The organism is Cohnella sp. SGD-V74 (genome assembly GCF_003001675.1).
Taxonomy (GTDB): domain Bacteria; phylum Bacillota; class Bacilli; order Paenibacillales; family Paenibacillaceae; genus Cohnella.
Window position 1 is genome coordinate 1 of record NZ_PVYW01000033.1, and the last position, 57285, is coordinate 57285.

The following is a 57285-nucleotide window of genomic DNA, read 5'->3' on the forward strand; positions in this document are numbered from 1 at the left end:
CTGGCCAAGGTGAAGAACGTCGGAAAGCCGTATGCGGGAAAACCGCACGTACGGTTTGATGAGGAGGGGCTGGTATACCCAGTCCTTTACTCTACTAAAGTCGCTTGGAAGGAATTTCAAGTCGTATCCGTCGAATAGGTAGAAACCATTCTATTTGGACGGGTGATGAAAATGAAAACGATAGACGAGCAATTGAAAGACGTAGAACAAAGGCTTAAGCATGAGAAGAGCAGAAGAATGTTTGAGCGATACCAAACCGTTCGTCTCCATCTTCTCGGCCATGACAATGCTGCAATTGCAGTAAGCATCGGCAGAAAGGAAAGCACGGTCGATACGTATCTACGCCAATATCGTAGGCAAGGCCTTGACGGATTACAGATGAAATTTTCACCTGGTCCTCCGGAACAGCTAAGCAAAGAGCAACAACAGCAATTAAAGAAAACCATCTGTGATCATATTCCGCATGATGTCGGCTATACAGCAAAGTTTAATTGGACACTAGAGCTTATTGGAGACTACATCAGCCGTGAATTTGGAAGGAGATACTCGATCCGCGGAGTATCCAAACTGATGCATCGCATGGATTTAAGCTACACGAAACCTACCTACACCTTGGCGGCGGCTGATGAAGAAAAGCAGCGATTGTTTGTCGAAAGCACCTTCCCAAGGTTAAAAAAATTACGAGAACGGCGAAATTGATCATTTATTGTTTGAAGATGAGAGCATGATTCGAGATTATCAAGCACTTCAAAAGACGTGGTTTGCCAAGGGCAAGCAACGGATCATTAAGACAACTGGAAAGCACCGCGGTGTAAAATTGCTGGCCACTTTGGATTATGCAGAAGGTACGATCGTCTGGAAAGAAGACGAGCAATACAACGCGGAATCGTTCTTGGCGTTTCTAGAACAAGTCCTAGCTGCCTACCCAACGGGAAAGATCGTTATGGTATTGGACAATGCTCGAATTCATCACGCGAAGCTGCTTTCAAGCTTCCTTCAAGAAAACAAGAGTCGTCTTAAACTGGTATTCCTCCCGCCGTATAGTCCAGAGCTCAATCTTGTTGAAGGACTCTGGAAATGGCTGAAGGCAGATGTAATCAACAACGTCTTTTACCATACAACAGCTGAAATCCGAACCAATGTCCAAGCATTCATGGACCGAATCATGAAGGAACCATTAAAGATCATAGATCGGTTATGCATACGCATGTAGATAAGCATCATTGGTTCAACTTATATAGATTTCGCTTTAGCGCTTCTTGAAGTACATGAGAAAAATGAATATTTTGTTTTTCAGCCTCGTCATTCAGCCATTTCGGAATAGTAAGCGTCTTTTTGACGGCCTTGGACTCCATGGCTTCCCGAACAGTTGGCATATAGACTTGAACTTCTACAGCGGCCTCGCCATCCTCAAGAACCTTCAGAATCTCACTAAGAGGGGAAGGGGGAGGGATTTCCTCACTGTCCGTCTCCAATCCGTACATAAAACCTTCGAGCACTTCGCGCGCCATTGCGTGGGCTTCGTCATCGTTGTAACCGCAGGTGAGGCATCCAGGCAGATCAGGGAACCGGACCGAAATGCCGTCATCTATATAAGTGTTTTTTGAAGAGAGGGGAAATCTCAAACGTTTGGGAATTTCGAAAGGGCCCCCACTGCACTCAATAAAGAGGAGGGGTGCCGCCTAAGGCTTCATAAGCGTCCAAGACGTTTTTGATCGCTTGCTTTTCTTTTGCGGTAACCGTTCTGTCGTATCTTTTCTCGCTTCCTTGGTGGCGAACGATCGTTTTGTCGGAGTCGGCGATCGAGACGAGCAAGCCGTATTCTAAAGCGCTGACCGGTCCGTCGTAGTATTCCCATACCCGTCCGTAGTCGTTGTCTCTAACAATAGTATAATAAGAAGCCGCGATATCCGTATTTGTTCCGTCGACGTTGATCCTGTAATTATCGATGAACACCCAATCGTCGCCGGTATACTGGATTCGGATTCTCAGCCATGCCGTTCCGTCTTTTACGCCGATGTAGGCATGAAGACTGTTCCGGTCCACGTAGACGGGCGAAGACTTATCCGTGTACCAGGTTATGCCTTCTACTTCGTCGAAGTCTTTCTTGAGTTTGCCGGTCGCGCTCGCCAATCTCTTTTTATCGGCTTCGGCTTTTTCTGCCGCTTCCTTTTCGGCTTTTTGTTTTTCCTCCTCCAGCGACTGAGCCAGATTATCGCTCAATTCCTGGGCGGAGTCCGCTTCTTGCGAACCGGGGTGTTTCTCTTTAAGCGAGGCCAGTGCGGAATTCAAACCGTCCAAATCTTTGTTTTCGTAATACTGCTTCGCTTTCGCCAACATTTTGTCGGGTCCGTTTTTGATTTCTTGCAGCTCTTTTTTGAGTTTGGCGTTTTCGGAAGACAACTTGGCAATCTCTTCTTTGGACTTTTCTACTTCGGACGTAAGAGAAGAAATTTCATCCGCGGAATTATCGTTGCAACCCGCAAGCAGCATCATGGCAATCAGAAGAAGGAAAAGCGGTCTCATCGTTCGGCTCCCCGTGTTCGTCCCGATCGGTTCGGGTATTCGCTCTGTTCAAACCTTTCGAAATCCTTCGGAAAAAGACCGTTAATCGTCGATCCGGGGATATCTATGGCTCTGGCTGGTCGTCTAGTCTATTAGCTCTATTATATAGAGAGTTGACAGGGACTTTTGTCGCATAGTGTCGAACGAGATAAAAAAATGTTCGCTGCGATGGTTGCCGTCCGTGGCGACAGTCGCGAAAACTTCGAGAGGAACGTAATGGGGAAAGCCGGCATGGAGCTTTTGCAGCGAGGGAGTTTGTGGTAACATTACACCGTTAACTATCACATTTCGTACGACTGCAGGGGTTGAAGCAATTGCGCGTCATTTCTGGACAAGCCAAAGGGCATCCGCTGAAGGCGGTGCCGGGAAGCGCAACTCGTCCGACGACGGATAAGGTCAAAGAAGCCTTGTTCAGCATGATCGGACCGTATTTCGACGACGGGGAACGAGTGCTTGACCTGTTCGCAGGAACGGGGGGGCTCGGCATCGAAGCGCTTAGCCGCGGGGCGGAAAGCGCGGTATTCATCGACTCCAGCCCGCAGAGCGTGGAGGTCGTCCGACGCAATCTGGAATCGACCAAGCTGGCTGGCAAGGCGTCCGTGTACCGAAACGACGCGAGAAGAGCGTTGAAGGTGCTGGAGAAATCGGGCCGGCCGTTCGATCTGATCTTTTTGGATCCTCCTTATATGATGAAGGATTGCGACGCGCTTTTGACGGAAATAGCCGAGAGGGGACTGGCGGCGGAATCGGCGATCGCGGTCGTCGAGCATCATCCGGACGTGAGCTATCCCGAAGCTTTCGGAGGTTTCGAGCGCACGAGATACGCCAAGTACGGCGATATTGCCATATCCATCTACCGTTATGAATCCAACCAAGAGGCATCGGCCGGAACAACTATGGAAACGGAGGAGGCGAACGAACGATGACCCGACAGCAAACCGGAACGGAAAACGAGTATCGCATCGCCGTATACCCCGGAAGCTTCGATCCCGTCACGCTCGGCCATCTGGATATTATCCGCAGAGCGGCCAAGCAGTTCGACCGGCTGATCGTGGCCGTGCTTAACAATACGACGAAGACGCCGCTGTTCAGCGTGCAAGAGAGGAAGACGCTGCTGGCGGAAGTGACGAAGGATATGCCCAACGTGGAAATTGACAGTTTCCGCGATTTGCTCGTCCGCTATATGCGGTCGCGCCATGCGAAGGTCATTATCCGCGGCATTCGCTCGGTGACGGATTTCGAATACGAGCTGCAGATGGCCTCGACGAACCGTCAGCTCGACGAGAGCATCGAGACGGTGTTCATGATGACCAATCCGAAGTATTCTTATCTCAGCTCGAGCATCGTCAAAGAAATCGCCAAGTTCCACGGACCCGTGCACGATCTTGTGCCGCCCGTCGTGGAGACGGAGCTGAAGGGGAAATACGACACGCCGGACGGAGCGTCAGCCAAGTGATCGGCTCGGAACGGAAAAAGGAGCTGTCCCCGACAAGGGGAAGCTCCTTTCTAGGTTCCGGGCTTGCCCGGCTTATCCTTTCCGGATGGCGCTTTCGGCCGGATCAGCGCGGCAATCAGCGCCAGAAGAAGGAAAACGCCGAAGCTGGCGAGCGCCACCGTCACGTTCTCGGAGAGATGGCTCCAGCCGCTTGGCAGCACGCCCGAGGAAGCCGACCAGGCTTCGGGGTTGGCGGAAGGGATGGGCCAGCGATCGGCCAGCCGCATTTTGACCGGTTCGGCCAGGAAGAGCTTCGCCAGCAGATACACGATCAGCAAAGCGGCGGCTGAGTGAAGCAGGCGGGAAGAGATGATCCTCAGCCAAGGAAAAGGCTTGTTCAGTCCGAAGGCCGCTCTGGCTTGAAGCAGGCCGCTCCAGCCGGTCCAGGCGAGAGCGGCGGCAAGCAGGGCGCAGGCTTGCGCCGGATCGGAGGCGAATAAGGCGGATTGGCTGCTCTCGTACGCGCCGAGATGAAGTTCGTACAGGCCGGGAAACTGGAGCCAGAGATCGTTGCCGGGAACAAACAGCTGAAGCAGGCGAACGACGACCGCGCTCATCATCATCAGGCCGCCGATCGTCATGAGCGTGCCGACGGCGCCCGTCACGGAGTCGGCGAGCAGCTTGCCGAGGGGGCGTCCGTCTTCCTTACGGGCGTCGGCCGCCGCGCGGACGGCGCGAATCAAGAGCGCCCGAGACTGCGTCATCGGGATAGCCGGCACTCGCGGACCGCGCGGTTTGGCGATGCGAGACCAGACGATGCCCGACAGGATCGCCGAGAGCCACAGCCCGAGCGCGATCGCCCAACCGAGTGCGGGAGAATGTAAAAAGCCGAAGCCGACGACTAGCACGATGAGGAACGGATTGGGGACGTGGGAGACGAGCAGCACGGTGTCGACGTCCTCGTCCCGGATCATGCCATTGTCCCGCAGCCGGGCGGTCTCCTTCGCTCCCGCGGGGATGCCGGCGGACCAGCCGAAGGAGATCGCCCAGCCCGCCGCTCCCGGCAGCCGGAACAGTCCGCGAGTGAGGGGCTCGGCCAGCGCGGCCAAGCCGTGCAGCAAGCCCGAAGCGGCGAGCAGCTCGGCGAGCATAAGCGGAGGGAGCAGGCCGGGAAAGACGTTCTGCCACCAGATCTGCAGACCGGACAAAGACGCGCGGAAAGCTTCTCCAGGGGAGTGGACGATTCCGGCTACGACGAACATGGAGGCGGCGCCCAGCAGCAGGGAGAGGAAAATCGCGCGTTTGCTATTCGATGGACTGGCCTTGGCCACAGTTTATCGCCTCCCGAGCGTGCAGAGATCATCGCATGTACGTTCAATAAAGTCCGCTTCGTGATCAAAATCGGACTTTTTGAACTACCGTTGAGATGAGGTTCAAAAAGTCCGGTTTTCAGCACCAAGGCTGGTCGTTCGCCTGGAGGCGAACTGCTCGCCCATGCATCCAGGAAGATTGGATGAAGCTAGGAAGTGAGGAAGCGATCGCTTAATGTAGGAGAACCTACATGAGTACCGGAAGGTCCGGCTGAATTCAAGATTCGACGTCGAACCCGCTTCCTTGAGTCTGCTTCGTGATCAAAATCGGACTTTTTGAACTTCCTCTAATGTGTACGTCTCGGGTGGACGGGTTAGACCTCCTTGTCCTGCAACCGAAGGGGAGAAAGGGTGAAGTCGCGCAAGGCGTCGCTTGGTTTGGCGCCGCGGAAGGCGAGGGAGTATACGCCGGTCGCTTGCGCTTCCATCGCCAAGTACGGGGAATCGTGCTTGGCGGCGGAGGAGACGACCGGCACCTTCGCTCTCCGGCGCATGTCGCGGAGAAGGCACCGGCCCCGCTCGGTAAAGCCGAGCACCCGCACGTAGTCGACGCCGGCAGCAAGCCGCTCCGGGGTCAGCAGTTCCTTGCGGTGGCCGAGCAGGACGCGCAGCAGCGTTCGCTGCAGCTTCGTGCGGGTGTAGCGTTTCGTCTTTAGAGACTGCAGCAGGGCGGCAACGGAATATTCGGGCAGCTCGGTCAGAATGCCGCGAATGCGGTGCTCCAGCCCTTCGCTTACTTCGGCGAACTCCGCCAATCCGTTCGCGGTCTGGCGATGCAGCTCGTGGAACAGCGGCCTGGCGAAGCTCTCCCAATGAATCGGCGCGCGACCGGCTTCCGTCTCTCGGCGCAAGATGTCCAGAGTGGACGCGGGCACATACGCCGCCAACTGATCCAGAGAGCCGGATTCGCCGAGCAGCAGCTTGCGCAGCGCGGTCGCGCTGGCGATCTTGGCGTCGGTAATGTCGGTTTGCCCGTAGCCGGACTTCTCGCGGCGCAGCGTGCAGGGCTTGATGGCGCTGCCGAGCTTGCGCAGCGCGATTAAATAATGCAGTCCCAGCGTATGATTAGGCTGGGAGAGCGAATAGGCGTGCTCGGCCATGCCGCGCTCGCGCAAATAAGCTTCGGCCGCGGAGGTGAACGCCGACGGATAGGGCTGCCCGGCCCTGAGCCTCTCCGCAAGCAAAGGGGCGAACGCTTCGGGCTCTTCCGTCAGCAGGGAGGCCAGCTCCAGAAGGGACTCCAGTTCACCGCTCTCGCTGCCGAAGCACAGGGAGTCCACGACGCCCGACGCATCCAGAACGGAGACGGCCCCATAGGCGAACCATTGGGCCGGCTGCGAGCTGTAAGCGACGGGAAGTTCCAGCACGAGGTCGCAGCCGGCGCGAAGAGCCATCTCCGTCCGGGCCCATTTGTCCGCCAATGCCGGTTCGCCCCGCTGCAGGAAGTTGCCGCTCATGACGGCGACGACGTTTTCCGCGCGCGTTATTTTCTTCGATTGCTGTAAATGATAGAGATGACCGTTGTGCAACGGGTTGTATTCTACGATGACGCCGACCGTGGACATGACCGTCTCCTTACAAGGTCGTTCGGTGCCGGAAACGGACCTTCGAACGCGCCTTCATGCGTATTTTCCACAATATAGCATGAGCAAGCGCCAAAGAGAAGCGGAGGAGGACGAAATATCGGCACGCGATCGTAAAAGGCGGATGGTACGAGTTAGGGGAGCGGAATAACGGACGGATCGAGTGTATGAAGCGAATCCGGATCGGGCAAGGTGTTCGACAGTCCAGGCAAAGTCGCAGAAATTGTTGACAAGTGAATAGGAATCTCGATATAATAAATTTTGTTTGTTTGGAGTGATCTAATTGTTGCTTAAAGTGCAAGAGCTGGCATCCCGGCAGCAACCGGTAAGCCTGAGAGGAACTCTGGACTTGGCGGAATTGTTCCGGAATCATCCGGAGTACAACCCGCTCTCTCCGCTGGAATACGAACTGACGGCGAACGCCGCCGACGATCTGATTATCGTCAAGGGCCGGATGAGCTGCGACGTGCGCATGCAATGTTCGCGCTGTTTGGAGCCTGTCGAAGAGAAGATCGAGGTTCCTTTCGAGGAGCAGTTTCGCATTGTTGCGGAAGAGGAAGAAGAAGCAAGCGAAGACGTCGAAGAAGCCGTACCGGTAACGGAAGAGCGGATCGACCTGGCTCCTTACGTCATGGAGGAGTTCGTCGTCCAATTGCCCTACGCGCCCCTGTGCAGCGAAGACTGCAAAGGGCTGTGCCCCGAGTGCGGGACAAACCTGAACGAACAATCGTGCGGTTGCAATACGGAGAAGATCGATCCCCGTATGGCTGCGCTTCAGGATTGGTTTAAATCTCAGAAAGAGTAAGCCAGGCGCAAGTCGTCGAAGCTTGTTCCGACTGATAAGGAGGTGGCAGCATGGCAGTCCCTTTCGCGAAAACATCGAAAGCCCGCAAACACAAACGCCGGACCCACTTTAAACTGGTCGTTCCCGGTATGGTGAAATGCGATCAATGTGGAGAATTGAAAGTGTCGCACCGCGTATGTAAAGTGTGCGGTACGTACAAGTCCCGTGAAATTATCAAGCAATAAGCTTGAACGCGTCTGGAATCACGACGGGCAAGCGCTTCGGTCGGCAACGATCGGCTTAGCGTAACTTGCGGTCGTTGCATGCCGGCGCGTTTTTCTTTATACTCGTATTGGCACCAGGTATTAGAATGAGAGTTCAAAAAATGATCGACAAACGGCGTGGATCGAGCGAACAGGATCGAGCGCAGAAGGGAGTGGAGAGGCGTGGAGCGGCTTCCTAAAAGACAGCGCCATCAACAGCTCAGCAAGCTGTTGGAAGAGAACCCTTTTCTTACTGACCGGGAGTTGACCCGCCTGCTTAAAGTGAGCATTCAAACGATCCGCCTGGATCGGTTGGAGCTGGCCATTCCCGAGCTGAGGGAACGATTGAAGCTGATGGCGGAACGGTCTTACGATTCCGTTCGTTCTTTGCCTTTGCACGAAGTTATCGGCGATATTCTCGACCTGCAGCTCGACAAGAGCGGCATCTCGCTGTTCGAGATCTCGGAGGAGCACGTCTTTTCCCGTTCCGGCATCGCCCGGGGACATCACGTCTTCGCGCAAGCCAACTCGCTCGCGGTGGCGGTCATCAACGACGAGATCGCGCTGACGGCTTCGGCGGACATTCGGTTCATCCGGCCCGCGCGGCTCGGTGAGAAATGCATCGCCAAAGCGTTCGTCCGATCGAGCGGCGGGCAAAAAGGGAAAGCTAAAGTCGAAGTGTTTACATATGTCGGCGACGAAATGGTGTTCCAAGGGAACTTTATTATTTACAGATCCGCCGGCGAATAGGTAGGTAGATAGGTGAGTTCAAATTGAGGTTCAAAATCGGACTTTTTGAACAGCCTCTGACAGCGACATCGTAAAGGAGTTGTACATCATGCGGATTGCCATAGATGCGATGGGGGGCGACCATGCGCCGCAGGCCCAGGTCGAGAGCGCCCTGGCCGCCGCTGCCGAATGGCCGGATATCCATCTTGTGCTGGTCGGCGATCCGGATGCGATTCGCCCTCATCTCGGCGGCGCTCTTCCGGACAACGTGTCTATAGAACCCGCCGCCGAGGTTATCGGGAGCGACGACGAGCCGGTTAGAGCGGTGCGCCGCAAAACGGATTCGTCGATGGTAGTGGCGGGACGGATGGTCAAAGAAGGCCGCGCGGACGCGATGATCTCATGCGGCAATACCGGCGCTTTGATGGCTGCCGGCCTGCTCGTCGTCGGAAGGATGCAGGGCATCGAACGTCCGGGCTTGGCCGCGATTTTCCCGACGCTCGACAACAATGGACTGCTTGCGCTCGACATGGGCGCGAACATGGACGCGAAGCCGGAGCATCTGCTCCAGTACGCGCTTATGGGCAGCCTGTATCGCAGCAAGGTTCACGGCATCGACAAGCCGCGCGTCGGACTGCTTAACGTCGGTACCGAAGCGGCCAAAGGCAACGAAGTGACGAAAGCGGCTTACGCCCTGCTGGAGAACGCCCCGATCCACTTCGTCGGCAATGTCGAAGCTCGGGACGTGCTCGAAGGCGTGTGCGACGTCATTATATGCGACGGATTTTCGGGCAATATTTTGCTGAAGGCGATCGAAGGGGCGGCGCAGTCGATCTTTAAGCTGCTCCGAGAGGAACTGACCGCGTCCTTCAAGACGAAGCTGGCCGCCGCGGCGCTTAAGCCGAGCTTCCGTCGAATCCGCACCCGGATGGACTACAACGAATACAACGGCGCGCCTCTGCTCGGCATTAACGGCCTGGTCGTCAAAGGGCACGGGTCGTCCAACGCGAGCGCAATGAAAACGGCGATCCGCCAGACGCGCACGGCGATAAGCAACCGATTGATCGCGTCTTTGGCGGACGAATTCAGCGGAAAGTGAGAGAGTGCAATGAATGGAGTATCCGTAGGCATTCTCGGGACGGGCAAATACGTTCCCGAGCGCCGGTTAACGAATGCTGAGCTGGAACGGACGGTCGAGACGAACGATGAATGGATCGTGACGCGCACCGGCATCCGGGAGCGCCGTATCGCCGCTCCGGAGCAGGCGACGTCGGATCTCGCTTACGAAGCTTCCTTGCAGGCGCTGAGCGCGGCCGGAATTACGGCTGAGGAGCTCGACCTGATCATCGTGGCGACGATTACGCCGGACATGTTTTTCCCTTCGACGGCCTGCTTGCTCCAGGAGAAGCTCGGAGCCAAGAAGGCTGCGGCGTTTGACCTGTCGGCGGCTTGCTCGGGCTTTATTTATGGTCTGGCGAACGCGACCGGATTTATTTCTACGGGGATGTACAAGCACGTGCTCGTCGTCGGGGCGGAATGTTTGTCCCGCATTACCGATTACGAAGACCGCAATACGTGCATCCTGTTCGGAGACGGAGCGGGCGCAGTCGTGCTTGGACCGTTGTCCGGGGACCGGGGCTTCAAGTCGTTTAAGCTCGGGGCGGACGGCGCCGGCGGAGAGCTGCTCCGCATTCGCGGCGGCGGATCGCGGTGTCCGTCCAGCGGCGAGACGCTTGCGGACCGGAGCCATTTCATCGAGATGAACGGGCGCGACGTGTTCAAGTTCGCCGTCCGGGTTATGGGCAGCGCGGCCGAAGAGGCGCTTGCCGCGGCAGGCTACGGGAAAGCGGACATCGACTTGCTTATTCCGCACCAAGCCAACATTCGCATTATTCAATCGGCATTGGAAAGATTGGACTTATCCGAAGACAAGGCGATGATCAATCTGGACCGGTACGGCAACGTGTCGGCGGCTTCAATCCCTCTCGCGCTGGCGGAGGCGGTCGAGGAAGGCCGCGTCAAGGAAGGCGACACGCTCGTGCTGGTCGGCTTCGGCGGCGGCTTGACTTGGGGAGCGGCCGTGCTGAACTGGTAGAGGAGGAATCGAGTTGGGTAAAATCGCATTCGTGTTTCCCGGCCAAGGCGCGCAAGCGGTCGGCATGGGGAAGGACGCCTATGAGAGCAGCGCCGCCGCGAAGGCGATCTACGACAAGGCGGACGAGGCGCTCGGCTATTCGATATCGAAGCTGAGCTTCGAGGGGCCGGAGGAAGAGCTGCGCCAGACGGCGAACACGCAGCCTGCGCTGCTGGCCACCAGCGTCGCTCTGCTGGAAGTGTATAAGGAGCAAGGATTGAAACCGGATTACGTCGCCGGTCATTCCCTTGGCGAGTACAGCGCTCTCGTAGCCGCGGGTGTGCTCGAATTCGCGGACGCGGTTAAGTTGGTTCGCGCTCGCGGACAGTTTATGGAGCAGGCGGTACCCGGAGGTCAGGGCGCGATGGCGGCCGTCCTCGGGGCGGAACGGGCGGCGCTGCAAGCGCTCTGCTCGGAGATTACGGCAGCGGGAACGGTCGTGGAATTGGCGAACGTCAACTGCCCGGGCCAGATCGTCGTATCCGGCTCCGCGGCCGGCGTCGCAGCAGTCGTGGAGAGGGGCAAGGAGGCGGGAGCCAAGCGGGTCATTCCGCTTGAAGTGAGCGGCCCGTTCCACTCTTCCTTGATGCAGCCCGCTGCGGACAAGCTGGCGGAAGCGCTGGCGCAAGCGGAATTCCGCGACGCGTCGGTGCCGGTCGTTGCGAATGTGCACGCCAGACCGGTTACCTCCGGGGCGGAGCTTCGCGAGCTGCTTGTCAAGCAAATCGTGTCGCCCGTACAATGGGAGGACACGATCGCGTACCTGATCGGGGAAGGCGTCGACACGTTCGTGGAGATCGGCTCCGGAACGGTGCTGGCCGGCCTGATCAAGAAGATCGACAAGTCTGTGCGGATCGTATCGGTGAACAGCGCGGCGGCGGCAAGCGCCGCCGCGGAATAAGCGCCGATCCGGGCGACAATGGCAGAGAGGTGAACAGGCAATGGCGATGTGGGATTTGCAAGGCAAGAGCGCCCTGGTGACGGGCGCGTCGCGGGGAATCGGCCGGGCGATCGCGATCGCTCTGGCGGAAGCCGGAGCCGACGTGGCGGTGAACTATTCCGGCAGCGAAGCGGCGGCGGCCGAGACGGTCAAAGCGATCGAAGCGCTCGGACGCAAGGCGATCATGGTCAAGGCGAACGTCGGCAAGGCCGCGGAGTTCGACGAACTGGTGACGGCTTCGCTCGAAGCTTTCGGCAAGCTGGACATTCTCGTGAATAATGCCGGCATTACTCGTGATAATCTAATTATGCGAATGAAGGAAGCCGAGTTCGACGAAGTCATCGAGACGAACCTGAAGGGCGTGTTCAACGGCATCAAAGCGGTGACCCGTCCGATGATGAAGCAGCGCTTCGGCCGCATCATCAACATCTCGTCCGTGGTCGGCGTGCTCGGCAACGCGGGACAAGCCAACTACGTCGCGGCCAAGGCCGGCGTCATCGGCTTGACGAAGTCCGCGGCCAGGGAGCTTGCTTCCAGGGGCATCACCGTCAATGCGGTCGCTCCCGGCTTTATCGAATCGGATATGACCGACAAGCTTCCCGCGGAATACCGCGACAAGCTGCTCGGTGAAATTCCGATGGGCCGAATGGGCCGTCCCGAAGATATCGCTTCCATCGTCGTCTACTTGGCGTCGGACGCGGCATCCTACATGACGGGCCAGACGGTTCACGTCGACGGCGGCATGTACATGTAATACCGCCGGCCGAAGCGGCGTCGCTTGCCTCGCGGCTAGAGCGGCGTCTCCGGGGCCGGCCGGACTCATGCAAGGCCTCTATGGCTTTTTGTCCATGATTCACGTATAATACGTTAAGGGAGGTGAACCGGATGTCCGATGTACTGGATCGCGTAAAACGCATCGTTATCGAACGCCTGGGTGTAGAAGAGGCAGAGGTAACACCCGAAGCATCTTTCAAAGACGACTTGGGCGCTGACTCTCTGGATGTTGTAGAACTCGTTATGGAGCTCGAAGACGAATTCGATTTGGAGATTTCCGACGAGGATGCAGAGAAGATCACAACGGTGGGAGAAGTCGTTAAATACATACAATCTCATGCGTAATGATCGACGGGTCCCGTTATTGCGACGGGACTTCTGTATATTCTAAACGCCGATTCGCGCCGAGCGCGCGACGGATGATATAGCCTGAAGAGGTGAATAGGTTTTGACACAGCGCGTCGTTGTTACAGGAATGGGGGTCGTCACGTCCCTCGGCACCGACTTGCCTACGTTCTGGAGCAACTTGCTCGACGGCAAATCAGGAGTCAGTCAGATCGAAGCTTTCGATACGACGGAATATACAACCAAGATTGCAGCAGAAATCAAGGATTTCGATCCTAGCCTATATAATATCGATAAGAAAGAAGCCCGGAAGATGGACCGGTTCGTGCAGTTCGGCGTGGCCGCGAGCAAGCTCGCGATCGAAGACGCGGGACTGGCAATCGGTGAAAATGCCGACCCCGAGCGGGTTGGCGTCATCGTCGGCTCCGGAATCGGCGGACTGGGCACTTGGGAAGAGCAGCATACGACGTTGATGGAGAAAGGTCCGCGCCGGGTGAGCCCGTTCTTCATCCCGATGATGATCGCGAACATGGCCAGCGGCCAAATCTCGATGATCACGGGCGCCAAAGGACCGAACACCGCGGCCGTATCCGCTTGCGCCACCGGGACGCACTCGATCGGCGACAGCTTTAAGACGATTCAGCGCGGCGACGCCGACGTCATGATCTGCGGAGGCGCGGAAGCGACGATCCGTCCGATCGGCATGGCCGGTTTCTGCGCGATGAGGGCGATGAGCACCCGCAACGACGAACCCGAGAAGGCGAGCCGTCCGTTTGACGTCGACCGCGACGGGTTTGTCATGGGGGAAGGCTCGGGCGTGCTCATTCTCGAATCGCTCGAACATGCCAGAGCCAGAGGAGCCCGGATCTATGCCGAGGTGATCGGTTACGGCATGAGCGGCGACGCTTATCATATGACGGATCCGGATCCGGACGGAGCGGCGCGCTGCATGAAGAAAGCGATCAAGGACGCGGGGATCGATCCCGAGTCGATTCAATACATTAATGCGCACGGCACGTCGACGGGAGCGGGCGACAAGTCCGAGACGACGGCGATCAAGAAGACGTTCGGCGACCATGCTTACAAGCTGGCCGTCAGCTCGACGAAGTCGATGACCGGGCATCTGCTCGGCGCGGCGGGCGGCGTGGAAGCGGTTATTCTCGGATTGACGCTGAAGAACGGCGTCATTGCTCCGACGATTAACCTGGACCAGCCCGATCCGGAATGCGATCTGGATTATGTGCCGAACGAGCCGCGCAATGCGGACGTTCAAGTGGCGCTGTCCAATTCGTTCGGCTTCGGGGGACATAACGCCACGATCATCATGCGTAAGTTCGAAGATTAATGTAATCCATTTGAAGATAAGCAAGTTCAAAAAGTGCGCGTGAACGTCGACGCAGGCGGCATTAGCCGTCTGCGTCGGTTGTGTATGAGGCGCGATCGAGGTGACGGTTCATGAAGGACGGATTTCAACGATTGCAGCAGCGCATCGCTTTGACCTTCCGCAATCCCGCGCTGTTGAAGCAGGCGTTTACGCATACTTCGTATGTGAACGAGCAGCGCGGCGCGCGCATTCCGGACAACGAGAGGCTGGAGTTTCTGGGAGACGCCGTGCTGCAGCTTACCGTGTCCGAATATTTATACCGGCTCTATCCGGATTCTCCGGAGGGGGAATTGACCCGTCTGCGGGCGAGCATCGTCTGCGAGCCGTCGCTTGTCCGTTTTGCCGAGGCGCTCGAATTCGGGCAGGTCGTGCTGCTCGGCAAAGGGGAGGAGCAGACGGGAGGGCGTACCCGACCGTCGCTGCTGGCGGACGCTTTCGAAGCGTTCCTGGGAGCGCTGTATTTGGATCAAGGGCTGGAAGCCGTGCGGGCGTTCCTGGAGCGGCACATGTTCGCGAAGCTGCCCCGGAACGGCCAAGCGCCGATGAAGGACTACAAAACGGAGCTTCAGGAGAAAATCCAGCAGTTGTCCATGGGCGCTCTCGACTATCGCATCGTCGAGGAGAAAGGACCCGCCCACGATAAGGAATTTATCGCCGTTGTCGGGGTAGGTGATCGGCAGCTGGGCAAAGGGATCGGACGTTCGAAGAAGGAAGCGGAGCAGCAAGCCGCTTCCCAAGCGTTGGCGTCGTTTGCGAAACAGGATTCAAGATGACCTACCGACTCGAGAGGAGAAACTGTCCTTATGTTTTTGAAAAGAATCGAGCTGACTGGGTTTAAGTCGTTCGCGGACCGCACCGAACTCGAATTCGTTCGCGGCATTACCGCCGTCGTCGGGCCGAACGGAAGCGGCAAGAGCAACATCTCCGACGGCATCCGCTGGGTGCTCGGGGAACAGAGCGCCAAGTCGCTGCGCGGCGGCAACATGCAGGATATTATTTTCGCGGGCAGCGACTCCCGCAAGGCAGTCAATTTCGGCGAAGTGTCGCTTACCTTGGACAACATGGACAAGGCGCTGCCGCTTGATTTCAGTGAAGTCACGGTCACCCGCCGCGTCCACCGCAACGGGGAGAGCGAATACCTGATCAATAAGCAGCCTTGCCGGCTGAAGGATATAACCGAGCTGTTCATGGATACCGGGATCGGCCGGGAAGCGTATTCGATTATCGGACAAGGCCGGATCGAAGAGATTTTGAGTACGCGTTCGGAAGACCGCCGGGGGATTTTCGAGGAAGCTTCGGGCATCGTGAAATACAAGAGCCGGAAGAAGGAAGCCCAGAAGAAGCTGGAGGACACCGAGAACAACCTGCTGCGGATTCACGATCTCGTCAGCGAGTTGAACGGCCAGATCGAGCCGCTAAGAGACCAGGCGGCCAAAGCCGAAATGTACAAGACGCTTAAGGAAGAATTGAAGAGCAAAGAAATCGCGCTGTACGTTCATCAGATCGAAGGCGTTCACGCTTCGTGGACGCAGACGAGCGAGCGGCTGAGCGCTCTTCGCGAGGAGCAGACGGGCTTGTCGACTTTCGTGAGCAAGCACGACGCGCTTCTGGAGGAAGAGCGGCTGACGCTCGCGCAGCTCGAGGAACTGCTCGAGAAGCTGCAGGACGAGCTTCTGCACTGCAGCGAAGAGACGGAGAAAACCGAAGGCTACGTCGAGCTGTTGAACGAGCGCCGCGGCCATCTGGAGCGCACGCGCGACGGACTGCGGCAATCGCTCGCTTCCGCTGAGGAGCGTTATGCCCTCTCGACGGAGGAAGCTCAGAAGCTGCAGGCGAAGCGCAGCGAGCTCGACGCCGAGCTTGCAACGTCGCTGGCGAAGCTGGCGGAGGAAGAGGACCGGTTGGCGCTGGCCGACGGCAGCACCGAAGTCGAGGAGCGGCTGAAGGCCGAGCTGTTCGATACGCTGAACGCGATGGCGCAGGCGCGCAACGATATTCGCTACGGCGAAGGTCAGCGCGAGGTGCTGGAGCGGCGGATGGCGCGGATCGCGGAAGAGGAAGCGAAATGGCGCGAGCAGTTCGAGGCGCTCGGAGCCAAGCGGGAGCGGCTGGAGCAGAAGCTCGCCGAAGTAACCCGCACGCTGCATGAAGTTCGCGACCGCTACGTGGCCGAGGGCGCCAGATCTTCGGAGGTTCAGCGCAAGCTGGAGGAAGCCCAGGTGTCGGTGCGGCGGCACGAGCAGCGCAGAGAAGCGCTCGTCTCGCGGCGGGATACGATCAAGGAGCTGCAGAACGACTATGACGGCTTCCAGCACGGCGTTCGCGAAGTGCTGAAAGCGTCCAAGCGCGGTTCGCTGCACGGCGTGCACGGCGCTGTCGCCGAGCTCGTCAGCGTACCCGGCCATCTGGAGACGGCGATCGAAACCGCGCTTGGCGCGGCGCTCCAGCATATCGTCATGGAGGACGAGAAGAGCTCGCGGGCGGCGATTGCCCACTTGAAGCAGCGTCAGTCCGGGCGGGCGACGTTCTTGCCGCTCGACGTTATCCGGGCGCGGTCGATTTCCGACGGCGACCGGCGGACGTTGGAGCAGGCGGAAGGCTTTATCGGCGTCGCGGCCGAGCTGGTCGGCTTCGAGCCGAAGTACGGGGCGATCGTCGGCAGCTTGCTCGGCAACGTGCTCATCTCGGAGACGCTGGAGCAGGCGAACCGCATTGCTTCCAGGTTGCAGTACCGTTACCGCGTCGTGACTCGCGACGGAGATGTCGTTAACGCGGGCGGTTCGATGACGGGGGGGAGTTTGCAGAAGAAGTCGGCCAATCTGCTCGGACGCCAACGGCAGCTCGAAGAGCTGGAGCGCGAGATCGCGGAGGCGGAGAAGGCTCGCGAGAACGCGCGGGCTGCGGTAGACGACTTGAAGAAGGAATTGGCCCAGGTTGCGCAAAACATCGAGCAGCTCCGCGGCCAGGGAGAGCAGGAGCGTCTGCGGGAGCAGCAGGTATCTGCAGAAAGCGCCCAGTTCGAGCAGGAGGAGCGGCTGCTGGAAGAGCAGCGTGCCGCGACGGACGGCGAGAAAGCGGCTTTCGCCGCGGAGGCGGGAGCGCTGGCCGCGAGCAAGGAAGAGGCCGAGAAGCGGTTGGCCGAGCTGACGAGCGAAGAGCAGCGCATTCAGGAGCGGATACGAGAAGCGGAGGAACTGCGCCGCAAGAGCGCATCCGCGAAGGAAGAGCTGCAGGCTGCGCTGACCGAACTCAAGGTCGCGATCGCGCGGATGGAGCAGGATCGCGCTTCGCTGGACGAGCAGCTAGGCCGCCACAAGTCGGACTTGGGTCGCCTGACGGGCGAGATCAAGCAGTTCAGAGAGTCTCTTGAGCATAACGAAGCGGAGGCGGAGCGAACGCTGCAGGATTCGGTCGAGCAGCGGGAGAAGCTTAACGATCTGCGCATCCGCAAGAAGCAGCTGACCGAGAACCTCGAGTTCAAGCGAGCCGATCGCGCTGAGAAGCAGCGGGAGCTGGAGCGCAAGGAAGGCGAGACGAAGGACCAGCGCGCGAAGCTGCGAAACGTTGACGAGAGCTTGAGGCAGGCGGAGATCGCCGTCAACCGGATGGACGTGGAGCTGGACAACCTGCTTCGGAAGCTGACGGAGGAGTACGAGATCGGCTTCGAGCTGGCGAAGGAGCGCTATCCGATTCCGGAAGACGTCGTCGGCACCCAGAACGAGGTCCGCGACATGAAGCGCAAAATTTCGTCGCTTGGGGACGTGAATCTCGGCGCCATCGAGGAGTTCAAGCGCGTATCGGAGCGCTACGACTTCCTGGCGGCTCAGGAGAACGACCTGATCGAGGCGAAGACGAAGCTGCACGGCATTATCCGCGAGATGGACGAGGAGATGTCCAAGCGGTTCCGCACGACGTTCGAGGAGATTCGCAAGCATTTCGTCGTCGTCTTCTCGCGCATGTTCGGCGGCGGCCGCGCGGATCTGATCATGGCCGAGCCGGACAAGCCGCTCGACACGGGCATCGACATCGTCGCGCAGCCTCCGGGCAAGAAGCTGACGAACCTGCAGCTTCTGTCTGGGGGAGAGCGGGCGCTGACCGCGATCGCGCTGTTGTTCGCGATTCTGCACGTCAAGCCTGTGCCGTTCTGCGTGCTGGACGAGGTCGAAGCGGCATTGGACGAGGCGAACGTGGCTCGTTACGCGCAGTACATGCGCGAGTTTTCGGATTCGACGCAGTTTATCGTCGTTACGCACCGCAAAGGCACGATGGAGGAAGCCGACGTGCTGTACGGGGTGACGATGGAGGAAGGCGGCGTATCGAAGCTCGTATCGGTTCGTCTGGAAGAAACGGACGACATGATCGCAACGGCTTAGGGCCGACGATGGGGCGTTCGTTACGTAAGTCTGGCGGGGCTGGCAAGCTTAACGGTCTCGCGGACCGCTATCGCAGGCAAATGAGTCGGTAGATGGTGATTAACGGCCCGCCAGACCGTAAGCTGAGGCTAGAGCGGGATGTTCGGCGGAATAGCGGTCTGCCAGACCGTTAGCCGGGGCTAGAGCGGGGTGTTCGGCGGAATAACGGTCAGCCAGACCGTTAAGCCGGGGCTAGAGCGGGATGTTCGGCGGAATAACAGTCTGCCAGACCGTTAGCCGGGGCTAGAGTGGGATGTTCGGCGGAATAGCGGTCTGTCAGACTGTTAACAGGGGTTAGAGCGGGATTGTTGGCGAAGTAACGGTCTGTGAGACCGTTGGCTGCAAACGCCGTGCTCATCGGCGCAAACGCGACAGGGTTGGAGGAACGAGAATGGGTTTTTTCAAAAGATTAAAGGAAACGATCGCGTCCAAGACGGAGGCGGTAACAAGCAAATTCCGCGACGGTCTGGCGAAGACGCGCGACGCGCTCGTGGGCAAGGTTGGCGAGCTGTTCAGCCGTCGGAAAAAGATCGATGAGGAGTTTTTCGAAGAGCTCGAAGAAATTCTGATCGGAGCCGACGTTGGCGTAAACACGGTCATGGCGTTGATCGACGAACTGCGCGACGAGGTGAAGAAGCGTAAGATCGAAGAGCCGGCCGAGCTGCAGCCGATTTTGTCCGAGAAGCTCGTGGAGATGCTGCGAGGCTCCGGCGACGAGGTCGGGCTGAAGGAGAACCCGAACGGCATTACGGTTATTCTGTTCGTCGGCGTCAACGGAGTCGGGAAGACAACGACGATCGGCAAGCTCGCCTGGCGCTACAAGCAGCAGGGCAAGAGCGTGCTGCTCGCCGCGGGCGACACGTTCCGCGCGGGCGCGATCGAGCAGCTCGAAGTGTGGGGCGGACGCGTCGGAGTGGACGTCGTCAAGCAGGGCTCGGGGGCGGATCCGGCGGCGGTCATGTTCGACGCGGTGCAGGAGGCGAAGCGGCGCAATGTCGACGTGCTGATCTGCGATACGGCCGGCCGCCTGCAGAACAAGCATAATCTGATGGAGGAGCTGGCGAAGATCCACCGCGTCATTCAGCGGGAAATTCCGAGCGCTCCGCATGAGACGCTGCTCGTGCTGGACGGCACGACCGGGCAGAACGCGCTGCAGCAGGCGAAGCTGTTCGGCGAGAAGAGCGGCGTGACCGGACTCGTGCTGACGAAGCTGGACGGCACGGCCAAGGGCGGCATCGTCATCGCGATCCGCAACGAGCTGGAGCTGCCGGTCAAGTTCGTCGGCCTTGGCGAGAAGATGGACGACTTGCAGGAGTTCGACGCCGACCAGTTCGTCCACGCCCTGTTCGCGGGCATGTCCGGGACTGAGGAGTCGGAAGGCGAAAATCAACCGTAATCGTCGGAAACAGCGTGAATAGACAATAAGCTCGCGAAGCGTGGCTAATGTGCTGGAAGCAGCGATGGGCATACGAATAAGCTTGCGAGGTGTTACTAATTGCGTGACATAGTCATGAGTGCACGAATAAGCGAAGCGGCGAGAAGGATGTTAAGGTATTCACCTTGACATCCTGTTTTGTTTTCGTTATGATAGGCAATGTGATTAGGTTGTAAAGTGTTTTTCCTTGACACCGCAAGCGCGGAGATGCGGGACGAAACGAACGTCGGAATTCGCATCGCGTCGCATGGGAATAAGGGGGAGCAGCCATTGTGAACGGGGAGAACGCGCTCGAGAAGACGAACCGAATCAATGTGTTGTTTGATTTTTACGGACCTTTGTTAACCGACAAGCAGCAGACGTTTCTGAAATGTTATTTTCACGATGACTATACACTGGGCGAGATCGCCGCGGACTTCCGGATTAGCCGGCAGGCGGTGTACGAGCACTTGAAGCGTGCCGGGCAGGTGCTGGAGGAGTACGAAGCGAAGCTCGGACTCGCGGCAAGGCACAGCCGCCTGAACGCCGGAATCGACCTGCTGGAAGAGCAGATCGCCGGATTGCCGGCGGAATGGCGCCAGACGCTCTCCCGCACTGCGGCTTTGCTGAGAAGCGCGGAATGACGGAGTTCGTCGCGAAGGCGACCGTCGGACAGAAGATGAACAATAACCGTTCCGAAGGAGGGATGGGAAGATGGCATTCGAAGGATTGACAACCCGGCTGCAGAACGTATTCGGGAAACTGAAAGGCCGCGGCAAAGTTTCGGAGGACGACGTCAACGAAGCGATGCGCGAGGTGCGCCTCGCCTTGCTGGAAGCGGACGTGAACTTCAAGGTCGTCAAAGACTTCATCGCCAAGGTGAAGGAGCGCGCGACCGGGCAGGAAGTGCAGAAGAGCTTTACGCCCGCGATGGTGATCATCGACATCGTCAACAAGGAATTGACCGAGTTGATGGGCGGTACGCAGGAGAAGCTGGCGAAGGCGAACAAGCCTCCGACGGTCATCCTGATGGCCGGCCTCCAGGGCGCGGGTAAGACGACGCTGACGGGCAAGCTCGCGAAGCTGCTGCAGTCCCAGAACCATAAGCCGCTGCTCGTCGCGGGCGACATTTACCGTCCGGCGGCGATCAAGCAGCTCGAAGTGCTCGGCGGCCAGATCGGCGCTCCGGTGTTCTCTCTCGGAGACAAGATCAGTCCTGTCGAGATTGCGAAGCAAGGCGTACAGCTCGCGAAGGAGCAGGGCAACGACTACGTCCTGATCGATACGGCCGGTCGTCTCCAGATCGACGAAGAGCTGATGCAGGAGATCAAGGACATCCACTCCGCGGTCAAGCCCGACGAAGTGTTGCTCGTCGTCGATGCGATGACGGGGCAGGAAGCGGTCAACGTGGCCAAGAGCTTCCACGAGCAGCTCGCGCTGACCGGCGTCGTATTGACGAAGCTCGACGGCGATACGCGCGGCGGCGCGGCGCTGTCGGTCAAAGCGGTGACCGGCTGTCCGATCAAATTCGCCTCCACAGGCGAGAAGATTGACCAGCTCGAAGCGTTCCACCCGGATCGGATGGCTTCGCGGATTCTCGGCATGGGCGACATGCTGTCGCTGATCGAGAAGGCGCAGACGAACATGGACGCGGAGAAGGCGGCCGAGATGGAGCGCAAGATGCGCACGGCCGAGTTCACCTTCGACGATTTCCTCGAGCAGATGGAGCAGGTCCGCAAGCTCGGGCCGCTCGATCAACTGCTCGACATGCTTCCGGGCATGAGCAAGGTCAAGAACAATCCGAACTTCAAGATCGACGAGAAGCAGATCGCCCGCACGGAAGCGATCGCCAAGTCGATGACGAAGGCGGAGAAGCAGAAGCCGGACATCATCAACTACAGCCGGCGCAAGCGGATCGCCGCGGGAAGCGGCACGACGCTGGCCGATGTCAACCGGCTGCTCAGGCAGTTCGAGGACATGAAGAAGATGATGAAGCAGTTTTCCGGCATGATGGGCCCGAAAGGTCCGAAGGGCGGCATGAAGGCGCTCAAGGGCATGTTCGGAGGCAAAGGCAAAAACATGAAGTTCCCGTTCTAAGCGAACAGGATTCTCCATTCCTACTCTTGTCAAGGAGGTGAAAGTCACATGGCAGTTCGCATTCGTTTGAAACGGATCGGCGCTCACAAAGCACCGTTCTATCGCGTAGTCGTATCGGATTCCCGTTCCCCGCGCGATGGTCGTTTTATTGAAGAAATCGGCGTGTACAATCCGGTAGCTCAACCGGCTCAAGTACAAATCGACGAGGAAAAAGCGTTGAAATGGCTGCAAAACGGCGCGCAAGCTTCCGATACCGTTCGCAACCTGCTCAGCAAAGCCGGCGTTTTGAAGAAGTTCCACGAATCCAAGCTCCAGAAGTAATCCTGTCACTAAGGAGCTGCGGTGAAATTAACGATACTTGATTTCGATGCAGTCTCCAAGGAGCTGCGGCGAAATGAACGATCTTGATTTCAATGCAGTCTCTAACCGGAGGGCTGAGCCATGGAACAATTGATTCGGGTTATCGCCCGGGCGCTTGTGGATCATCCGGAAGACGTGCAGATTCAGGTCAGGGAAGACGCGAGAGGCCTGGTGTACGAGCTTTCCGTGCATCCCGACGATGTCGGCAAAGTTATCGGCAAGCAGGGACGCATCGCCAAGGCGCTGCGTACAGTAGTCTCTTCCGCCGCCGTGAAGGAGCGGAAGCGCGTCATCGTGGATATTGTCTCGGAATAATAGGCTAGGAGGCCGTACCGTGCATCAGCATGGTGCGGCCTTTTGCATAGCGTGGGGGCAGGTCCAGCATACGTGCAAGGAAAGCGCTCGGGCGGAGGTTCGTGATAGGCGCAAGCGCCGTTTGCGATCGCGGCAGCCGATGGGATATGATAAGATCAGAGGATTTTTGGCGCAGAATGGAAGGAGTTAGTTGCATGTCGGAAGGGCGTTTGCTTAACGTAGGGAAAATCGTCAACACGCATGGAATCAAGGGAGAGCTGAAGGTGTGGCCGCAGACGGACTTTCCGGAGGTGCGGTTCAAGGCGGGCAACCGGCTGCTGATGATTCCGCCGGAAGCCGGCAACCCGATTACGGTCGAGATCGTCTCGGCGCGCGAGCAGAAGAAGATGTACGTCGTGAAGATCAAAGGATTCGACAACATCAACGACGTGGAGAAATACAAGGGCTGGGAACTGAAGGTGCCCGAGGAAGATCGCGTGCCTCTCGAAGAAGGCGAATATTACGTCCGCGATATCGTCGGCTGCGAGGTGTTCACGGAGGAGGGCGAGCTGCTCGGCACCGTTACGGATACGTTGTCTCCGGGGGCGAATGACATTTGGGTCGTGAAAATGCCGAAGGGCAAGGAGCTGCTGCTGCCGGTCATCGACGACGTCGTGCTGGACGTCGACGTCGCCGCGCGCAAAATCAAAGTCCACCTGATGGAAGGGCTGCTCTAGCATGCGGATAGACGTACTTACGCTGTTCCCGGAAATGTTCGCGGGTGTATTCGGCTCGAGCATTCTGGGCAAGGCGCAGGACAAAGGAATCGTGTCGCTGAACACGCTTAATTTTCGCGATTTCGCCAACAATAAGCACAATACGGTCGACGATACCCCGTACGGGGGCGGAGGAGGCATGGTGCTCAAGGCTGAGCCGATCTTCGGCGCGGTCGAGCATGTGCTGGAGCGGCAGGCGGAAGACGGGGAAGAAGCGCGGAAGCCGCGCATTATTTTGATGTGTCCGCAGGGCCGGCCATTCACTCAGGAGATCGCTCGGGAGTTGTCCAAGGAGTCGCATCTGATCTTCATATGCGGCCATTACGAAGGCTACGACGAGCGCATTCGAGAGCATCTGGTGACGGACGAGCTGTCGGTCGGGGATTACGTGCTGACCGGCGGGGAGTTGCCCGCGATGGTCGTCACCGACGCCGTCGTCCGGCTGCTGCCGGGCGTGCTCGGCAACGAGCAGTCGGCTGTCACCGATTCGTTCAGCGACGGACTGCTGGAATATCCGCATTATACGCGGCCGGCGGAGTTCAGAGGCTGGAAGGTGCCGGACGCCCTGCTGTCCGGCCATCATGCCGAGATCGAGAAGTGGCGGAGACAGCAGTCGCTGGAGCGCACGCTGGCCCGCCGCCCCGAGCTGTTGGAACAGGCGGAGCTGACGGAGAAGGAGCGGACGTGGCTTAGGCAAGCTAGGGAAGCTGCGGCATCTCCGTCCGGCGACTGAAGGCAAGAATTCTTAGTCGCAGCGGTCGAAGACGGTCGCGGACGAGAGAGACGGACGAGGATACGGCATAACGAAAAAGCGGCAAAGACGGCACAGGGAACCGAATCCCAGAACCGTCTTTGCCGCTTTTTGAGTGATTCACAAAGTACACAATCCGCTATACTGAACCGCCTCCGATAAAATTCGATTTTGCGTCCAGAGGACGCCAAAGACGTTTTGGCTTGGAATGCCCAATGTGAAATGAGGATGTAGCAGAGATCCGGTGGCGGGTTGTATCGTTCTCTGCCTCTTTTGCCGGTATCCCGTCCAGTCAGGTTGTCTGCGCCACATTCTGAATACGTACGTAGTGCCTTTTCCGTTCTTTTGCCGCTATCCCGTCTAGTCAGGTTGGTCTTACATCCTCCATTTGTCGGTATCCCGACAGCTCAGAAATCTGGTTGTCGCGTTTAGCAACAAGCTGGCTATCTCGTCTCATTCAGTTGATCATCCTCACGGATGTAAATTAGTGTTCAGCAGCTTGCGGGGTATCCCAATGATTCAGTTAGAGCCGTGAGGCCGGAGTCAGTCTGTCAGATCGGGAAGGGTCCCTAGACTTCGTGAGTTCAGGATAGATGATTGTGGAAGAATGATGCAATCTGTGATCAACTGGACGTGACTTCAACTGATTCAAAGGGATAGCGGCAAAAGGCGTGAAAGGGAGGTGCGATGCTGAGGAGGACTGACGAAAGGGGATAGCGGCAAAAGGAGCAGAGAATGAATGGGGAGAGATAGAACGAACTGATGGAAAGGGATATCGGCAAAAAGGATGAAGAGGAGGTGCGATGCTGGGGAGATCTGACCGAAGGGGATAGCGACAAAAGAAGTGGAAAGCGGAACGGGAAGAAGCTGGCGGACTGACGGAAGGGGATAGCGTGGAACGGGAGAAAGGAGACAAGAGGGCTGCCTGGGATTCTATTGAAAATACACAATACAGCAATCGATTGCTTATTGATACTTACAGAAAAATCGATTGTTCCGGCAATAGATAAAGAAATCGATTGCTAAACGGAAAAATCCGGGTTATAATCGGGCTAATCATCAAAACGGGAGTGTGAACTTTGCAGAAGCCGACCACCATATACGACATCGCCAAGCGAATGAACATTTCCGCCGCGACGGTGTCCCGCGTGCTGAGCAACAGCAAGTATCCCGTGCGGGCCGAGCTGGCCAAGCGCATCCGGGAGACGGCGCGGGAGATGAATTACCATCCGAACAGCATCGGAAGGCAGCTGAAGACGAACAAGACGTCGACGATCGGAGTCATTATTCCGTCGATCACCAATCCGTTCTATTCCGCCGTCGTCTCGGGAATCGAGGAGGTGGCCAGCGAGAAAGGCTACCACGTGCTGCTCTGCAACTCGCAGCAAAGCCCGGAGCTGGAGATGAGCCATCTGACGACGCTGTTCGAGAAGCAGGTTAAAGGCGTAATCCTCTCTTCCGTCTCCGACGGCAACGAGGAACTGAAGAGCTACATGAAGAGCGGTCTGAAGGTCGTCTCCATCGACCAGACGATCGACGACTTCTCGGCTTTCCAGATCAACTTCGATTATCGCAAAGGGGGAAGAATCGGCACGCGCTACCTGATCGACCAAGGACACCGCGATATCGCCTATTTGACCGCTCCGCTCAGTCTGCCCAGCCGCAAGCAAATTTACCAGGGCTTCCTGGAGACGATGGAGGAGCACGGCTTGCCGGTCGGAGAAGACCGTTTGATCGTCTCCCGAGGCAAGCAGGAAGACGGAGAGCTGGCTTCCCAGACGATCGGCGAGTTCGAGAACGGCAAACGGCTGGCGGAGCGTCTGCTGCGCAAGAAGCCGTGGCCGACCGCAATCTTCGCTTGCAACGACATGACCGCGTTCGGCGTGCTGAACGAGCTGATGACCCAGGGCGTACGGTCGCCCGAGGACATCTCGGTTATCGGCTTCGACAATCTCGACTTCGCCGGCATCGTATCTCCGGCGCTGACGACGATCGAGCAGCCGAAATACGAGATGGGCCGAATGGCCTGCCGCATGCTGATGGAATGGATGGACAACGAAGTCAATCAACCGGGAGAGCTGATTTTGCAGCCCAGGCTGGTGGAGCGCAATTCCGTTCGCCGCCTTTAAGCAAGGAGGCGACGATCTTTTTACAGCAAACAGCAATCGATTACTATCGTTTATTTCAAGGAGTGAACAGCTTGCAAATCAACATCTTGAGCAATCCGGAAGAGCTTGGAGCCAGAGCGGCCGAGGCGGCCGCGGCTTGGCTGAACGCCTGCATCGAGAGCAAGGGAAAGGCCCGGCTCGTTCTGTCGACCGGCGCATCGCAGTTTCAATTTCTGGACAGCTTCGTTCGGCAGCCCGTCGACTGGCGGCTGGTGGAAATGTTCCATCTCGACGAATACATCGCCCTCCCGGCTGAGCATCCTGCCAGCTTCCGCCGGTATTTGCGAGAACGCTTCCTCTCCAAGGTGCCGATCGGCTACGCGCATCTGGTCGACGGAGAAGGCGAGCCGGAGGCGGTCATCGCGAAGCTGGAAGCGGAAGCTGCCAAAGCGCCGTTCGATCTCGGGTTGATCGGCATCGGCGAGAACGCGCATATCGCCTTTAACGACCCGCCGGCGGATTTTCAAGCGGGGCAGACGTACAAGATCGTCGCTTTGGACGAAGCGTGCAAGCGCCAGCAGGTTCGAGAGGGGTGGTTCGGTTCGTTGGAGGAGGTGCCGGAACAAGCGATCACGATGACGGTAAGCGCCATTATGAGCTGTCGGAAAATCATTTCCTGCGTTCCTCATTCGGCAAAGGCGAAAGCGGTTTCAAGTGCGCTTGGCAACGAAATCACGCCCGATATTCCCGCCACCATTCTGAAACGGCATGACGACTGGTCGCTGTTCCTCGACCCGGAATCGGCGTCGCTGCTGCCGATACGCACATGAGCGCGGCGACGGGAAGCGGCTGCTGGCAGGGCAGGGCGGCGAACGGGCAAGCGGTGGAGGTGCGGATCGAGGACGGCGTCATTTTGTCCGTGGCGTGCACGGAAGAGAAAGAAGATTTGCCTTGGATCAGCGCCGGGTGGATCGACTTGCAGGTGAACGGGGCCAACGGCGGTGACTTCAACGGGCAGCAGACGACGCTGGAGGACGTTGACCGGACGACCCGGTACTTATGGACGAAAGGAGTGACCCGCTACCTGCCGACGGTCATTACCGGCAGCTTCGAACGGATGAACCGGGCGATGGCGGCAATCGCGGAAGCGGCTGCGGAGCCGACGCCGCTCGGAAGGACGATCGGCGGTATTCATATGGAAGGGCCGTATTTGTCCGGCGAGCGGGGACCGAGGGGGGCTCACGACGCGCGGCAAGTCCGCGATCCGGACGCGGAGGAGTTCGAAAGGCTGCAGCGGAGCGCCGGAGGGCGAATCGTGCTGGTGACGCTGGCTCCCGAGAGGGAGGGCGCGATTCCGTTCGTTCGCGAGCTCGCCGGCCGGGGTATCGTCGCCAGCATCGGGCACAGCGCCGCGAGCGGCGAGCAGATCGCCTCCGCCGCCGAAGCGGGAGCGTCGATGTCGACGCATCTGGGCAACGGCAGCCATCTAATGCTGCCTCGCCACCCGAACTACTTGTGGGAGCAACTGGCTGATGAGCGCCTGATCGCGGGGTTTATTGCCGACGGGCACCATCTGCCGCTATCGACACTGAAGGCGATGCTGCGCGCCAAGGGGGAGCAGGCATTCGTCGTCAGCGACTGCGTCAGTCTGGCGGGCATGCCGCCCGGGGAGTACGAAGGCGAGATCGGCGAGCGGGTCGTGCTTCGCGAGGACGGTCGGCTGTATTTGGCGGACGATCCCGGCATTCTTGCCGGCTCCGCGTCCACGCTGGAGAAGGGAATCGAGACGTTGGTCGGCCCGCTGCGATATTCGCTGGCGGATGCGATCGCGCTTGTGACCGAACGCCCGGCCAAGGCGATGGGGTGGCAGAACTTCGGGCGTCTTGAGCCCGGCCTTCAGGGCAATCTGACGCTGTTCGAATGCGAGCGAAGCGGGGAACGCGCGTCGGTCCGCATCGTCGAGACGGTAGTGGCCGGGGAGACGGTCTATCGGCAAGCGGAAGGCGGACCGGGCGGGAGTTGACGATTGTGCGCAAAGACGGAGTCGTTAAGCCTATTTGGAGGTGCTGCGTATGAGCGAATCATCGGCGGGGCGAATTCCGAGGGACGACTGCAAGCTCGATGCGGATTATCCGATTCTCGTCACGGAGTCGTCCGGCATCGCTCCCCAGTATCGGCGGCTGCATTGGCACGACGTGCTGGAAATCAATCTGATCAAGCGGGGGAGAGGATACTACCACATTAACGGCAAAACGGTCGAGTTTCGCCAAGGGGACATTTTGCTTATCGGAGCCAACGATCTGCATCGCGCGTACGAACGGGAAAACCTGCAAATGCTCGTCATCACGTTCAGTCCGGATTGGTTTCTGGCCGATCTCCGATACGATCCCGCGCTGCTGTCCCCGTTCCGGGAGCTCGGCGTGCACTACGGCCATCTGATCTCGCGCAATCATCCCCGGATTGAGACGCTGCGGGCGATTCTGCTGACGCTCCAGAAGGAAGACGAGCATAAGGCGGTATCCCATATTTCCGTCGTGCGCTCTCACTTGCTGCGATTTCTCGCCTATGTCGCGAGGGATTGCCGCAGGCTCGCTTCCGTCGTCGGAGGCGCAAGGGCGGGCAGCACGCCGGAAGGGCGGCTCGAGAAAATCCGCGACGCGCTGGAGCTGATGGAGCGGCATTACGCCCGGGAATGGGATCTCAAGACGCTCAGCGACCGCGTCTACTTAAGCCCCGCCCGCTTCAGCGCGGTGTTCAAGCAGGCTCTCGGCGTATCCCCGATGGAGTATCTGATCAAAGTCAGGCTTTCGAACGCCGTCCGCCTGCTGGAAAGCTCGGACCGGAAAATCGTCGACGTCGCTTACGAATGCGGCTTTCACAACCTCTCGAACTTCAACCGCTTGTTCAAGTGCAACGTCGGCGTCTCTCCCAGTCATGTGCGCAAAATCGTATCCTCCGGCCGCCGGCAAGTCGATAAAATACCATCGTTAAGCAACCGATTTGCAGAAGAACGCGAATATCGATTTTTGTAGACTGAAAGCCAGACGCAAGGGGTTCGCCCCAACGTCACTTCATTCAAGAGAGGGGTCTTGATCTATGTTCAGCAACAAACGGTTCGCAATGCCGGCGGTTCTCGCCCTGTTCGTCCTGTTATCCGCAGTCCTGGGCGCTTGTTCGTCCAAGTCGGGGGGCGAAGCCTCGTCTTCCCCGTCCCCGTCCGCCGCTTCTCCGTCGCAGCAATCGCAGGAGCCTGCCAGTCCCGAGAAGAAGGATCCGGTCACGCTCGAGATCAGCTGGTGGGGAGGCGACACGCGCCACGCCGCGCTGCAAGAGGCGTTCAAGCTGTTCCAGCAGAAATACGATTGGATTACGGTGAAGCCGACGTTCTCCGGATTCGACGGCTATGCCGACAAGCTGACCGTTCAGCTCAGCACCGATAACGCGCCCGACGTGTTCATGTTCTCCCGCGCTCTGACGCAGCAGTTCGGCCAGAGCGACGTGCTGCTGAATTACTATGAGCACAAAGAGCTGATCCCGGCGCTGGCCGAGCTGGACCCGATCATGCAGTCTCCTTACTACAAGTTCGGCGACAAGCTGATCGGCATGCCGACGGGCATTACGTCCACGGTGCTCGTCTACAACAAGAAGGTGTTCGAAGAAGCCCAGGTGCCCGTTCCGACCGACGACGAAACATGGCTGTCGCTCGGAGAGAAGTGGTCGAAGGTGCACCAGGCCAATCCTAAAGTGTTCGGCGACTCCGGCTGGTTCTACATGCCGGAAGCGTATCCGCTCATCATGAAGCAGCTGGGCGCGGAGCTGATCGACGGCGCTTCCAATCCGCCGAAGGCGAGCATGCATCCCGATCAGGCCAAAACCGTCTGGACCTGGACGGAGAAGCTGTGGGAAGAGAACGCGATTCCGCGCGATTCGAGCGACACGATCGGGTTCGACGCAGGCAATCTGGCATCCTCGCTGTCGGCCGCATCGGTTATTCCGTCCACGGTGGCGATGACCGAAGATCCGCTCGGCTTCGCGACGCTGCCGAAGACGTTCGACGGCAGCGGGACGAAGATCTCCATGCCGCCGGTGCCGACCAGCCTGTGGGGCATCGACGCCCGCACGAAGCATAAAGAAGAAGCGCTGCTGCTCGTCAACTTCCTGCTGACCGACAAAGACGCGATCAAGACGTTGAAGGTGGAGACGGGCGTGCCCGCCGTCGCCGAATCGCTCGAATACCTGTCGACCGAAGTGTTCGGAGGAACCGGCGTAGAGAGCGAGATGCTGGACGTCGTCAAGCGCTCCCAGCAAGGAGCGGACGAATACTGGCTGCCCGCGCAGCCGCTGGGCGCTCCGGACGCGAACGCCGCGTTCCAGACCGCGTTCGAGAAGTACTTGTTCAAACAGGTAGATATCGACGGCTTCCTCGCGGAAGCGGAGAAGACGATGAACGAGAAGCTGCAGGAAGCCGCCAAGTAACCTGCCGGGCGGGGCAGAGCGCAAGAGGGCTGCCCCGCCTCCGCATAACCAGTACACGATACCGGAAGGGATTGGCCGCACATGGGTAAAACGTGGAAAAGACATCTGGAGGGCTATCTGTTCATCGGGCCTTGGTTCATCGGTTTTCTGGTGTTCATGCTGATTCCCGCAGGCTGGTCGCTCTATCTGGCCTTCACGGACTTCAGCTTTCTGAAGCCGCCGGTATGGACGGGGACGGAGAACGTCCGGAAGATGCTGGACAGCGACGTATTCTGGAAGTCGCTGCGCATTACGTCGGTGTACGCGCTGCTGTCCGTTCCGCTCCACTTGGGCACGGCTTTGCTCGCCGCGATGGCGCTGAACGTCAAAATCAGAGGAATCGGTTTTTACCGCACGGTGTTCTATTTGCCCGCATTCGTCAGCTCCTCCATCGGAGTGGCGATCATGTGGAAAATGATTTTCAGCGACAGCGGCGTCGTCAATGCGCTGCTGACCGGCATCGGGCTGGACCGCGTCAAGTTTTTTAACAGTCCGGACAACGCGCTGTATACGCTTGTCGGCATCAACGCCTGGGTGCTCGGCACGGCGATGCTGATTTTCCTGGCCGGGCTGCAGCAAATTCCGCGCGAGCTGTACGAATCCGCCAAGGTAGACGGCGCGGGCGCGGTGCGGCGCTTCCGTTCGATCACGCTGCCGCTGCTGACTCCGGTCATTTTGTTTAACCTGATTCTCGGCATCATCAACGCGATGCAGGTGTTCACGAACGGCTTCGTCATTACGCGCGGCGGGCCGGCGCAGTCGACTTATTTCTACGTGCTGTATTTGTACGAGGAAGCGTTTAAGTTTTTCCGCATGGGTTATGCGTCGCTGCTCGCTTGGGTGCTGTTCCTGATCGTGCTGCTGCTGACGCTGCTGACGCTGCGTTCTTCCTCCGCCTGGGTGTTCTATGAGACCGAGATGAAAGGAGGCAAACGCTGATGCGAAGCAGCTCGTTTCGCTCCGCCGCGGCTACAGTTGCGCTGTACGTCGTCTTGTCGCTGCTGTCTTTGCTGTTCGTGTTCCCGCTTTACTGGCTGGTCGTCAGTTCCTTTAAGCCGCTCTCGGCCATTTTCCGCATTCCGTTCGAATGGTGGCCGGTCGATTGGACGTTTAAGCATTACAAGGACGGCTGGCGGTTCATGGGAAGCGTCACGTTCGCGCGGGTCTATCTGAACACGGCGTATGTGACGATCGTGTCGGTCGTCGCCACCGTCTTCACGTCGACGCTGGTCGCCTTCGGGTTCGCGCGTCTGCGCTTCCTCGGCAAAAACGTGCTGTTCGTCGCCCTGCTGGCGACGATGATGCTGCCGACGCAGGTGACGCTCGTGCCTACGTTTCTGATCTTCGATTACCTGAATCTGATCGATACGTACGCCGCGCTCTATATCGGCGCGTTTTTCGGAGGCGGCGCGTTCTATATTTTCCTGATCCGGCAGTTCATCATGGGCTTGCCCTTCGATCTGGACGAATCGGCCCGGCTGGACGGCGCTTCGACGTTCCGTATTTATTGGAGCATTATTTTGCCGCTCTGCTCGCCGGTGCTGATTACGATCGTCATTCTTAGCTTTACTTGGACGTACAACGATTTCTTCACGCCGCTTATCTTCCTGAGCAGTATTGAGAAATTCACCGTTCCGGTCGCGATCAATACGTTCCTCGACGAAGCCGGAACGGGCAAGGTCGGCGTGGCAATCGCCATGACGACGCTGTCCGTCGTTCCGCTGCTGGCTGTCTTCTTCGCGGCGCAGCGGCGCTTCATGCAGGGAATTGCCACGACGGGGCTGAAGGGATGAAGACGGCTCCGACCGAGCGCGGGGAGCCGGAGGCTGCCCGTCGCTTAAGCGGATTGCCCGCGCTGCACTTCCTGGTCGCCGCTCCGCTCGCGTTCGTCTCCGTCTACCTGCCGCTTACGCTGCAGGCCAAAGGACTCGGAATGGCGGAGATCGGCGCAACGCTGGCGGCCGGCTCGCTCGTTGGGCTGTTCGGCCAGCTGCTCTGGGGGGCGCTGAGCGACCGCTTCGGCACGTCGCGGCGAATTCTAGCTCCCTTGCTGCTGGGCGCGGGGCTGCTGCTCGGCGGGTTGTACGCCTCGGCGGCGATATGGGCGGCCGCGGCTTGCGCGGTCGCCGTGCGGCTGTGCACGACGTCGCTGCAGCCGCTGACGGACAGCTGGACGCTGCTGGAAGCGGGAACGGCCGGCTTCGGACGTTACCGGCTGTGGGGCAGCGCCGGCTATGTGCTGCTGACGGCGGGCATGGGACTGGCCGCGTCGGATTCGGGGCTCGCCGCGGTGCACGTCTTTCAATGGGCGGCGCTGGCGGCGGGAGCCGCGCTCGCCATCGGCATGAAGGAGCGAAGACGCCCGCGGGCCGGCGCGGCAGACTGGCGGCAGGCGGGGCGGGTGCTGCGGCATCCGTCGATATGGAAGCTGCTGCCTTTCGTCGTGCTCGCCGCCGTTCCGGCGCGGGCCTTCGAGAGCTTCCTGAGCCTGAACGCCAAGCAGCTGGGGGCGGACGAACTGACCGTGGCGGGCTTGTCCGTGCTGGAGCCGGCTTGCGAAATCCCGTTTCTGCTGCTCGGGATGGCGGGCATCCGGCGTTACGGCGCCGATCGCGCGCTGCTGCTGGCGGCTGTGCTGTACGTCTGCGCCTGGATCGCGCTGCTGAGCTTTTCGTCGCTGTACGCGCTAGCGGCCGCTCAGGCGCCGCTCGCCGGCGGAGCGATGCTGCTCTACTTGGCGGTCACCGTCTATTTGCGCGAGATTTTGCCCGAAGGGATGCTGGCGACGGGGCAGGCGGCGCTGTTCGTCATGTTGTATTCGTTCTCGGGGATGATCGGCAATCTGCTGGGCGGCTTTCTTCTGGAGGAGGGAGGACGAACGGCGCTGTTCGGCGCAGCCTTGGTGCTGTCGGCGTGCGCCGCGGCCGGGTTCGCCGGACGGCTGAGATCGGCGAAGGCAATGGGCAAGCATAGGGATGGCACTTATTTTGATTGAGGAAAAGAGGTTCAGCGATGGCGAACAGACATTTCGGCATGACCGAATATTGGATCAACCGTGCGAAGCGGTGGCAGCCTCGGATGACGTTTCGGGGAGAGGGACCGGAGGCGTGGCAGGCATGGCGGGAAGAGGCGCTGGCCAAGCTGCTGGAGCTGCTCGGGGAATTCCCGGAGCCGGTCGATCTGGCCGCAGAGGTGGAGTACGCCGTGCCCGACGGCGAGCTGATCCGCGAGCGTGTCGTCTTCGACTCGGAGGAGTTCGCGTCCGTGCCGTGCGTCGTGCTGCGGCCGAAGGACATGCAGGCGAATCGGGCCAACGCCGCCATTATATGCTGCAACGGGCACCCGGTCTCGCTGGGCAAAGATCCAGTGGCTGGCGTTCGCTCCGAGCCCGAGCACAACGAGGCGATCGCGCGGATGAACTATAACTACGGGGAGCAGCTGGCCAAGGCGGGATTTCTGACGATTATGCCCGAGCTGCGCGGCTTCGGCGAGCGCAACGATACGTTCGGGCGGCGCGACGCTTGCGACATCAATTACGTCAAAGGCTCGATTCTCGGCATCTACCCGCAGACGCTGAACATCTGGGACATGAAGCGCTGCGTCGATTATTTGGAGACGAGAGAGGAAGTCGATCCGGGCCGGATCGGCATGATGGGGCTGAGCTACGGCGGGACGATGACGGCGTTGACGGCGGCGATCGAGCCGAGAATCAAGGCGGCCGACGTCAGCGGCTACATCAATTCGTTCCGCGGCTTCGGACTGGAGCGGGGCAACTTCTGCGGCTCCCAGGTGTTCCCCGAGGTGTTCAAATACTTCGATACGCACGACATCGCCGGCCTGATCGCGCCGCGTCCGCTGCTGGTGGAGATGGCGATCTACGACGATTGCTTCCGGATCGAGGATCTGCTCAAAGGCTACGAAGGCGTGAAGCGGATTTACGAAGCGGCGGGGGCGGGCGACCATCTCGATTCGGACGTCTTCCCCGGTCCTCACGCGTTCGCGGGCAACAAGGCGTTCGACTTTTTCAAAACTTATCTATGAACAACCTCAACAACCTCAACAACCTCAATAACTTTCAATAACCTCCGGGGGGCTGTTACAACAATGCGCAAGAAATATGTCATCGCGGGCGCCGGCCATCGCGCGCTGCATATGTTCGCTCTGCCGCTCGTCCGCCGTTTCCGGGACGTTGCGGAGCTGGCGGGCATCTACGACATTAACGCCAAGCGGGCGAAAACGATGAGCGACATGTGCGGGGGCGCGCCGGTATACGAGGATTTCGAGGAGATGCTGGCGTCGAGCGGGGCCGATGCGGTCATCGTGACGACGATCGACAGCGTCCATCACGAATACATTATCCGCGCGCTGCGCGCGGGCTGCGACGCGATCACGGAGAAGCCGATGACGACGGACGAGGAGAAATGCCGGGCCATTCTGGAGGCGGAACGCGAGACGGGGCGCAAGGTGATCGTGACGTTTAACGTGCGCTACATTCCTTACGTCGGTCGGGTCAAGGAACTGATCCGAGGAGGCGCGGTCGGGAAGGTGCTGAGCGTGCACCTGGAGTATATGCTGGACACGTCGCACGGAGCGGACTATTTTCGCCGCTGGCATCGCCATCAGGAATACGGAGGCGGGCTGCTCGTGCACAAGTCGACGCATCATTTCGACATGGTGAACTGGTGGCTGGAGGACGAGCCGAGCACGGTTCACGCTTACGGAGACACGGTGTTCTACGGGCCGACGCGCGAGGAGCGGGGAGAGCGCTGCCTGACTTGCGGGCATCGGACGGATTGCGATTTTTATTTCGACGTGACGGCGGACGAAGAGCTGCGGCGGCTGTACGTGGACAACGAAGACGAGGACGGCTATTACCGGGACCGCTGCGTGTTCGGCGACGGCATTACGACCTACGACACGATGGCCGTCCAGGTTCGCTATCAAGGCGGAGCGCTGCTGTCTTACTCTCTGAACGCGTTCTGTCCTTACGAAGGCTGGAAGGTGTCGGTTAACGGCACGGAGGGACGGCTGGAAGCCGAATCGTACGAACATGCCCTTAACGCGGACAGCGCGAACGACGTCATCCGCGTGTTCAATCGCCGCGGCGAAGCGGTCGTCTACCATCTGCCGCAGGTGCAAGGCGTGCATGGAGGCGGAGACGAGCGGCTGCAGTCGAGCTTGTTCGTCGGCGGCGAGGCCGACTCGCTGGGCAAGCAAGCCGGCTCATGGGAAGGCGCGCAGTCGATTCTGATCGGCATCGCGGCCAACCGCTCGATCTCTTCGGGCCGGCCGGTCGACGTTCCGACTTTGCTGCAGGCCGGCAGCGTATGAACGTTCAGCATACGAGGGAGGGAAGCGCGATGAAAAAGTTCCGGGTCGGCATCATAGGCGCCGGGGACATCGCCGTCATGCATGCTCAGGCGTACGGGGAGTTGGCGGAGGAATGCGAGTTGGTCGCGATTGCCGATACCGACGAGGACCGTGCGCGGCGGCTCGTCGAGGCGGCCGGAACGGAAGTTGAGACGTTCGCCGACTACCGTCGTCTGCTGGAGCGGGAGGATATCGACATTGTGTCCGTCTGCACGCCGCCGTACGTGCGCGAGGCTCCCATCGTGGCCGCGCTGGCCGCGGGTAAGCACGTGATGGCGGAGAAGCCGCTGGCGGCTTCGCTGGAGGAATGCGACGCCATGCTGGAGGCGGCGGCCAAGTATAACCGGAAGCTGGCCGTCATGCTGCAGACGCGCTTCGAGCTGTCTGTCCGGCAAATCCGCCACCTGGTCGCCTCTGGCGCGATCGGCGAGCCGCTGTTCGCTTCGGCGGCCAATCATCATTGGCGCGGCGAGCGATATTACGGCAAGCCGTGGCGCGGCACATGGGAGCGGGAGCGCGGGGGCGTCCTGATGAACCTCGGCATCCACACGCTGGACGTGCTGCTCTGGACGCTCGGCGAACTGTCGGCGGTCAGGGCGAATATGGCCACGCTCGGCAACCGGATCGAGACGGAGGACGCCGCGGCCGCTTCGCTCAAATTCACGTGCGGCGCGCTCGCCCAATTCGTCTGCACGACGACGCATCCTGTCGACGGCAGCTCGCTGGAAATTTCGGGACGCAGCAGGATGGTTCGCTATCCGCTCTCCTTTGCCGCATACGCGCAAAACGATGCGGGCTACCCGATGCGGGACGCCGCGGCAGAGGTTGAGCTGGCGCAAGCCGCGGACGCATACGCGCTGGCTGCTGAAGAAGTCACGGAAGGCTTCGCCGGTCCGATCCGCGATCTGTTCGCCGCTATCCGCGAGGACCGGGAGCCGATCACCGGAGGGCTGTCCGTGCGCCGGACGATCGAAGCCGTGACGGCGATCTACAAGTCCGCGGCGACGGGGGCGGAGGTGCGGCTGCCGATCGGCCGGGATGACGCCTGTTATACGACGGATGGGCTGCATCGGCTGATGAAAACGATAAAATAGCGGGAGAAAACAAGAAGATGACGGAGGAAGGGAGAGGGGCGGCAGCCGTACGATAAAGTCACGGGGGAAGCGCGCGAACATAAGAAAGTCGACAACATGCGCCGAAGCCGAATTTTGCAGCCTGGAAGGAGGGATTTGACACTGCGCCCCCAGGGGGAGGGGCTGTCGCCGATGAAGGGTGTATTTGGGAACGGGCAAGCAAAATGACAAAGGAGGCTTGAAACATGAACGGTTCAATGTCTCAACCGGCCAAGCGGGCGCTGGCCGCTCTGCTGGCAGGCGCGATGCTCGTCGCGCTGTTTTTCGTTATGCAACGGTCTTACGCTTCGACGACCCTGATCGAGGGTTACGACAATCAGCAGCCGTCGTCGATGACGAAGCCGGTCAAAGGAGTGCCGTACACCGATCCGATCTACCAGACGACGGTCGTCAGGGCGACGGATTACCTTGCGGACGGCATCGTGAACGTGCAGAACAATCCGGTCTTCGTTCGCAACGACTATTCCCGCAGACCGGCGTTTAATCAGGACAATTCCAAGTATCTTGTGAAGGCGCTGGACGGCTTCTGGTATTCGTACGATGCCGACACGTACGCGAAGCTGCAGAAGCTGCCTTACTTGGCAGGGGCCGCGGAGCCGCAATGGAGTCCGACCGATCCGGACATCATTTACTACGTTCCGAATCAAGGCGGGCTTGTGCTGAACCGGCTCGATATTTCTACGGGCACGACGACCGTAGCGGCGAACTTCGCCGGCAGATTGCCGTGGACGGGAGCGGCTCACGTATCGACCCGCAGCGAAGGCTCTCCTTCGGCGGACGGACGGTATTGGGGCTTCCAGGTGGACAACGCCAGCTGGCAAAGCCTTGGCGTATTTACGTACGACCTGCAGACGGACACGATTCTGTCGACCAGAAGCACGAACGGCGTGAAGCCGGACCATGTCAGCATGAGTCCTTCGGGAGACTACTTCGTCACGTCCGGCGACGACGCGTCGGGTACGGTCGCTTACGCGCGGAACGACCTGAGCACGCCGGTCCGCACGCTGCACCACAAGAGCGAGCATTCCGATCTGGCGATCGACGCGAACGGGGACGATGTCTACGTCTCGATTGACTACCAGTCGAACTCGGGCGACGTCTTCATGGTGAATTTGCGGACGGGGGAGAAAACGGTGCTCTTCTCGACCTACGTGGGCGGCCAGACGACGGCGCTGCACGTATCGGGCAAAGCGTACGATCACCCGGGCTGGGCGCTTATCTCCACTTACGGGGGAGAGAATGCGTCGCCGCAGTGGTTCAACAAGAAAATTTTCGCCGTCGAGCTCAAGGCCAGTCCCCGCATCTACAATCTCGCGCATCACCACGTGTTCACGTACGCGGGATACGATACGGAGCCGCATGCGACGGTTAACCGGGATTTTACGAAAATACTGTTCAACTCCAACTGGGAGACGTCGTCGGGCACGAATATCGATGCCTATATGATTCGCCTGGAACCGGGAGATATTCCGGAGGCGGGCACCGGGCCTGAGCCGTCTCCGACTTCAAGCCCTTCGCCGACGCCAACTCCGACGCCGAGCCCGACTCCGTCGCCGGAACCGGGAACGATTACGCTGCAAATGGGCGTAAACGGTTATGAGGGCGGCAAAAACCAGAGCCACCTAAGGGAAACTTCGCCAAACGAAGGCCACTACGGTACGGGGCAAGCTCCCGTGTACTATTTGCGGGACGGCGGTTTTCCGACGAACGTGCTGATCTCCTTCGACTTGGACGACGTATTGCCGGAAGGGGCGGTGCTGGAATCGGCGACGTTGTCGCTGTATAGCGAAGGAACCGCGGCGTATTCCGGCGGCACGCTCGACATGTACCGGATCGTCGATCCCGACGATCTCGGACCGTGGGTCGAAGGCAGCAGCGACGATTACACGGAGAAGGACGGAGCGGCTTGGACAAGGCGCGCCGGTACGGAAAATACGGTGACGACCGGCTGGACGAACGTATCCGGCAGCACGCCGATGGATGCCGTCGCGACTCCGCCGAGCGGCACGATCGCCCTGGGCACCGGCGGCGGCTGGCATACGTCCACGGACGTGCTCGACGACGTGCTGACGTGGATCGAAGGCACGGACGTCAATCAAGGCTGGCTGCTGCGGACGAGAGACGGCAGCGGCATCAACGTGCAGGACGTGGCGAGCAACCAGTACGCCAACTCGGCTTTGCGGCCTAAGCTGACGCTGACGTATTCGGAGGATGGAGAGCCGACGCCTTCGCCTTCGCCAAGTCCGACCCCGACGCCGACTCCATCGCCCGACCCGGATTCGGTGACGCTGCAGGCGGGAGTCGGAGGCTACACGGGAGGCAAGGATCAGAGCCATATCCGGGAAACTTCGCCGAACGAAGGACACTACGGAGCGGGCCAAGCGACGACTTATTATTTGCGCGAAGGCTTCGCGACAGGCGTGCTGCTTTACTTCGACCTGACCGGCGTCGTTCCGAACGGCGCGACGATCGATTCGGCGGTGTTGTCGCTGTACAATACGGGCACCGATTCGTATACGGCGGGCACGCTGGAACTAAGGCGGATTGTCGATCCGGACGGCCTGGGCATATGGGACGAAGGCGCCAATACGGATTATACGTTAAAAGACGGAGCCGCCTGGACGCGAAGAGCGGGCAGCGGCAATACGGTGACCAAAGGATGGACGTCGACTTCGGGCAGCACGCTGCTGGACGCCGCGCTTGCCGCTTCGGGCACGGTGGCCATGACGACGGGGAGCGGCTGGAACGCTTCGACCGACGTCAAAGCCGACGTGCAGGCATGGATCGACGGAACCGCGCCGAACCAAGGCTGGTACATCCGGCCCGCCTCGGGCAGTCCGATCAACATCCAGCAGGTGCCGAGCAACCAATACGGCAACGCGTCTTATCGGCCTAAGCTGACGATTACCTACCATTAATTGAAGTGATCGGGCGCCTCCGCTCGCGTACGTCCTGCCTCCTTCGGAGATGCAGGGCGGACCGAGCGGGGGCGTTCGCTCTAGTCGGCCGTTGGGCATGGTGCGGAACGAACCGGAGCGGACAGAATAAATGGGCGGGGACGTCGTTAAAATGAGGATAGCGGCGTCGGCCGGAAATTGCGGCGCTTATTTGTTTTGAAAAAGAAGAGGACGGAATGGTTGTTTTTTGCCCAGGGTTATGCTAAAATTTGAAATGTTGTGTCCGTCTTCGGGTGAAGCGGATACGCTGATCGAGTAGGACGGTCCTCTGCACGCCAAGATCCGGATGCCAGGCACTCGGGGAGCGGGGTACGAACGTCTGTTAGGGAAGGAGTGAACACGCAATGAGCAATCTGATTCAAGCAATCACGCAAGAGCAGCTGCGCAAGGACATCCCTAGCTTCCGTCCGGGCGACACGCTGAAAGTTCACGTGAAAGTCGTCGAGGGTTCCCGCGAGCGCGTTCAGCTGTTCGAAGGCGTCGTTATCAAACGCCGCGGCGGCGGAATCAGCGAAACCTTCACGGTTCGCAAAATCTCGTATGGCGTAGGCGTAGAACGTGCCTTCCCGGTACATTCCCCGCGTCTGGAGAAAATCGAAGTGGCTCGCCGCGGTAAAGTTCGCCGCGCGAAACTGTACTACCTGCGCAACCTGCGCGGTAAGGCAGCACGTATCAAGGAAATTCGATAATGGACGACAGAGGAGGGCTTGGCGACGTTCAAGTCCTCCTTTTTGCATGTATTCCAGAAAGCTAGAGGCGATTACGAATGGACCACAATAACAATTCCAAACCAAACGAATCGGCCGAGCTGGACGCGAACTCGGCTGCGGACGACCGCGCGGTTCGCGGCGACGGAACGGGCGCCTCTTCCGAAGCGAACCGGAATAGCAAAGACGCGAAGCGGCCGGGCAACGAGCTGCTGGAGTGGATCAAGGCGCTTGCGATCGCCGGCGTTCTCGTGTTCGTCATCCGCTGGTTTCTCGTCAGTCCTTTTATCGTCGACGGACCGTCCATGGAGCCGAATTTCTGGGACCGCGAGCGGATTATCGTCAACAAAATCATCTACGACATTCGCGAGCCGAAGCGCGGGGAAGTGATCGTGTTCCACGTGCCGCAGGAAGGCCGCGACTTTATCAAACGCGTAATCGCGTTGCCTGGCGAGACCGTCAAGGTCGAAGGCGACCAAGTATACATAAACGGGGAACCGCTCGCCGAAACTTATTTACAGGAAGCCTACGATAAAGCCCATTCGCAAGGCGTGCTGTACAATCGTTACGACGGGGACCGCTCCAACTTCCCGAACAGCTCTTTCCCGGACGGTGTCGTGCCGGAGGGAACGGTGTTCGTGATGGGCGACAATCGGCCGAACAGCGAGGACAGCCGAATGATCGGCTACGTCTCGATGGACGAGATCGTCGGCCGCGCCGATCTGATTTTCTGGCCGATCCCGGATTTCAAATTGGTCAAGCATTAACCGATTATAGCATTCACAAGGGGCTATCCCCGATCATCGCGCGATGACCGACGGGACGGCCCCGTTCTATAGGTAAGGAAGGTGAAGCATCATGACGATTCAGTGGTTTCCCGGACATATGACCCGCGCGAGACGGCAGATCGAAGAGAAGCTGAAGCTGATCGATGTCGTGTTCGAACTGCTCGACGCGCGCATCCCAAGCTCCAGCCGCAACCCGATGGTGGACGAAATCACGGGCGCGAAGCCGCGGCTTGTGCTGCTCAATAAGGCGGATTTGGCCGATCCGGAGAGAACGGCGGAGTGGAGCCGGCATTTCCGCGAGCAAGGGCTGGCGGTTCATGCGATCGACGCGAACGCCGGAGCAGGGGTCAAAGATCTGGCCGGCAAGGCGAAAGAGCTGCTGAAGGAAAAGATCGACCGGCAGATCGCCAAAGGCATGAAGCCGCGCCCGATTCGCGCGTTGATCGTCGGCATCCCGAACGTCGGCAAGTCGACGCTGATCAACCGGCTGGCCGGACGCAACATTGCCGTGACCGGAGACCGGCCCGGGGTGACGAAAGGGCAGCAGTGGATTCGGTTCGGCGGAGAGCTGGAGCTGCTGGACACGCCGGGGATTCTATGGCCGAAGTTCGAGGATCCGATCGTCGGGTTCCGGCTGGCGGCAACCGGCGCTATTAAAGAAGACGTTATTCATATCGACGAAGTCGCCTGTTTCGTTCTCAAGGTGCTCGTCGAGGAATACGGTTCGGTGCTGGGCGACCGTTACGGTCTGACGGACCTGCCGGAGGAGCTGCCGGACATGCAGGCGGCGGTCGAAGTGCTGGAGAGCATCGGCAGACGCAGAGGCTGTATCGTCAGCGGCGGCAATGTCGACTACGAGAAGGCGGCGACGGTGCTGCTGCGGGACTTGCGCTCGGGCAAGCTGGGAAAAATGACGCTGGAAATGCCTGGCGAGGCGCAATAGGAAGCTGCTTGGCCGCCGTTCGTCGGCAACGGCATCGGCTTGTGCGCAACGAGTGGTTTGCCTCGTCATCAAGCAGGCACCGTGCCGATGTCCAGCAACGATAAATCGTTTGCGAGAAGCTGCCTTTCACGGGTCCGGGACCCGTACGGCGGCTTCTTTTGTTTGCGTAAGGCCGCAAATTCTATCTTCCAATCGCAGCGCACGCGTATTACAATGATAGATAAACTAACATGACTTGCGAGGGAAGATAGGGGAGTTCGCCATGCGCATTCTGGCATTCAAACATTTCGAATTCGACGATACGGAGGCGCTCGAAGTTTGGGCGGGCCGCCGCGATTATCGGCTGACGATTCACGACCCTTCTGAGGGCGTGAAGAAGGAATGGATCGAAGAGACGGATTTGCTCGTCGTGTTGGGCGGTCCGATGAGCGTATACGAGGAACGGCGACATCCTTGGCTGGTCGAGGAGAAGCGGTTTGTGGAAGGAATGCTGGCGGCGGAGCGCAATGTGCTCGGCATCTGCTTGGGCGCGCAGATGCTCGCGGACGTCCTCGGTGCGTCGGTGCGCCGTCATGACTTCAAAGAAGTCGGCTGGCACGAGATTCGGCGAACTTCGAATCGGCACCCGTGGCTGGCGGAGCTTCCCGAACGATTTCATTCGTTTCAATGGCATGGCGACACGTTCGAGCTTCCCGCGGGCGCGACGCTGCTCGCCGCCTCGGAAGCGTGCGAGAGGCAGGCGTTCGCTTACGGAAGTCACGCCGTAGGCTTGCAGTTTCATCTGGAAGCGACGCCCGCATGCATCGGGACGATGCTCGAGCGGTGGTCCGAGGAGTTGATCGACGCCCCTTACATCCAGCAGCCGGGCCGAATTCTGGACGAGCTTGATCGCAGCCAAGCTTCGTTTCGCATGCTTCACGGCATATTGGACGCGACCGCGGTCACGCCGGTTGGATGACCGGCCGATCCCGTGCGAACGTTATCCGTCTTACCCGCGCATCATCGCGTCGCGGAAAATTAAGAAAGCCGCGTCCGGCCGGACGCGGCTTTTGCGTGTTTGAGCCCAATGGAGACGAGATTTAATTCGCTTCCATGCTGAATTGCCAGGAGACTCCGTATTTGTCCGTCAGACTGCCATATACCTTGCTCCAAGGGACTTCCTGGAGTTCCATTAGGATTGTTCCGCCTTCTTTCAACTTATGGAAGGCATCCCGAAGTGCGTTCTCGTCATTCAGCACGAGAGCGAGGGAGAAGTTGTTCGTGCCTTGCTGGAAAGGCATTCCGGGGAACGTGTCGGAAAACATCAGCGTGCTCCCCCCGATGGTCAGGAACGTGTGCATGATTCGGTCCGCCGCTCCCGGAGGCAATTCCTCTTCGGAATGAATCGAACTGAAAGTCATCATCTGGGGTTCCTCGAGTCCGAACGCCTGTGCGTAAAACTGAACGACTTCCCGGGTGTTTCCGTCGAAATTCAAATAAGGGTTTAACGGCAAGCGGGTTCACTCCTCATCGAATGGATTCGAAAGGATGATACCACAGTTTTGTCCGAAAAACAAACGTACGTTCTGTTTTTCGGGAATTATCATTCGGCCGAAGAACCGGGCTCGTTCTGTTCGCGCAGCGCGGCGTCGGCCAGCATCTGGAGCGCGACGTTGTCCATCGGCGGATTGTGCAGGCCGGCCCGGACATCGCGATAGTACCGCTCCAGAGGCGAGCGGCGGGACAGGCTCGTGCCTCCGACGATTCGCATGGCGAGGTCTACGATCCGAAGCGCGTTATTGACGGCGGCGTATTTGGCCAACCCGAGCTCGGGCCTTAATGAAGGCCGTCGTTCCTCCGTCTCGCGGTCCCATCGTTCGGCGGCCTCGTAGAGCAGCGCGCGGGCGGTTCGCAGCTCGGCCTCCATCTCGCCGATTGTCTGCCGGACGGTCGGGAGCGAGGAGATCGGCTCGCTTAACGTATTGGGGCGGTACGATCGCGCGAATTGCAGCGCGAAGTCTCTCGCCGCCCGGGCGATCCCGATGTAGCAGGCGGGAATATGCAGCAGCCAGCCTCCTCCGTCGTCGATCCCTTTGCCGGGAATCCGGTCGTCCGCTCCGGCGTAAGCTCCGTCCAGCACGACGTCGTGGCTTCCGGTCGCGCGCATTCCCAGCGTATCCCACGTTTCGACGATGCTTACCCGATCGGAGCGCTTCACGAGAAACTCGCTTACGACGTCATCTTCGGGAACATACGCCGTCACGACGAAGCGATCCAGAATCGGGGACAACGTGCTGAACGTTTTGCGTCCCGTAATGCGCCATCCTCCGTCTGCGCGGACGGCCGTCGTCTCGGGGCGGCCTCCGCGGCTCGGGCTGCCCGAAGCCGCTTCGCTCGCGAACGTATTGATCATCGTTCCGTCCCGGACGATGGAGCGGCATAGGTCGGCGAAGAGCGGCTGAGGCCACTTCCCGCTCATACGGAAGTGAAGCGTCTGGCCGACGTGCCAGCCGACGGCCAGCGCGGTCGATCCGTCGCCATACGCCAGCCGTTCCTGCAGCTGGACGAGGTCGTACAGCGACAATTCGTCGCCTCCGTATTGCTGGGGAACCGTTATTTTAAGGTAACCGGCTTCGCGCAATTCGGCGAAGTTCTCGAAAGGGAACGAACCTTCCCGGTCGTGCCGCTCCGCGCGCTCCGCGAACCGGGCCGCCAATTGCTCCGCCCAGGCTGCCCGGGCTTCTTCCTCGTTGTTTCGAATATAGGGATCCTTCCATTTTGTCATCGGCTTTCCCTCCTTTTACGTGATCCATATTTTCTTATTATACCTGTCAGAGAACCCGGCGTTAATCTCCCTTGCAACAAGATGGGCAAATTTTCTCAATTGATCCGAAGTACGCTGGCGCGGTGACGGGCAGCCGGCAAGCTGACATAGTTTATGTTAACAAATAAAACCGTCAGGGAGGGAGGCAAGTGAAGTACGCCAGCAAGTCGATCGCAAGCAAATGGAGAAAAACCGGATGGATGCTCGAGGATTCCAGTCTGCGTCCTTTCGTTCCCGAGACGCGGTTGTTCACCGGAGTGAACCTGGAGGCGATGTTGGGTCGTTACGCGGTGCTTTATTTCAAGCCTTCAAGAGGAACAGGGGGCAAAAAGATTACCCGCATCGAACGGTCGCCTGCGGGGGGCTACCGCATGAAGGGAACCGGCGGAACCCGAAACGGTCTGTCGACGGACGAGCTGTACGCTCGGCTTAAGTCGCTCACGGGCGGCAAACGGTACTTACTGCAAAGGGGTATCGATCTGGCGCTTACGGGAGGCAGCCCGTTCGATCTTCGCGTTATGACGCAGAAGGACGGGGGGCGTTGGGTTACGACGGCTTTGTTCGCCAAGATCGGGAAGAAAGGGAAAGTTGTCACCAACTATCACAGCGGGGGGAGGGTGGCCGCTTTTAAAGACGCGATGAAGGGGGCCGGTTATTCCGATTCCTCGATCGGCGAAGCGTATAGAAGATTGGGCTTTCTCGGAGAGGCGGCGGGAGCCTGCTTCGACCGTCACCTGGACGGCTTTCGGGAGATCGGACTCGACGTCGCGATCGACAAGGAGGGGCGCTTCTGGATTCTTGAGGCGAACACGCGTCCGCAGTATTATCCTTTGAAAAACGTGGACAGATCGGCGTACCGGCGCATTAGCGATTATGCGAAGAAGTATGGACGGGGCAAGAGGAGGTAGCGGGCAGAGTTGGGAATGGACGAGCGGGCAACCGACTATGCGGAAAAGTATGGACGGGGCGAGAGGAGGTAGCGGGCAGAGCTGGGGAAGGACGAATGGACGGGGCAAGAGGAGGTAGCGGGCAGAGCCGGGGAAGGACGATAGGGTAGCTTCTGGAACGGCATCGTCGTCGGGACTTCGCCGGTCCCGACAGACGGCTTTACGGTCCTATATACGCTGGGCGAGCGCGGAAAATAGAGTTACAATGGAAGCAGGAAAGTGCGAGTTCAAAAAGTCCGGTTTTCAGCACCGAGGCTGGTCGTTCGCCTTACGGCGAACTGCTCGCCCATGCATCCTGGAAGGTTGGATGAAGACCGTTGATGAGGAACGGTCGTAAAGCGTAGTGGAAGCTACGTGAGCACCGGAAGAGACGGCTGAATTCAAGATTCGATGTCGAGTATGCATCCCGAGAGGCTTCGTGATCAAAAGCGGAGTTTTTGAACAACCTCTGAAAGGGGACGGTGGTCATGAACCGCAAAGGGAGCCAAGCCCAGCCGATCGTGCTGCTGATAGACGGACACTGCAACATGTGCCACGGTCTTGCCAAGTTCGTTATCCGCCGGGACAAGCGGGCGATTTTCCGGTTCGCTTCGCTGCAGTCGGAATTGGGCAGGCGTCTGCTGAAGGAAGGCGGCATGCGCGAGGATGCGCTGGAAACGTTCGTTATGGTCGATAACGGGAAATATTTTACGAAGTCGACGGCGGCTCTGAGAATAGGGAGGAAGCTGGGAGGGCCCTGGGCGCTTGCTTATCCGGCCATCGCGCTTCCGCGTTTCGTGCGGGATCGGGTTTACGACTTCGTCGCGCGCCGGCGTTACCGCTGGTTCGGCCACAGCGAAAGCTGCCTTCTGCCGACTCCGGAAATGCGCTCGCGGTTTCTGGATTAGGAGCAAGCGGAAGAAGAGCCGTTGGACGGCGGTTGGTTTTATTGAAGGGTTAGAATTTTTTCAATTCAGCAATATCCGCTTCTTGAGAGAGCGAACGAACGGATAGGCGCTCCAAAATTTTCTGTTGTTCTTTTTGGATTCCGAGCAAAGTCTGTTGGCTCGACTTAAGCTGGTGCGCATCGCTTTTGAGATCGGACATGTCTTCCGAGAGGACCGCGACATCTTGTCTGAGAAAGGAAACGTCATCTTTGAGGACTGTTACGTCTTGTTTGAGAAAGGAAACGTCATCTTTGAGGACTGTTACGTCTTGTTTGAGAAAGGAAACGTCATCTTTGAGGACTGTTACGTCTTGTTTGAGAAAGGAAACGTCATCTTTAAGGACTGTTACGTCTTGTTTGAGAAAGGAAACGTCATCTTTAAGGACTGTTACGTCTTGTTTGATTTGTCGAACGTCCTCGGTCAGTTCTTCCACCTTGGCATTGGTTGAGCCGACAATGTGAATGAGTTGTCTGACATGCTCCCCTTGGCTATTTTGTTGAAGTTGCATGGCTTCCATTTGGCTCAACAAAAGGTCCAGCTTCGCATCGTTCATCAATTTCGCCCTCCGCGCAATGAAAATAAAAGGAAGATTTGTTTCTGAATGCGAACGTATGTGCCATATTGTAAGTATATCCTAAATGCGGGGAATAAGGCAAGTGCTTGTTATCGAAAGTTGAGAGCGTGCTGCCGGAGGGGCGAAGCCAAAAAAGGCTTGGCATTTGGGCGGCTATGACGGACAATAAAGCAGCAAACGGATTGGATTGGGGAGGAACGTCTTACATGGAAGAAATCAATCGGTTGGCCTACGAGAGCGAACTGTGGTCGCATGGCGTGACGGCGGTGGCGGGAGTCGACGAGGTCGGGCGAGGCTGTCTGTTCGGGGATGTGGTGGCGGCCGCGGTTGTGCTGCCGGTCGGGCTCGTGCTGGAAGAGGTCAACGATTCGAAGCAGATCAGCGAGAAAAAAAGGGACAGGCTTTACGAGCAAATTATATCGGAAGCGGCCGCGTGGTCGGTCGCGCGAGTAGAGCCGTCCGTTATCGATAAGATCAATATCCGGCAGGCGTCGAGGCTGGCGATGAAGCAGGCTGTGCTCGGCCTCGGAATCGCGCCCGAGCATCTGCTCGTCGACGCGGAGAGCGTGGATCTGGATATCGGGCAGACGGCGATCATTAAGGGAGACAGCTTAAGCCAGTCGATCGCGGCGGCGTCGATTGTCGCCAAGGTGACGCGGGACAGGCTGTGCGCGGAAGTGTGGGATTCGCTGTATCCCGGCTACGGGATCGCGGTACATAAAGGCTACGCAACGAAGACGCATCGTCAGGCGCTGCTTGAGCTCGGGCCGACGCCGCTGCACAGGCGCAGCTTCCTGAAAGGCATAAGCGTCGAGCAGCAAGTTCTGTTCTGAAGCCGGAGAGAGCCATTCACGAAAGGCTTTTCGGGTGCCGATACATAAGGGATAAGGCGTTAGCGGGGAGGAAAAGGCATGAACATGAATATCGGTCCGATGCTGCGGGCGCTAATGGGCGACGCGGTGCCGACGGACAGCCGCTCGCTGGAGCTGAGAATCGGTCAGATCGTCAGAGGCGTCCTGATGGAAATGCTGGACAACCAGGAGGCGCTCGTGAACATTAACGGGATGCAGGTGAGAGCCAAGCTGGATGCGGAGATGCCGCTCGGCAGAGGCACCCTGCTGCAGGTTCAGCCGGGAGGAGCGGGCGGCCTCGTGACGCTGAAGCCGCTGGCCGATGCGACGGACGCGCTGCCGGAAGAAGGGATGAAGGACGTTCTGAAGACGTTCGGTCTGTCGGACCAGAAATGGGCGATGGAGCTGGTGCGGGGGCTGAAGCGGGACGGTTATCCGATCGGGAAGGATACGGCGGCGTTCTTCAACGCGGCGGCGGCTTTGAAGCCGGCCGGGGTCGACGCGGAATCGTGGGCGAGCGCGGCGGACGTCGCGTTCCGCCGCGGGCTGAAGCCGACGGAGACGACGCTGGCGTCGCTCAGGCAAGCGCTGTTCGGGCCGCCGGTTCATGAGGAGCTGGCGAGCTTCCGCACGGCGTTGGACGGCTGGCTCGGAAGCGGGGCGGCCAAGACGGCGTCTCCGGAGGCAGCGGCGCTCGGCCAGCGGCTCGCGGCTTTGCTGGCGCAAGGGGCTTCTATCGTGGCGGAGGGAGAGGCGCAGTTGGCAGGCGAGCCGCGAGCGGGCAGAGGCGAAGCGGCCGAAGCGGCGAGGCCGGAAGCGGGCGCCGCGCAGCGCGATGCCGCGGCAGCGGCGCGTACGGGCGGCGAGCCGGGCAGGGCCGCCGCAGACGCGGCCCCGGCCCGCGGCGATGCCGCCGCCGCGGCCAGAGCAGCCGCCCAGCCGCAAGCCGCGGCGGGCGCGCAGCAGTTGCAGCCGGAAGCTTCGCGCCCGGCTGCCGAACCCGCGGCCGCCGCCCGTGCGCCGGCGGCCGAAGAGCGGGCAGCGGCGGCGGGAAGCCGCCCCGCTGCCCAGGATGGCGCGGCCGCGGACGGCCGCCGCGCCGATGGCCGTGCCGACGCCGCTGCTGCGGGGCAGCAGCAGGCGTCGGCGGCGAAGCCGGAAGCGGCGTGGATCGGCCGCTTCCTGCAGTGGCTCGGCGTCGGGCATGAGCGTCAGCTCCTGCACGCCGCCGAAGCGCGCTTGCCCGGCGGCCTTCCGGACGCCGGGCCTAACCCGGCCGCGGCCGGGACGCTGCCGGGAGCGGACGCCCCCGGGCAGGAGGCGCGGCCGGCCGCGGAGACGCTCAAGGGCGCGCTGCTCGCCCTTGCGGCGCGGGACGACGTGCCGCCGGCGCTGCGCGAGGCGGCTCAGACGCTGGCGAGCCAGGTGACCGGCCAGCAGCTGCTGCTCTCCTCGGACCGGGGGATGGCGGCGCCGCTCAGCCATATGACGCTGTTCGTTCCGATGCGCGGAGAGAACGGCGATACGACCGCGACCGTTCACGTGCAGACAAGGCGCGTTCGGCGGGGGGAATGGGACATCGATAACTGCCATTTGCTGTTCGACCTGCGCATGCGTCATCTCGGAGACACCGTCGTCGACGTGCAGGTCGTCGACCGGATCGTGTCCTTGAAGCTGCTGAGCGACTTTCCGGGCATGGCGGAGCTGATCGAGGGCGCGCGGGAGGAATTGACGGAAGGGATGTCGTCGGCCGGCTTCCAACTGCTGTCGCTGACCGCGTTGCCGCTGCCGCAGTGGAAGCCCGGCTCGCTCGCTTCGCTCCAATCGGCCGACCACGCACATAAAGCCGTCGCCGCGGGCGCCTATGCCGCCAAACCGTACAAGGGAGTCGACTACAGAGCATGAACGAGGCGGGGCAGGGCAACAAAAGATTCGTTCCGAAAAAAGCGGTCGCGCTGAAATACGAGCCCGAGAAAGGCTCGGCCCCGATCGTCGTCGCCAAAGGCCAGGGCGCGATCGCGGAAGAGATCATGAAGCGGGCGCAGGAGAACGGAGTTCCGCTGCAGGAGGATTCCTCTCTCGTGGAGGTGCTCTCCAAGCTCGATTTGAACCAGGAAATCCCGCCCGAGCTGTACAAGCTGGTCGCAGAGGTGCTCAGCTTCGTGTACCGCTCCGATCGCCGGGCGGGACTGAACGCCAAGGGCGGCCGCAAGCCGTTGTCTTAGGGAGGGATAGCGATGAGGGAAGCGGTCGGCGCACGGCCGGAGAAAAGCTCGAAAGCAGCCGTCGGCCGGGCGGGCGAGGAGGCTGCAGCGGCATATCTTGCCGAAGCTGGGCTTGTCGTGGAGCGGCGCAATTGGCGCTGCCGTTCCGGAGAGCTGGATCTGATCGCGCGGGACGGGGACATTCTCGTCTTCGTGGAAGTTCGCTCGCGGACGAGCCCTTCCCGGTTCGGCGAGGCGATCGAAGCGATCACGCCGCGCAAGTGCCGCCAAGTGCGCGAATTGGCCGCGATCTATCTGAGAACGACCGGCGCCGCAGCGGAGTCCGTACGGTTCGACGTCGTTGCCGTTACCTTGCGGGGAGACGCGGCGGACGTCCGGCACGTTCCGAACGCGTTTTGACGTTTGCGACGCTGCTGCGGGCCGCCCTTCGAGGCGGTTTTTTCGACATTCGGGCTTCGCTTCGGCTTCTCCCCGAACCCCGATCGGAAAATGAGTTGAAACGCAAAGCCCGCTTGATACGTAACAAATAGAGACACTTTCGAAAACTGACGAGGAGGCACAAAGCCGCATGGAACTGGTGAAAATACCGAAACGGCAAGACAATCCGCTGAACTTGCCGCCGGGAATGCTGAAGAAGATCATTATCGGGGCGGTTGCGCTCATCGCCGTAGTGGTCGGGTCTTCTTGCTTCTACACGGTGCAGGAGCAGGAACGGGCCGCGATACTGACTTTCGGCAAGTATACGGGAGAGGCGACGGCGGGGCTGCACTTCAAGTGGCCTTCTCCGATTCAGAAGGTCGTTATCGTGCCTGCCGAGCTGACGCAGCGCATCCATATCGGCTATCGCGTAAACGGAGACGTCTCGACGCCGGTAGAGGAAGAGGCGATGATGATTACCGGGGACGAGAACATCGTATCCGCGGACGCCGTCGTCCAGTGGAAAATCAGCAATGTTCGCGATTATTTGTACAATATCAGTGATCCGGAGCAGTTTTTGCGCAACGCGGCCAGTTCCTCCATTCGTTCCGTCATCGGCTCGGAGAAGCTCGATTACGCGATTACGGACGGAAAGACGGTCATTCAGGACAAAGTCCGGGAGAAGCTGCTGGAGCTGCAAAACAAATACCACACCGGCATCCAGATCATCGACATCAAGTTCCAGGACATCGAGCCTCCTAGCGGCCAAGTAGAGGAAGCTTTCCGCGCGGTCACGAATGCTCGCGAAGAGAAGAATACGAAAATCAACAACGCGGCCAAATACGAGAACGACAAAATTCCGAAAGCTCGCGGCGAGGCCCAAGCACTGCTGGAAAACGCCGAAGCTTTGAAGAAGTCGCGGATTTTGAACGCGCAAGGGGACGTCGCCCAGTTCAACGCGATTTACGCGGAATACACGAAAAACAAAGGCATTACCGAAAGCCGTCTGCTTATGGAGACGCTGGAGAAAATCTTGCCGAACGCGAAGATCATCATCTCCGATTCTGCGGCAGGCGATACGGTCAAATATTTGCCGCTTAACGAGCTGGTTCGGGGCTCCGGCTCCGCTTCGAGCTCTGCCGGCACGCAACAGCAAGGGGGGACGTCGCCATGAATAGAAAGCTTGCAATCTGGCTCGGATCGATCGTCCTCGCCTTGATTTTGCTCGGCGGTTCCCTGTTCGTCGTCAAAGAAGGGGAGTACAAGGTCGTGCTGAAGTTCGGCGAGGCCGTGCGGGTCGAGAGCAGTCCGGGCCTGTATGTGAAAATTCCTTTTATCGAGAGCGTCTCCATGCTCCCGAAGTACCAAATGACGTACGAGAGCAATCCGACTTCGATTCTGACGAAGGACAAGAAGCCGATTATCGTCGATAACTACACCGTATGGAGAATTAGCAATCCGCAAAACTTCCTGAAAACCGTACAGACGGTCGGCGGAGGCATCCAGCGGATCGACGAGGCGGTATACAATTCCGTCCGGCGCAAGCTTTCCGAGGTCAACTATGATAATATAATTAGCGAGAATACGGCGCGCGGCAACATCAACGACGACATCACGAAGGACGTGTCCGACGCGATCATTCGCGACAACTACGGCATCGAGATCGTCGACGTGCGCATCAAGCGGACGGACCTGCCGGAGAGCAACAAGGAGAGCGTCTATAACCGGATGATTTCCGACCGTCAGGCGATCGCTGCCCGCTATTTGTCCGAGGGCGACGAAGAGTCCCGGAAAGTCACGTCGAAAGCCGACCGCACGGCGACCGAGCTGTTGGCCCAAGCCGAAGCGGACGCCAAGAAGATTATCGCGCAAGGGGAACAGGAAGCCGCGCAAATCTACAACCAGGCTTACGGCAAAGATCCCGAGTTTTACAGCTTCTACCGGACTTTGCAGAGCTACGTGACGACGCTGAACAACGAGCCGGTCATCCTGCTGCCGATCGATTCGCCGTACACTCGCATCCTACTGGGCAAGTAATGATTGCTTGACCTGACGCAGAAGGTGAACCATTCTGACTAATTTACCGTTACCGATGGAGCAGTTCAAGCGATTCAAGGACGAGATTACCCGCTTTCTGATGATGTACAAATTCGCGCTGGACTCTCTTGAGACGAAGATCGAGATTTTGAAGGAAGAGTTTCATTTCCTGCACGACTACAATCCGATCGAGCATACGAAATCGCGGCTCAAGTCCCCGGAGAGCATCCTGAACAAAATGTACCGGAAGGGCTGCGACATCTCCTTTCCGAGCATTCGCAGCAACATCAAGGACATCGCCGGACTGAGAATCACATGTTCGTTCGTCTCCGACATTTACCGGATCGCCGATATGCTTAGAATCCAGAGCGATCTGACTATCGTCGAGACGAAGGACTATATTCGCAATCCGAAGCCGAACGGCTACCAGAGCCTGCATCTGATCGTCGAGGTGCCGGTATATATGTCCGACCGTCAGGAGCAGGTATGCGTCGAAGTGCAGATTCGCACGATCGCGATGGACTTCTGGGCGAGCCTCGAGCACAAAATTTTCTACAAGTACAACGAGTCCGTGCCTCCGGGACTGCTTCGCGAGCTTAAGGAAGCGGCGGATTCCGCCGCGGCTCTCGACAAGCAGATGGAGCGGCTCCACAACGAAGTGCTCGAGATCAAGGAGAACCGGATGGAAAACGCCCCTCCGGGCGGCTCCAAACGGATTATCATCCGCGACCAGGAATACCCGATTCCGGCGGCATTCCTCCAATTGATCGACGGCGTGCAAGGCAACGAATAGCAAACGCATGGGACGGGAACGGAAGAGCGATTCTTCCGTTCCCGTTTGCGTTAACCGAATCCGCCGAGCCACGCCCAAACCAAAGCCCCGCTTTTGTTCCCGTTAACCCAATCCGCCGAGAAACACCTCCACCAAGCCCGCTTCTGTTCGCGTTAACCTAATCCGTCGAGCAACGCCCCCACCAAAGCCCCGTTTTTGTTCCCGTTAACCGAATTCGCCGAGCAATGTCTCCACCAAAGCCCCGCTTTTGTTTGCGTCAACCCAATCCGCCGAGCAACGCTCCCGCCAAGTCCCGCTTCTGCTCCCGTTAACTCAGTCCGCCGAGCAACGCCCCCACCCAACATTCTGACGTTGTTCTACTTTTTCGATTAACGCCTCACGATACAGCGCTTACATTCCGGAGTTGTTCTAACTTTTCGATTAACGCCTCATTATACAGCGCTTACACTCTAGCGTTGTTCTACATTTTCGATTAACGTCTAACGTACTTAGTTGCTCTCCCCAACAAATGCGTTCGTTCCATACGGACAAGCAGGAATAAATTGAGTATTGCTAGGGAACAATTGTTCGTATTATGATAAGAATAAACGTTCTCTATGGAGGCGAGAGGAATGTCCATAGCCAAGTATGTGGGCCGGACGGTCGTAATCGTGTATATGGACAAAAAGGAGCGGATCAGCAAAAGGACGATACGGGTGATCCGGGTCGACGCGGGCACGATCTACGCGTTCGATATGTCCCGCAACGCGCCGAGGAGGTTCGCATCCGAACGGATTTTGGCGGTGCAGCCGGTGATCGTGCATGCCTCCTGAGCGTACGATCTTTTTGGTGGACGGCCAGTCATTTTACGCATCATGTGAAAAAGCTGCTCATCCAGAGTACCGCAATAGGCCTGTTGCCGTTGGTGACCCGAGCCGCCCATCAGGGATCGTGCTAGCCGCCTGCCCGATCGCGAAAGCTCGTGGAGTAACGACGGCCGAACGCAATTTTACGGCGCTCGCCAAGTGTCCGGACTTGGTAATTATCCGGCCTCGGATGCAGAGGTACATTCAGATATCGTTAGCTATAACGGAGATATTTGAAACCTACACGGACTTGGTCGAGCCGTACAGCATTGACGAGCAGTTTCTGGATGTAACTGGCGTGCTAAAACAGTATGCTTCTGCGGAAGCGCTGGCTCGTCAAATACAAGAGCACATCCTTTTGTCTACAGGCGTTTGGAGCCGCGTCGGGATCGGCCCGAGCAAGATTCTCGCGAAGACGGCGACGGATAACTTCGCTAAAAAAACCGACGAGGGTATCTTCAGGCTTGGATACGATAACATCGAGACCGCTTTGTGGCCGCTGCCGGTGCACCAGATGTTTATGGTGGCCAGCAAGATGGCGACCCATTTTAACATCATGGGACTTCCGACGATCGGGGACATCGCCCGGCTGTCGCTCCAAGACTTTAAACGCCGTATGAGATTGCGGATGGGTAAACAGAGCGACATCCAGGCGGAATACTATTGGCAGACGGCGCGTGGAATCGATCCGAGCCCGGTCGTGCCGTCGATCCGTAATGAGCTTAAGTCCATCAGCCACGGCAAGACGCTGCGTGCCAGCCTGTATTATAGACGGCAGGATATCGAGCTTGTGCTGCAAGAGCTCGTGATCGAGGTTTGTCGTCGGGCTCGTCGATTGGGAAAGCAAGGCCGTGTGGTATCTGTGGGGCTTGGGGAGACGGACGGAGAACGGGCTTTCCGCTTTGGTCGGCAGACTACACTAGCCCACGCAACGAACCTCACGCACGAAATCGAGGCTGCTGTCCTACGGTTATTTAGGGAATATTGGCAAGGGTTGCCCGTTGCTTTCCTCTACGTATCCATAACGCAGTTGACCGACGATAATGTAACGCAGCTGACGCTCTTTGACGACCGCGCGAGGGCTTATGACCTTGAGCGAGCAACGGACGCAATAAAGGATCGATACGGGAGTGCGGCGATCATGAAGGCGTCGTCATTACAAGATGCGGGCGTAGCACGGGAGAGAGCTGGACAGATCGGAGGTCATTACAAATGAGCAAGCTTGATGGAAACGGCCGTTGGGGCGGCAAGATGCTGCTGACCGAGCATCAGGAGCAATATGAGCAACGTAATCGAACAGCCGCGGGAAAAGCAACAGCCGAAGAACTCCGCTTAATTAGAGATTCCGTGTTGCTCCCGCACTTAATGACAATGGTTCAGAAATCGCTTGATGAGATAAGCCGATCTCAAATATCTATGCATAATGTCATGACTCGATTTATGCGGGTGTTGTTGGATAGGGTAAGCATCGAAACCTTCAACAACCGTAGAGAACTGAAAAAACGTAATATCAAGATCCTGTCCGACGAGACTCAGGATGACATCGTGTATAATCGCTACCTCTGCCGAGGATACGAAGACAAGTTTGGTATGACGCGAGAGGTGATGCGAGCGGAAATCGGGAATCACCTTGCCAAAGCTGTTGAAAGCATACTTAAACCAACTAAGGAGTGATCTTATGCCAGCGATTGCGAAACCGGGAAAGACATACAAGGCGAAGAGACCAACGAGGGATGAGTTTGAGCTTGAAGAATTGGCAGACCAATTGACCGAGGCCAAGAACGAGGAGACTGAGGTAGTGCTAAGTGTATGGGGTTGGGATGAGGTTGTTCGAGGTGTCATAACGGAGATGGATTCCAGGACGACGCTTGTCCACGTCTACCGGCACGGCGAGACGATCAAGGTTCCGTTCTTGGATGTTATGAGGGTAAGCAAC

Annotated in this window: 57 protein-coding genes (1 of these 57 only partly in view); 50 read left to right on the forward strand and 7 right to left on the reverse strand. The window is 58.9% G+C overall.

From position 1 onward, the window contains the following. Positions 1 to 171 precede the first annotated feature (171 nt). A protein-coding gene (locus tag B0G52_RS33225; RefSeq protein ID WP_255407526.1) for an IS630 family transposase occupies positions 172 to 1213 on the forward strand; the annotation gives its coding sequence in 2 pieces (ribosomal slippage) (positions 172 to 681 and positions 683 to 1213; 1041 coding nt in all). Between the two features lie 7 nt (positions 1214 to 1220). Here the strand turns inward: B0G52_RS33225 and B0G52_RS33230 are convergent. Further along, a complete protein-coding gene (locus B0G52_RS33230) occupies positions 1221 to 1625 on the reverse strand; it encodes a type II toxin-antitoxin system HicB family antitoxin (RefSeq protein WP_094050740.1) in 405 nt (134 codons plus the stop codon). A 34-nt stretch (positions 1626 to 1659) separates the two neighbouring features. Then, on the reverse strand, positions 1660 to 2526 hold the full coding sequence (locus B0G52_RS33235; RefSeq protein WP_094050741.1) for a cell division protein ZapB: 867 nt from the start codon (positions 2524 to 2526) through the stop codon (positions 1660 to 1662). Positions 2527 to 2861: 335 nt separating this feature from the next. Here B0G52_RS33235 and rsmD point away from each other — a divergent pair, with 335 nt between their 5' ends. After that, positions 2862 to 3491: a 16S rRNA (guanine(966)-N(2))-methyltransferase RsmD gene (gene rsmD, locus B0G52_RS33240; RefSeq protein ID WP_255407528.1), complete on the forward strand. Its 630-nt coding sequence runs from the start codon at positions 2862 to 2864 to the stop codon at positions 3489 to 3491. Beyond that, positions 3488 to 4021 (forward strand): pantetheine-phosphate adenylyltransferase, encoded by a 534-nt coding sequence (coaD, locus tag B0G52_RS33245; protein WP_094050743.1) that lies wholly within the window; start codon positions 3488 to 3490, stop codon positions 4019 to 4021. The genes rsmD and coaD overlap by 4 nt, the downstream gene beginning before the upstream one ends. A gap of 50 nt (positions 4022 to 4071) precedes the next feature. On the opposite strand, the gene B0G52_RS33250 is transcribed toward coaD, so the two are convergent. Both B0G52_RS33250 and B0G52_RS33255 read right to left on the reverse strand, forming a co-directional pair. Next, a complete protein-coding gene (locus B0G52_RS33250) occupies positions 4072 to 5331 on the reverse strand; it encodes a hypothetical protein (protein WP_094050744.1) in 1260 nt (419 codons plus the stop codon). Positions 5332 to 5684: 353 nt separating this feature from the next. After that, positions 5685 to 6935 carry a nucleotidyltransferase gene (locus B0G52_RS33255; RefSeq protein ID WP_094050745.1) on the reverse strand — a complete coding sequence of 417 codons (1251 nt, stop codon included), beginning with the start codon at positions 6933 to 6935 and terminating at the stop codon, positions 5685 to 5687. 313 nt (positions 6936 to 7248) lie between these two features. On the opposite strand from B0G52_RS33255, the gene B0G52_RS33260 reads away from it, so the two are divergent. From B0G52_RS33260 to B0G52_RS33425, 34 genes are all read left to right on the forward strand, one after another. Beyond that, positions 7249 to 7758, forward strand: a complete 510-nt coding sequence (locus B0G52_RS33260; protein ID WP_233163307.1) for a YceD family protein — start codon at positions 7249 to 7251, stop codon at positions 7756 to 7758. A 50-nt stretch (positions 7759 to 7808) separates the two neighbouring features. Then, a complete protein-coding gene (gene rpmF, locus B0G52_RS33265; RefSeq protein ID WP_094050747.1) occupies positions 7809 to 7982 on the forward strand; it encodes a 50S ribosomal protein L32 in 174 nt (57 codons plus the stop codon). Between the two features lie 201 nt (positions 7983 to 8183). Beyond that, complete coding sequence (gene fapR, locus B0G52_RS33270) at positions 8184 to 8750, forward strand: transcription factor FapR (RefSeq protein ID WP_094050748.1); 567 nt, start codon at positions 8184 to 8186, stop codon at positions 8748 to 8750. A gap of 88 nt (positions 8751 to 8838) precedes the next feature. Further along, on the forward strand, positions 8839 to 9828 hold the full coding sequence (gene plsX / locus B0G52_RS33275) for a phosphate acyltransferase PlsX (protein WP_094050749.1): 990 nt from the start codon (positions 8839 to 8841) through the stop codon (positions 9826 to 9828). Between the two features lie 9 nt (positions 9829 to 9837). After that, positions 9838 to 10824, forward strand: coding sequence for a beta-ketoacyl-ACP synthase III (locus tag B0G52_RS33280; protein WP_094050750.1), 987 nt, complete (start codon positions 9838 to 9840; stop codon positions 10822 to 10824). A gap of 13 nt (positions 10825 to 10837) precedes the next feature. Beyond that, complete coding sequence (gene fabD / locus B0G52_RS33285; protein ID WP_094050751.1) at positions 10838 to 11764, forward strand: ACP S-malonyltransferase; 927 nt, start codon at positions 10838 to 10840, stop codon at positions 11762 to 11764. Between the two features lie 46 nt (positions 11765 to 11810). Next, the gene (fabG, locus tag B0G52_RS33290) at positions 11811 to 12557 is read left to right on the forward strand and encodes a 3-oxoacyl-[acyl-carrier-protein] reductase (protein ID WP_094050803.1); all 747 of its coding nucleotides are present in this window, start codon (positions 11811 to 11813) and stop codon (positions 12555 to 12557) included. Between the two features lie 131 nt (positions 12558 to 12688). Beyond that, complete coding sequence (locus B0G52_RS33295; protein WP_094050752.1) at positions 12689 to 12922, forward strand: acyl carrier protein; 234 nt, start codon at positions 12689 to 12691, stop codon at positions 12920 to 12922. 103 nt (positions 12923 to 13025) lie between these two features. Further along, the gene (gene fabF / locus B0G52_RS33300; protein WP_094050753.1) at positions 13026 to 14267 is read left to right on the forward strand and encodes a beta-ketoacyl-ACP synthase II; all 1242 of its coding nucleotides are present in this window, start codon (positions 13026 to 13028) and stop codon (positions 14265 to 14267) included. Positions 14268 to 14377: 110 nt separating this feature from the next. Then, positions 14378 to 15079: a ribonuclease III gene (rnc, locus tag B0G52_RS33305; RefSeq protein WP_094050754.1), complete on the forward strand. Its 702-nt coding sequence runs from the start codon at positions 14378 to 14380 to the stop codon at positions 15077 to 15079. Between the two features lie 30 nt (positions 15080 to 15109). Beyond that, positions 15110 to 18679, forward strand: coding sequence for a chromosome segregation protein SMC (gene smc / locus B0G52_RS33310; RefSeq protein WP_094050755.1), 3570 nt, complete (start codon positions 15110 to 15112; stop codon positions 18677 to 18679). Positions 18680 to 19109: 430 nt separating this feature from the next. Continuing rightward, the gene (gene ftsY, locus B0G52_RS33315; RefSeq protein ID WP_094050756.1) at positions 19110 to 20114 is read left to right on the forward strand and encodes a signal recognition particle-docking protein FtsY; all 1005 of its coding nucleotides are present in this window, start codon (positions 19110 to 19112) and stop codon (positions 20112 to 20114) included. A gap of 311 nt (positions 20115 to 20425) precedes the next feature. Then, the gene (gene ylxM / locus B0G52_RS33320) at positions 20426 to 20776 is read left to right on the forward strand and encodes a YlxM family DNA-binding protein (RefSeq protein WP_094050757.1); all 351 of its coding nucleotides are present in this window, start codon (positions 20426 to 20428) and stop codon (positions 20774 to 20776) included. Positions 20777 to 20846: 70 nt separating this feature from the next. Further along, a complete protein-coding gene (gene ffh / locus B0G52_RS33325; RefSeq protein WP_094050758.1) occupies positions 20847 to 22229 on the forward strand; it encodes a signal recognition particle protein in 1383 nt (460 codons plus the stop codon). Positions 22230 to 22277: 48 nt separating this feature from the next. Beyond that, positions 22278 to 22550 (forward strand): 30S ribosomal protein S16, encoded by a 273-nt coding sequence (gene rpsP / locus B0G52_RS33330; RefSeq protein ID WP_094050759.1) that lies wholly within the window; start codon positions 22278 to 22280, stop codon positions 22548 to 22550. A gap of 120 nt (positions 22551 to 22670) precedes the next feature. Then, positions 22671 to 22904: a KH domain-containing protein gene (locus B0G52_RS33335; RefSeq protein ID WP_094050760.1), complete on the forward strand. Its 234-nt coding sequence runs from the start codon at positions 22671 to 22673 to the stop codon at positions 22902 to 22904. Positions 22905 to 23098: 194 nt separating this feature from the next. Continuing rightward, positions 23099 to 23620 (forward strand): ribosome maturation factor RimM, encoded by a 522-nt coding sequence (rimM, locus tag B0G52_RS33340; protein ID WP_094050761.1) that lies wholly within the window; start codon positions 23099 to 23101, stop codon positions 23618 to 23620. A gap of 1 nt (position 23621) precedes the next feature. Then, positions 23622 to 24392: a tRNA (guanosine(37)-N1)-methyltransferase TrmD gene (gene trmD, locus B0G52_RS33345; protein ID WP_094050762.1), complete on the forward strand. Its 771-nt coding sequence runs from the start codon at positions 23622 to 23624 to the stop codon at positions 24390 to 24392. 1097 nt (positions 24393 to 25489) lie between these two features. Further along, positions 25490 to 26539 (forward strand): LacI family DNA-binding transcriptional regulator, encoded by a 1050-nt coding sequence (locus tag B0G52_RS33350; protein ID WP_094050763.1) that lies wholly within the window; start codon positions 25490 to 25492, stop codon positions 26537 to 26539. A gap of 71 nt (positions 26540 to 26610) precedes the next feature. Further along, the gene (locus B0G52_RS33355) at positions 26611 to 27348 is read left to right on the forward strand and encodes a 6-phosphogluconolactonase (RefSeq protein WP_094050764.1); all 738 of its coding nucleotides are present in this window, start codon (positions 26611 to 26613) and stop codon (positions 27346 to 27348) included. Then, positions 27345 to 28541 (forward strand): N-acetylglucosamine-6-phosphate deacetylase, encoded by a 1197-nt coding sequence (locus B0G52_RS33360; RefSeq protein ID WP_094050765.1) that lies wholly within the window; start codon positions 27345 to 27347, stop codon positions 28539 to 28541. Before B0G52_RS33355 ends, B0G52_RS33360 begins: the two co-directional genes overlap by 4 nt. 49 nt (positions 28542 to 28590) lie before the next feature. Then, positions 28591 to 29550: an AraC family transcriptional regulator gene (locus B0G52_RS33365; protein WP_094050766.1), complete on the forward strand. Its 960-nt coding sequence runs from the start codon at positions 28591 to 28593 to the stop codon at positions 29548 to 29550. Positions 29551 to 29614: 64 nt separating this feature from the next. Next, on the forward strand, positions 29615 to 30994 hold the full coding sequence (locus B0G52_RS33370; protein ID WP_094050767.1) for an ABC transporter substrate-binding protein: 1380 nt from the start codon (positions 29615 to 29617) through the stop codon (positions 30992 to 30994). Between the two features lie 81 nt (positions 30995 to 31075). Next, positions 31076 to 31972 (forward strand): carbohydrate ABC transporter permease, encoded by an 897-nt coding sequence (locus tag B0G52_RS33375; protein ID WP_094050768.1) that lies wholly within the window; start codon positions 31076 to 31078, stop codon positions 31970 to 31972. Continuing rightward, a complete protein-coding gene (locus B0G52_RS33380; protein ID WP_094050769.1) occupies positions 31972 to 32826 on the forward strand; it encodes a carbohydrate ABC transporter permease in 855 nt (284 codons plus the stop codon). Before B0G52_RS33375 ends, B0G52_RS33380 begins: the two co-directional genes overlap by 1 nt. Further along, positions 32823 to 34028: an MFS transporter gene (locus tag B0G52_RS33385; protein WP_094050770.1), complete on the forward strand. Its 1206-nt coding sequence runs from the start codon at positions 32823 to 32825 to the stop codon at positions 34026 to 34028. Before B0G52_RS33380 ends, B0G52_RS33385 begins: the two co-directional genes overlap by 4 nt. 17 nt (positions 34029 to 34045) lie before the next feature. Next, a complete protein-coding gene (locus B0G52_RS33390) occupies positions 34046 to 35074 on the forward strand; it encodes an alpha/beta hydrolase (RefSeq protein ID WP_094050771.1) in 1029 nt (342 codons plus the stop codon). A gap of 63 nt (positions 35075 to 35137) precedes the next feature. Further along, positions 35138 to 36364 (forward strand): Gfo/Idh/MocA family protein, encoded by a 1227-nt coding sequence (locus B0G52_RS33395; protein ID WP_094050772.1) that lies wholly within the window; start codon positions 35138 to 35140, stop codon positions 36362 to 36364. A gap of 29 nt (positions 36365 to 36393) precedes the next feature. Further along, positions 36394 to 37497 carry a Gfo/Idh/MocA family protein gene (locus B0G52_RS33400; RefSeq protein WP_158223988.1) on the forward strand — a complete coding sequence of 368 codons (1104 nt, stop codon included), beginning with the start codon at positions 36394 to 36396 and terminating at the stop codon, positions 37495 to 37497. Positions 37498 to 37721: 224 nt separating this feature from the next. Further along, positions 37722 to 40454, forward strand: a complete 2733-nt coding sequence (locus B0G52_RS33405; RefSeq protein WP_094050774.1) for a DNRLRE domain-containing protein — start codon at positions 37722 to 37724, stop codon at positions 40452 to 40454. Positions 40455 to 40837: 383 nt separating this feature from the next. Next, positions 40838 to 41182, forward strand: coding sequence for a 50S ribosomal protein L19 (rplS, locus tag B0G52_RS33410; RefSeq protein ID WP_094050775.1), 345 nt, complete (start codon positions 40838 to 40840; stop codon positions 41180 to 41182). A gap of 77 nt (positions 41183 to 41259) precedes the next feature. Then, positions 41260 to 41967: a signal peptidase I gene (lepB, locus tag B0G52_RS33415; RefSeq protein WP_094050776.1), complete on the forward strand. Its 708-nt coding sequence runs from the start codon at positions 41260 to 41262 to the stop codon at positions 41965 to 41967. A 91-nt stretch (positions 41968 to 42058) separates the two neighbouring features. Continuing rightward, positions 42059 to 42931, forward strand: coding sequence for a ribosome biogenesis GTPase YlqF (gene ylqF, locus B0G52_RS33420; RefSeq protein WP_094050777.1), 873 nt, complete (start codon positions 42059 to 42061; stop codon positions 42929 to 42931). 262 nt (positions 42932 to 43193) lie between these two features. Then, positions 43194 to 43889, forward strand: coding sequence for a type 1 glutamine amidotransferase (locus B0G52_RS33425; RefSeq protein WP_094050778.1), 696 nt, complete (start codon positions 43194 to 43196; stop codon positions 43887 to 43889). 121 nt (positions 43890 to 44010) lie between these two features. Here the strand turns inward: B0G52_RS33425 and B0G52_RS33430 are convergent, their stop codons facing one another. Next, a complete protein-coding gene (locus tag B0G52_RS33430; protein ID WP_094050779.1) occupies positions 44011 to 44424 on the reverse strand; it encodes a VOC family protein in 414 nt (137 codons plus the stop codon). A gap of 89 nt (positions 44425 to 44513) precedes the next feature. Continuing rightward, on the reverse strand, positions 44514 to 45695 hold the full coding sequence (locus tag B0G52_RS33435) for an acyl-CoA dehydrogenase family protein (protein WP_094050780.1): 1182 nt from the start codon (positions 45693 to 45695) through the stop codon (positions 44514 to 44516). Between the two features lie 188 nt (positions 45696 to 45883). On the opposite strand from B0G52_RS33435, the gene B0G52_RS33440 reads away from it, so the two are divergent. Then, on the forward strand, positions 45884 to 46642 hold the full coding sequence (locus B0G52_RS33440; RefSeq protein ID WP_094050781.1) for a YheC/YheD family protein: 759 nt from the start codon (positions 45884 to 45886) through the stop codon (positions 46640 to 46642). Between the two features lie 506 nt (positions 46643 to 47148). Next, positions 47149 to 47568, forward strand: a complete 420-nt coding sequence (locus B0G52_RS33445) for a thiol-disulfide oxidoreductase DCC family protein (protein ID WP_094050782.1) — start codon at positions 47149 to 47151, stop codon at positions 47566 to 47568. A gap of 49 nt (positions 47569 to 47617) precedes the next feature. Here the strand turns inward: B0G52_RS33445 and B0G52_RS33450 are convergent, their stop codons facing one another. Next, positions 47618 to 48160 carry a coiled-coil domain-containing protein gene (locus tag B0G52_RS33450; protein WP_094050783.1) on the reverse strand — a complete coding sequence of 181 codons (543 nt, stop codon included), beginning with the start codon at positions 48158 to 48160 and terminating at the stop codon, positions 47618 to 47620. Positions 48161 to 48387: 227 nt separating this feature from the next. Here B0G52_RS33450 and B0G52_RS33455 point away from each other — a divergent pair, with 227 nt between their 5' ends. The 11 genes from B0G52_RS33455 to B0G52_RS33505 form a co-directional block, all read left to right on the forward strand. Beyond that, a complete protein-coding gene (locus B0G52_RS33455; protein ID WP_094050784.1) occupies positions 48388 to 49014 on the forward strand; it encodes a ribonuclease HII in 627 nt (208 codons plus the stop codon). A 78-nt stretch (positions 49015 to 49092) separates the two neighbouring features. Next, positions 49093 to 50937 carry a hypothetical protein gene (locus B0G52_RS33460; protein ID WP_094050785.1) on the forward strand — a complete coding sequence of 615 codons (1845 nt, stop codon included), beginning with the start codon at positions 49093 to 49095 and terminating at the stop codon, positions 50935 to 50937. Then, on the forward strand, positions 50934 to 51257 hold the full coding sequence (locus tag B0G52_RS33465; protein WP_094050786.1) for an EscU/YscU/HrcU family type III secretion system export apparatus switch protein: 324 nt from the start codon (positions 50934 to 50936) through the stop codon (positions 51255 to 51257). Before B0G52_RS33460 ends, B0G52_RS33465 begins: the two co-directional genes overlap by 4 nt. 12 nt (positions 51258 to 51269) lie before the next feature. Beyond that, a complete protein-coding gene (locus tag B0G52_RS33470) occupies positions 51270 to 51656 on the forward strand; it encodes a YraN family protein (protein WP_094050787.1) in 387 nt (128 codons plus the stop codon). Between the two features lie 169 nt (positions 51657 to 51825). After that, complete coding sequence (hflK, locus tag B0G52_RS33475; RefSeq protein ID WP_094050788.1) at positions 51826 to 52848, forward strand: FtsH protease activity modulator HflK; 1023 nt, start codon at positions 51826 to 51828, stop codon at positions 52846 to 52848. Continuing rightward, on the forward strand, positions 52845 to 53711 hold the full coding sequence (gene hflC, locus B0G52_RS33480; RefSeq protein ID WP_094050789.1) for a protease modulator HflC: 867 nt from the start codon (positions 52845 to 52847) through the stop codon (positions 53709 to 53711). Before hflK ends, hflC begins: the two co-directional genes overlap by 4 nt. A gap of 55 nt (positions 53712 to 53766) precedes the next feature. Next, complete coding sequence (locus tag B0G52_RS33485; protein WP_094050790.1) at positions 53767 to 54504, forward strand: GTP pyrophosphokinase; 738 nt, start codon at positions 53767 to 53769, stop codon at positions 54502 to 54504. Positions 54505 to 55115: 611 nt separating this feature from the next. Continuing rightward, positions 55116 to 55316, forward strand: a complete 201-nt coding sequence (locus B0G52_RS33490) for a hypothetical protein (protein ID WP_094050791.1) — start codon at positions 55116 to 55118, stop codon at positions 55314 to 55316. After that, positions 55306 to 56565 carry a DNA polymerase IV gene (locus B0G52_RS33495; RefSeq protein WP_094050792.1) on the forward strand — a complete coding sequence of 420 codons (1260 nt, stop codon included), beginning with the start codon at positions 55306 to 55308 and terminating at the stop codon, positions 56563 to 56565. Before B0G52_RS33490 ends, B0G52_RS33495 begins: the two co-directional genes overlap by 11 nt. Continuing rightward, a complete protein-coding gene (locus B0G52_RS33500; protein WP_094050793.1) occupies positions 56562 to 57023 on the forward strand; it encodes a YhjD family protein in 462 nt (153 codons plus the stop codon). The genes B0G52_RS33495 and B0G52_RS33500 overlap by 4 nt, the downstream gene beginning before the upstream one ends. A 4-nt stretch (positions 57024 to 57027) precedes the next feature. Then, on the forward strand, positions 57028 to 57285 hold the 5' portion of the coding sequence (locus tag B0G52_RS33505; RefSeq protein WP_094050794.1) for a YolD-like family protein. 9 nt of this gene lie beyond the right edge of the window; the window shows 258 of its 267 coding nt (coding positions 1-258); the start codon lies at positions 57028 to 57030; its stop codon lies beyond the right edge, outside the window.

What these genes read in the sequence shown, in the direction of transcription:
- ffh (WP_094050758.1), top strand. Translation starts at nt 20,847, where the DNA reads ATGGCATTCGAAGGATTGACAACCCGGCTGCAGAACGTATTCGGGAAA.
- coaD (WP_094050743.1), top strand. Translation starts at nt 3,488, where the DNA reads ATGACCCGACAGCAAACCGGAACGGAAAACGAGTATCGCATCGCCGTA.
- rpsP (WP_094050759.1), top strand. Translation starts at nt 22,278, where the DNA reads ATGGCAGTTCGCATTCGTTTGAAACGGATCGGCGCTCACAAAGCACCG.
- B0G52_RS33495 (WP_094050792.1), top strand. Translation starts at nt 55,306, where the DNA reads ATGCCTCCTGAGCGTACGATCTTTTTGGTGGACGGCCAGTCATTTTAC.
- B0G52_RS33365 (WP_094050766.1), top strand. Translation starts at nt 28,591, where the DNA reads ATGAGCGAATCATCGGCGGGGCGAATTCCGAGGGACGACTGCAAGCTC.
- ftsY (WP_094050756.1), top strand. Translation starts at nt 19,110, where the DNA reads ATGGGTTTTTTCAAAAGATTAAAGGAAACGATCGCGTCCAAGACGGAG.
- rimM (WP_094050761.1), top strand. Translation starts at nt 23,099, where the DNA reads ATGTCGGAAGGGCGTTTGCTTAACGTAGGGAAAATCGTCAACACGCAT.
- B0G52_RS33405 (WP_094050774.1), top strand. Translation starts at nt 37,722, where the DNA reads ATGAACGGTTCAATGTCTCAACCGGCCAAGCGGGCGCTGGCCGCTCTG.
- B0G52_RS33500 (WP_094050793.1), top strand. Translation starts at nt 56,562, where the DNA reads ATGAGCAAGCTTGATGGAAACGGCCGTTGGGGCGGCAAGATGCTGCTG.
- B0G52_RS33490 (WP_094050791.1), top strand. Translation starts at nt 55,116, where the DNA reads ATGTCCATAGCCAAGTATGTGGGCCGGACGGTCGTAATCGTGTATATG.
- rnc (WP_094050754.1), top strand. Translation starts at nt 14,378, where the DNA reads ATGAAGGACGGATTTCAACGATTGCAGCAGCGCATCGCTTTGACCTTC.
- B0G52_RS33370 (WP_094050767.1), top strand. Translation starts at nt 29,615, where the DNA reads ATGTTCAGCAACAAACGGTTCGCAATGCCGGCGGTTCTCGCCCTGTTC.
- B0G52_RS33465 (WP_094050786.1), top strand. Translation starts at nt 50,934, where the DNA reads ATGAACGAGGCGGGGCAGGGCAACAAAAGATTCGTTCCGAAAAAAGCG.
- hflK (WP_094050788.1), top strand. Translation starts at nt 51,826, where the DNA reads ATGGAACTGGTGAAAATACCGAAACGGCAAGACAATCCGCTGAACTTG.
- B0G52_RS33470 (WP_094050787.1), top strand. Translation starts at nt 51,270, where the DNA reads ATGAGGGAAGCGGTCGGCGCACGGCCGGAGAAAAGCTCGAAAGCAGCC.
- B0G52_RS33360 (WP_094050765.1), top strand. Translation starts at nt 27,345, where the DNA reads ATGAGCGCGGCGACGGGAAGCGGCTGCTGGCAGGGCAGGGCGGCGAAC.
- B0G52_RS33295 (WP_094050752.1), top strand. Translation starts at nt 12,689, where the DNA reads ATGTCCGATGTACTGGATCGCGTAAAACGCATCGTTATCGAACGCCTG.
- fabG (WP_094050803.1), top strand. Translation starts at nt 11,811, where the DNA reads ATGTGGGATTTGCAAGGCAAGAGCGCCCTGGTGACGGGCGCGTCGCGG.
- B0G52_RS33280 (WP_094050750.1), top strand. Translation starts at nt 9,838, where the DNA reads ATGAATGGAGTATCCGTAGGCATTCTCGGGACGGGCAAATACGTTCCC.
- rpmF (WP_094050747.1), top strand. Translation starts at nt 7,809, where the DNA reads ATGGCAGTCCCTTTCGCGAAAACATCGAAAGCCCGCAAACACAAACGC.
- smc (WP_094050755.1), top strand. Translation starts at nt 15,110, where the DNA reads ATGTTTTTGAAAAGAATCGAGCTGACTGGGTTTAAGTCGTTCGCGGAC.
- B0G52_RS33450 (WP_094050783.1), bottom strand. Translation starts at nt 48,160, where the DNA reads ATGAACGATGCGAAGCTGGACCTTTTGTTGAGCCAAATGGAAGCCATG.
- B0G52_RS33485 (WP_094050790.1), top strand. Translation starts at nt 53,767, where the DNA reads ATGGAGCAGTTCAAGCGATTCAAGGACGAGATTACCCGCTTTCTGATG.
- plsX (WP_094050749.1), top strand. Translation starts at nt 8,839, where the DNA reads ATGCGGATTGCCATAGATGCGATGGGGGGCGACCATGCGCCGCAGGCC.
- B0G52_RS33460 (WP_094050785.1), top strand. Translation starts at nt 49,093, where the DNA reads ATGAACATGAATATCGGTCCGATGCTGCGGGCGCTAATGGGCGACGCG.
- B0G52_RS33385 (WP_094050770.1), top strand. Translation starts at nt 32,823, where the DNA reads ATGAAGACGGCTCCGACCGAGCGCGGGGAGCCGGAGGCTGCCCGTCGC.
- B0G52_RS33445 (WP_094050782.1), top strand. Translation starts at nt 47,149, where the DNA reads ATGAACCGCAAAGGGAGCCAAGCCCAGCCGATCGTGCTGCTGATAGAC.
- trmD (WP_094050762.1), top strand. Translation starts at nt 23,622, where the DNA reads ATGCGGATAGACGTACTTACGCTGTTCCCGGAAATGTTCGCGGGTGTA.
- lepB (WP_094050776.1), top strand. Translation starts at nt 41,260, where the DNA reads ATGGACCACAATAACAATTCCAAACCAAACGAATCGGCCGAGCTGGAC.
- rplS (WP_094050775.1), top strand. Translation starts at nt 40,838, where the DNA reads ATGAGCAATCTGATTCAAGCAATCACGCAAGAGCAGCTGCGCAAGGAC.
- B0G52_RS33235 (WP_094050741.1), bottom strand. Translation starts at nt 2,526, where the DNA reads ATGAGACCGCTTTTCCTTCTTCTGATTGCCATGATGCTGCTTGCGGGT.
- B0G52_RS33335 (WP_094050760.1), top strand. Translation starts at nt 22,671, where the DNA reads ATGGAACAATTGATTCGGGTTATCGCCCGGGCGCTTGTGGATCATCCG.
- B0G52_RS33395 (WP_094050772.1), top strand. Translation starts at nt 35,138, where the DNA reads ATGCGCAAGAAATATGTCATCGCGGGCGCCGGCCATCGCGCGCTGCAT.
- B0G52_RS33400 (WP_158223988.1), top strand. Translation starts at nt 36,394, where the DNA reads ATGAAAAAGTTCCGGGTCGGCATCATAGGCGCCGGGGACATCGCCGTC.
- B0G52_RS33375 (WP_094050768.1), top strand. Translation starts at nt 31,076, where the DNA reads ATGGGTAAAACGTGGAAAAGACATCTGGAGGGCTATCTGTTCATCGGG.
- hflC (WP_094050789.1), top strand. Translation starts at nt 52,845, where the DNA reads ATGAATAGAAAGCTTGCAATCTGGCTCGGATCGATCGTCCTCGCCTTG.
- B0G52_RS33255 (WP_094050745.1), bottom strand. Translation starts at nt 6,935, where the DNA reads ATGTCCACGGTCGGCGTCATCGTAGAATACAACCCGTTGCACAACGGT.
- B0G52_RS33425 (WP_094050778.1), top strand. Translation starts at nt 43,194, where the DNA reads ATGCGCATTCTGGCATTCAAACATTTCGAATTCGACGATACGGAGGCG.
- ylqF (WP_094050777.1), top strand. Translation starts at nt 42,059, where the DNA reads ATGACGATTCAGTGGTTTCCCGGACATATGACCCGCGCGAGACGGCAG.
- B0G52_RS33455 (WP_094050784.1), top strand. Translation starts at nt 48,388, where the DNA reads ATGGAAGAAATCAATCGGTTGGCCTACGAGAGCGAACTGTGGTCGCAT.
- B0G52_RS33390 (WP_094050771.1), top strand. Translation starts at nt 34,046, where the DNA reads ATGGCGAACAGACATTTCGGCATGACCGAATATTGGATCAACCGTGCG.
- B0G52_RS33435 (WP_094050780.1), bottom strand. Translation starts at nt 45,695, where the DNA reads ATGACAAAATGGAAGGATCCCTATATTCGAAACAACGAGGAAGAAGCC.
- B0G52_RS33380 (WP_094050769.1), top strand. Translation starts at nt 31,972, where the DNA reads ATGCGAAGCAGCTCGTTTCGCTCCGCCGCGGCTACAGTTGCGCTGTAC.